The organism is Actinomadura decatromicini, from assembly GCF_008121305.1.
Taxonomy (GTDB): Bacteria; Actinomycetota; Actinomycetes; order Streptosporangiales; family Streptosporangiaceae; genus Spirillospora; species Spirillospora syzygii.
Genome location: NZ_VSRQ01000010.1, coordinates 227,758 through 282,516 on the forward strand (window position 1 = coordinate 227,758; position 54,759 = coordinate 282,516).

A 54,759-nucleotide genomic window follows, 5' to 3' on the forward strand; every position below is an offset into this window, starting at 1 on the left:
CAGGTCGTGGACGGGCTCGCCCGGCACGTTCCGGTGGATCAGCGTCTTCGGCAGCCGCTCCGCCAGCGCCGACGGACGCTCCAGCGTGGGCAGATGCGCGGCGAAGGTGATCGTCCGCGGGCCGTCCGGGGTGAGCGTCGCCCAGACCGCGCGGCGGCCGATCTCGTCGCACGTCCCCTCGACGAGGACGCCGGACGGGTCGAGCCGCGCGACCAGGTCGTCCCAGGCCCGCCAGGCGGCGTCCTCACCGTACTGGCGCAGCACGTTGAACGCCCTGACCAGCACGGGCGGGCGCGGGACGGGCAGTTCGAACCCGCCGCGCCGGAACGACAGGCCGTCCAGGCGGCGGGCGGCGAGCACGGCGGCCCCGGCCGCCACGCGCTCCGCGTCGATCTCGACGCCGACGACCTCCAGCCGCGGCGACACGGCGCGCAGCCGGGTGAACAGCTCGACGGTCGTGACCGGGGACGCCCCGTACCCGAGGTCGACGGCCAGCGGGCGCGCGCCCGCGCGCAGCGGCCCACTCTGGGTGGCGGCGATCCAGCGGTCCACGCGGCGCAGCCGGTTCGGGGCGGTGGTGCCGCGGGTCACCTCCCCCCGCGGCTTCGGGATGGGGGGCACCGGGTCATTGTTCCGTGTCGTCCCGAATGCTCCGTACGCCGCGATATCTGCACGCCGCGATATCGGTGGCCGGGACGGGCGGCTGTACGGCGGGGCGGCGGGCGGGCGATCATAGGCGGATGCCCGACCTGTCCCGGCTGCTCGCCGATCTGGCCGCCGAAGGCGACTCCCTCGACGCGCTGGTCGCGCCGCTGCCCGCCGCGCGCTGGGCGGACCCGACCCCCGCCGAGGGCTGGACGATCGCGCACCAGATCGCCCACCTCGCCTGGACGGACGGCCAGGCGACGGTCGCCGCCACCGACGCCCCCGGGTTCGCGAAACTCCTGGAAGCGGCCATCGCCGACCCCGGCGACTACGTCGAGGCGGGCGCGCGGGAGGGCGCCGCGGACGACCCGGCGCGGCTCCTCACCCGCTGGCGCGACGGCCGCCGCCGCGTCGTCGGCGCGCTCGCCGCCGTCCCGGCGGGGGAGCGGCTCCCGTGGTTCGGGCCGCCGATGAGCGCCGCGTCCATGGCGACCGCGCGGCTGATGGAGACGTGGGCGCACGGCGAGGACGTCGCGGGCGCGCTCGGCGTCCGCCGCGCGCCGACCGGACGGCTCCGGCACGTCGCGCACATCGGCGTCCGGACCCGCGACTTCGCGTTCCGCAACCGCGGCCTGGAACCGCCGGACGGCGAGTTCCGCGTCGTTCTCGAAGGCCCGGACGGCGACGCCTGGACGTGGGGTCCCGCCGACGCGCGCCAGTCGGTCACCGGCCCGGCGCTCGACTTCTGCCTCGCCGTCACGCAGCGCCGGAACCGCGCCGACCTGGCCCTCGTCGCCACCGGCCCGGACGCCGACCGCTGGCTGGACGTCGCCCAGGCGTTCGCCGGTCCGCCCGGCCCAGGACGTCCGCCGAGCTGAGAAGACGTTCAAGCCGCGCTCTCGTGGACATCCCTCGCCTATGACGATCCTCATCGCCTACGACGGGTCGGACGACGCGCGGGCCGCGCTCGACTTCGCGGCGCGGCGCCTCCGTCCCGAGCCCACCGTAGTGATCAGTGTGTGGGAGCCGCTGCTGCTGCAGTTCGCCTGGGCGCCGCTCGTCGCGGAGACGCCGGCCGGCCCCGATCCCGAGCCGAACGACCAGTTCGAGGAGGAGAAACAGGCGGAACACCTCGCGCGGGAGGGCGCCGACATCCTCCGGGAGGCCGGGCTCAGCGACGTGCGGACGCTCGCCGAGCGCGGCGGCGGCCCGGTCTGGAGCGCCATCGTCGACGTCGCGGACGAACTGGACGCGTCCCTCGTCGTCACCGGCTCGCGCGGCCTCGCGGGCGCCCGGTCGCTGATCCTCGGGAGCGTGTCGACGCGCGTCCTGCACCATGCGCGGCGGCCGGTGCTGGTCGTCCCGCCGAAACAGGAGAAAGAGAAAGAGGGCTGACGGTCAGGGGGCGCCGACGGCGCGCTCGAACGCCTCGTAGGCGTCCGCCGTGAACAGGACGAAACGCGCGTCACGCACCTTGGACGGCGTGGACCGGACCGTGCCGACCGCGATCCGGGCCGCGTCGTCGATCGGCCAGCCGTAGATGCCCGCCGACACGGCCGGGAACGCGATCGACTCGACGCCGAGCTCGTCCGCGACGCGCAGCGACTCCCGGTAGCAGGAGACGAGCTGGCCGGACCGGTCCTCGGACGACGAGTACACCGGCCCCACCGTGTGGATCACCCAGGTCGCGGGGAGCCGGCCCGCCGTCGTGGCGACCGCCTGGCCGGTCGGCAGGCCCCCGCCGTAGTGGGACGCGCGCAGCTTGCGGCAGTCGTCGAGGATCTCCGGGCCGCCCTTGCGGTGGATCGCCCCGTCCACGCCGCCGCCACCGAGGAGGGAGGAGTTCGCCGCGTTGACCACGGCGTCCACGTCCTGCTCCGTGATGTCGCCCCGGACCAGAGAGATCTTCACGTGCGCCCCTTCTCACGTTGCCGCGGAACCCGTCAGAAGAGAAGAATTCTCCCTCGGGCCGTCCGTGAAACGCGTTCGGCGGCTCCCGGCGGTACGCTCATGGCGGACGAGGCACCGGGGGCGGTTCGGCTCGTCCGACTTCGTCCGGCCGACGCCGTGGGGGGCTCCATGCGGAGGGCCGGACGTGAACAGTGGAACATTGACTGCCTATCCTGCCGTCGAGACGACCACAAAGGCGTGCAAGTCGTGGAGGTTACCCCCTTGAAGATTCTCCTCGCCGGAGCGACCGGAGTCGTCGGTCGCCGGCTGATCCCGCTGCTCGTCCAGGCGGGCCACGAGGTCGCAGGGACGACACGCCGGACCGAGCGCGCCGACCTGCTCCGCGGCCTCGGCGCCACGCCGGTCGTCGTGGACGTCCTCGACGCCGCCGCCGTCCGCGCGGTGATGGCGGACGTGCGCCCGGACGCAGTGATCCACCAGCTCACCGATCTCAGCGCCGAAGACTTCGACGCCAACTCCCAGCTGCGCATCGAGGGCACGCGCAACCTGGTCGACGCCGCATTGGAGGCGGGCGTCGAGACCATGATCGCGCAGAGCATCGCCTGGCTGTACGTGGGCGGCGGCGCCCCGGCCGTCGAGACCGACCCGCTGGACGCCTCGCTCCCGCCATACGCGGGCGTCGCGGCGCTGGAGGAGGCGGTCGCGGAGATGCCGCGCGGCGTCGTGCTCCGCTACGGCGCCCTCTACGGGCCCGGGACCTGGTACGCGCCGGACGGCGCGATCGCCGAGCGGGTCCGCGCGAACACCCTGCGCCTGGCCCCGTCCTGGACGTCGTTCGTGCACGCCGACGACGCGGCGTCCGCCGCGCTGGCCGCGCTCGACTGGCCGGCGGGCCCGGTCAACATCGTCGACGACGAGCCCGCCACCACGGCCGACTGGCTGCCCGTCTACAGCGCGGCGCTCGGCGCGCCGACGCCGGGCAACGCCGGGAAGCACGCCGCCACGACGGGCCGCCCGGTGTCGAACGAGAAGGCGCTCAGCCTCGGCTGGAAGCCGTCGGTCGCGTCCTGGCGCACCGGCTTCGCCCAGATGGACGGCGCCTCCGGCGCGGAGGGCGCGGCCCGCGCGGACGCCCGGGTGAACGGCCGCGCGGACGGCACCGCCCGCACCTACTGATCGAACAAAACGGATACTTCCGGCGGAACGTGACAAAACAAACTGAGTCGGGGGGCTCAGTCGAACTGGAACGAGCGCTTCGCCAGCCCGAACCAGTACCCGTCGATGACGGCCCGCCGCCGCTCCTGGTCTCCGGCGCCGGTCGCGGCGGTCGTCGCGGCTCCGAGCGCCACGAAGAGCGGCGCGAAGTGTTCCGTGCGTGGATGGGCGATCCGGGCCGCCGGAGCCTTGGCGCGGAAGTCGAGGAGGGCGTCGACGTCGCCGTTCCGCACGGCCTCGTCCGTCCAGGCGTCGAACTCTGCCGACCAGGCGGGCGGGGGCTCGTCCGCGCCGGGCGGCATCTCGCGCAGGTTGTGCGTGGTGAAACCGCTCCCGACGATGAGGATGCCCTGGTCGCGCAGTGGCGCGAGCGTGCGGCCGACGTCGTAGAGCCGCGCCGGTTCGAGTGACGGCATGGACATCTGGAGCACGGGGACGTCGGCGTCCGGATACATCTCCACGAGCGGCACGTAGGCGCCGTGGTCGAGGCCGCGCGCCTCGTCCCGGTGCACGCCGGGGATGAGTTTGCTCACGTCGTCGGCCAGCTCCGGCGCGCCGGGCGCGTCGTACCGGACGCGGTAGTAGTGCTCCGGGAACCCCCAGAAGTCGTACACGAGCGGTGTCCGGCGGGTGGCGCCGACGGTCAGCGGCGCCTCCTCCCAGTGCGCGGACACCATCAGGATCGCCTTCGGCTTCGGCAGTTCCGCCGCCCAGCGGGCCAGTTCGTCCGTCCAGACGGGGTCGTCCGCCAGGGGCGGGGCGCCGTGGCTGAGGTAGAGCACGGGCATCCGGGTCGTCATGTGGTTTCCCCCTCTTTTACTTCAGATTTCAACTATATCCTGAAGGGGTGGTTGAACGTTCAAGTCTTGAAAGTTCAAACTCTTGGGTAGAGTAAGTGGTATGACCGAAACGACGGACACGCGATGGCTCGACGCCGATGAGCAGGAGACCTGGCGCGCCTTCCTGTGGACGTCGCGCCTGCTGAACGAGGCCCTCGACCGGCAACTCCAGCGCGACTCCGGCATGCCGCACGCCTACTACATGATCCTCGCGATGCTGTCGGAATCGCCTGGTCGCGCCCGCACCATGACAGAGCTGGCGGAGATCGTGTACTCGTCGCCGAGCCGCCTGTCGCACGCCGTCAACCGGCTGGAGGAGGCGGGCTGGGTCCGGCGCACCAAGCACGGCGCCGACCGCCGCACCACGATCGCCGAACTGACGGACGCGGGGTATGCCGCTCTGGCCGAGGCCGCACCAGGACATGTCGCCGAGGTAAGGCGGCATCTGTTCGACCCGTTGACGCGCGAGCGCATGCTGGAGTTCCGCGAGACGCTGCATGCACTCCTCGCGGTCCTCGACCCGAACCGCGAGGCCCCCTGCGCCCGCGACCTCGGCTAGGACGCGTTTGGCCGGAGCCTCGGTCGGCTGCCTCGGTCGGCGCCTTGGTTGGGGCCTTGGTTGGGGCCTTGGTTGGGGCCTTGGTTGGACGCCTCGGCTAGGGGCGTCGGTTAGGCGTCCTGGCTGGGGCGTCGCCGGTCAGGCGTCCGCGAACTCGATCGCGTGGGTCTTCGCCTCGGGGTGGGCGGCGGCCAGGAGGCGCAGGCCCTCCTCCTCCAGGGCGGTCCGCGCGGGCTTTGGGACCGGGGCGAACGGGGTGATGCGCAGCACCGCCCCACCGCGCTTCTTCTCGATCTTCCACATGCCGTGGACGAACCCGTCCACCAGATACGTCGCGCGGATGATGCCGTTCACCGTGAAGATCCGGGCGCGGTGCTCCTCGGTGATGATCCGCGCCCGGTCGGCGTGGGAGAGCACCAGGTTGTCGAAGTCGGGGACGAACCTGACCGGCGCGGGCGTCTCCGGATCGGGGCGCGGCGCGTCCGGCAGGTCGTAGAGCGTGCGGCCGTTCTCGTCCCGGAAGGCCAGCAGGCGGGGCGCGAGGCGCTCGACCACCTCGCCGAGCCGCCCGAGGCCCGACCAGTGCTGGACGTCCCGGACGCTCGCCGGCCCGAACGCGGCGAGGTAGCGCAGCACCAGTTCGTCCATGGACATCTCGCGGCGCGCCGCCGGATCGTCGTCCAGCCAGGCGTCGAGCGTGGTGTGCCGGGCGACGCCCGACGCGCCCCAGACCCCGCGCGGGGGCACTTGGACGAGCGGGAGTTGCAGCCGGACGGCCCACCCGAGCAGTGCGGCGTCGTGGTCGGGGAACCGCTCGGCCAGCAGGGCGCGCAGTTCCTTGTCGGTGCGCGGGTCGTCCTCCAGGAGCTTGCGCGCCTCGGCGGTGATCGTGTCGAGGTCGACGCCGTCCAGGTCGGCCGCGCGGGACTTCAGGTGGTTGTCCAGGACGGCCTGGGTCAGCGGACGCAGGGACACCGCGTCCCGGGCGCTGACCAGGTGGAGCGTCCCGCGCATGAGCACGATCCGGAGCGCGCGGCGGCTGGTCATCAGCTCACCGACCTCGCCGAAGTCGAAGTCGTCGAGACGGCTCCACAGGCCGATGTAGGGCGGGTTCGGCGCCTGCGACTGCATGCCGACGAGGTGCTCGATCGCGTCCATCACCGGGATCGCGCGGCGTTCCAGCAGCATCTGGCGCGCCAGCAGCGCCCGGTTCAGCGCCCGCCGGTCGAGCGTCTCGGGTTCGGCGTTCACGGGGGTTGCCTTCAAGATCTCGGCTTTCGGTCGTCGGGTCTCACGCTGTCGGCCTTTGCAGGGCCAGGTCTGGCGGTGTCGGCTTTCGAGGGGCCGACTTCTGAGGGGCCGGGTCGCGCGGTGTCGGCTTTGTCGGGCTTTGTGGGGTCAGGCGTCATAGCGGTCCCTGAGTTCGGGCCAGGTGGGCGGAGGGCCCGGCAGTTCCGCTTCGCCGGTGAGGTGCAGCGCGTCCAGCATGAGGGCCAGGTAGCGGTGTTGCAGGCGGTTCATGCGGGCGTCGTCGCCGATCCGGATGCCGTGCAGGTACTCCAGGATCACAGAAATGTCGCCGACCTCGATCTCAGGACGCAGCGCGCCCGCCGCCCGGGTGCGCTCCAGCAGCCGCTTCGTCGCGAGGTGGATCTCCTGGCCCTTGCGGCTCATCTCCTCGCTGACCTCGAAGCTGCCCGCGAGCCGCATGGTGAGGGAACCGGCGCCGATGTCGAGGCAGCGGCGCATGAAACCGGCGAACGCCTGCCAGGGGTCGCCGTCGTCGTCCAGGGCGGTGCGGACCTCGGCGAGATAGCGGTCCATGCCGTCGTCGGCGAGCTTCTGGAGGAGGTCCTCCTTGCTCTTGTAGCGGCGGTACAGCGCGCTGATCCCGACCCCGGCGTGCTCGGCGACCGCCGAGATCGGCGCGCCGGGGTCGGCGGTGAACACCGCCCGCGCCGCCTCCTTGATCAGCTCGTCGTTGCGCGCCGCCTGGGCCTTGCGCCCGCTCATGGGCGCCGCTGCCGTCGTGTCCATGCGTCCATACTAAAGGGAACGAACAATTCCGTTCTACTAAGGCCGGGGGTTGACTTGGTGGAGGGCGGCGGGGCAAGGTGAACATGTGTTCATGAACGAGCGTTCATAACGACGCGAGCGGGGGTCATCGCATCATGGAGATCGTCAACACGCACCAGGCCGAGGCGTGGAACGGGTACGAGGGACGGCACTGGGCCGACCACCACGCGCGCTACGACGCCATGAACGGCGGGTTTAACGAGTTCCTGCTGGACGGCGCCGCCATCGGCCCGCGCGACCGCGTCCTCGACATCGGCTGCGGGAACGGGCAGGTCACCCGGCTCGCGGCGCGCCGGGCCGGGCTCGGCGCGGCGACGGGCGTGGACCTGTCCGGCCCGATGCTCGCCCGCGCCCGCTCGCTCGCCGCGGAGGAGGGCGTCGCGAACGTGACGTTCGAGCAGGGCGACGTCCAGGTCCATCCGTTCGACGAGGGCGCCTTCGACGTGGCGATCAGCCGGGTCGGGGTCATGTTCTTCGCCGACCCGGTGGCGGCGTTCGGGAACGTCCGGCGGGCGCTGCGCGCGGAGGGACGGCTCGCGTTCCTGTCCATGGCGCCGCTCGGCGGCACCGACCTCGGGACGGTCCTCGCCGCCCTCCCGCCGCTCCCCGAACCGCCCGCCGGTGACCAGGGACCGCTGTCGCTGTCCGATCCCGACCGCGTCCGCGAGATCCTGGAGGGCGCCGGGTTCCGCGACGTCGCCGCCCGCCGGGTGGAGGCCGACCAGATCTTCGGACGGGACGCGGACGACGCCGCCCGCTTCCTCGCCGACTGGGGCCCGATCCGCCACAACCACGGCGACGGCGACGAGGTCTTCCAGGCGCTCCGCGCCGCGACGAAGCCGTTCGAGCGTGCCGGCGCCGTCCGGCTGCGCGGCACGTCCTGGCTGGTCACGGCGCGGGCGTGAGGGCGCGCCGCCCGGCCCGGCCGGACGGCGGTCCAGGTCATTTACGATGCCGGATGATGTCACCTAGAAGAGCCGCCGGCGCGGGGGACCGGACCCTGCGCGAGCACCTCCTCGCCACCGCCGAGCGGATGATCGCCGAGCGCGGGACGGCGGGCCTCACCGTCCGGGCGATCGCGCGGGAGGCGGGCGTCGCAGACGGCGTCCTCTACAACCACTTCGCGAACAAGGAGGAACTCCTCGGCCACGCGCTGCGCGCCCGCGCGGACACGATCATGCGCGGCCTCGGCCCGCTCCCGGCCGCCGGCACGGGCACGGTCGCGGACAACCTGCGCGTCTACGTCCGGCACGGGCTGACCCTGCACAACGGGCTGCTGCCCGCGCTGGCCGGGCTGATCGCGCAGCCGGACGTCCTCGTCCGGTTCGCGGCGCTGAGCGGCGGGAGCGGCGACTGGCGGCAGCGGCTCGCCGCCTACCTGCGCGCCGAGCGCAACCTGGGCCGCCTCGCCCCGGGAGCCCGGGTCGAGGCCGCCACCTCGATGATCGTCGGGGCGTGCCACGAGCCGGTGCTGTCGGCGCTGTTCCAGGGCGGCGGCGTCGCGCAGCCGCTCCCGCCGGACGCCGTGGACGACCTGGTAACCGCCGTCCTCGACGGCCTCACCGCTCGCTAGGAGGCCGCCGCCCGCTGCGAAGCCGCCGCCCCGCTATGAAGCCGCCGCCGCACTCAGGAAGCCACCGCCTCGCGCTAGGAGGCCATCGCGGTGCGGACCTCCTTGAGCGTCCGGTCGGCGATCGTGTTGGCGCGTTCGTTGCCCTCGGCCAGGACTTCGCGCAGGTAGGCCCGGTCCGCGACGAGTTCGGCCCGGCGGGCGCGGATCGGGCGCAGGAACTCGTTCACCGAGTCGGTGACGGTCTTCTTCAGCGCGGACGCCCCGCCGTCCCCGATCTCGGCGGCGACGGCGTGCGGGTCGCGGTCCTGGCAGAGCGCGGCCAGCAGCACCAGGTTGGACACCTGCGGACGGGTCTCCGGCGCGTACGCGATCCGCCGCTCGGTGTCGGTCACGGCGCGCTTGATCAGCCGGGCGGTCACGTCCGGGTCCGCGGAGAGGGCGATGGCGTTGCCGCGGCTCTTGCTCATCTTCTGGCCGTCCGTCCCGAGCAGGCTCGGCGCGGGGGACAGCAGCGCGTCCGGGACGGGGAACACCGGCCCGTACCGCTCGTTGAAGCGGCGCGCGATCGTCCGGGTGATCTCCTGGTGCGGGAGCTGGTCCTTGCCGACGGGGACGAGGTTGGCCTTGCAGAACAGGATGTCCGCGGCCTGGTGGACGGGATAGGTGAACATCAGCCCGCTGACCGACGCCTGCCTGGACGCGGCGATCTCGTCCTTCACGGTCGGGTTGCGCCGCAGCTCCGCGACCGACACGAGGGACAGGAAGGGCAGCATGAGCTGGTTCAACGGCGGGACGGCGCTGTGCCGGAAGATCGTCGCCGTGGACGGGTCGATCCCCACCGCGAGATAGTCGGCGACCAGCCCTTCGACGTACTCGGACAGGTTGTCCGCGACGTCCCGGTCGGTCAGCACCTGGTAGTCCGCGACCAGCACGAACAGGTCGACGCCCGCCCGCTGGAGGCGGACGCGGTTGGCGAGGGTGCCGAAGTAGTGGCCGAGGTGCAGCGGCCCGGTCGGACGGTCCCCGGTCAGGATTCGGAATGCTCCGGGATCGGCGGCGATGCGGTCTTCGAGGACCGCGCTGCGCCGCGCGGCCGCCTCGATGGTTTCGGGGGTTTCGGGGCTGGTCGTGCCCATGGGTGTCTCTCCTCGATCTTCGGTGGTGTCCGATGCGAGCCGCGTCCGTCCGTCCGGCCGGACCGGCCCCGGGTCGTCGAGGAAAGGGAAAGGGCCGTCCGGTGGACGGCCCTGCGCGTGCGCGGTTTCGGCCGTCCTAGGACGGCCACCAACCAAGGCACACGGTTCGCTGCATGCCGTCCAGGATAGACCACCAGAAGCGGCTGCTCCTAGATAATCTGGAACGGAACCAAATTGGTACCCTGGGGGTATGACCTCGATGGCCCCCGCCCGCACCGAGACCGACCTGTCCTTCCTGCTCGACCACACCGGACACGTCCTGCGCAGCCGCATGACCGCCGCGCTCGCCGAGATCGGGCTCACGCCGCGGATGCACTGCGTCCTGGTGCACGCGCTGGAGGAGGAGCGCACCCAGATCCAGCTCGCCGAGATCGGCGACATGGACAAGACGACGATGGTCGTGACGGTGGACGCCCTGGAGAAGGCCGGTCTCGCGGAGCGGCGGCCTTCGTCCAGGGACCGGCGGGCCAGGATCATCGCGGTCACCGAGGAAGGCGCCCGCGTCGCCGCGCGCAGCCAGCGGATCGTGGACGGCGTCCACGAGGCGGCCCTCGGCTCTCTCCCTCCCGCCGACCGCACCGCCCTGGTCAAGGCGTTGAACGCGCTGGTCAGCGGGCATCTGGCCACGCCGTCCGAGACCGCGACCCCGGCCCGCCGGGCACGCGAGCGCGCAAAATAGGTCCGTCAAGGATCGTCTGTAACAAAACCATCTGCTACGGTCTCTCTTGTTGGCTCTGACCTCAGGAGATGACCATGTCCTCCGTGTTTCGATCCCGCTGGGCGGCGCTCGGCGTGCTGTCCGCCACGATGCTGATGACGATCCTGGACGGCAGCATCGTCACCGTCGCGACCCCCGCCATCCAGGACGACCTCGGCTTCTCGCCCGCCGGGCTGAGCTGGATCATGAACGCCTACCTGATCCCGCTCGGCGGCCTGCTCCTCCTCGCCGGACGGCTCGGCGACCTCGTCGGCCGCCGGACGCTCTTCCTCGCCGGGAACGCCGTCTTCACGGCCGCGTCCGTGCTCGCCGGTGCCGCCACGACGTCCGGCCTGCTGATCGCCGCCCGCCTGTTGCAGGGCGTCGGCAGCGCCCTCGCCTCCGCTGTGGTCCTCGGCATCCTCGTCACGCTGTTCACCGAACCGCGCGAACGGATCAAGGCGATCGGCATATTCAGCTTCACCGGGGCCACCGGCGCGTCCATCGGACAGGTGCTCGGCGGCGTCCTCACCGACGCGCTGAGCTGGCACTGGATCTTCCTGATCAACCTGCCGATCGGGATCGCCACGATCCTGCTGGCCCTGCCCGCCCTGCCGCGCGACCGCGGCATCGGCCGCAGCGGGGGCGCGGACATCGCCGGGGCGCTGCTCGTCACGTCCGGGCTGATGCTCGGCATCTACACGATCGTCAAGGTCGAACGGTACGGCTGGCTCTCCACGCACACGCTCGGCCTAGGGGCGGTGTCGGTGATTTTGCTGGCGGGGTTCGTCGTCCGCCAGGCACGCGCGGCGACCCCCCTGATGCCCTTGCGAATTCTGCGTTCCCGCAACGTGTCGGGGGCGTACGTGGTCCAACTGCTCGCGTTCTCGGCGATGTTCTCATTCCAGGTCATTGTCGCGCTCTACATGCAGAAAGTCCTCGGCTACGACGCGCTGAAGACAGGTCTCGCGATGCTCCCGGCCGCCGTCGCGATCGGCGTCGTGTCGCTGTTCGTCTCGGCGCGGCTGTCGAACCGGTTCGGCGAACGCCTCGTGCTGATGGCCGGGCTCGTCTTCCTGGCCGGCGCGATGACGTGGCTCACGACCGTCCCCGTGGACGCGGACTACGCCACCGACCTCCTTCCCGTGTTCGTCCTGATCGCCGGGGCGGGGCTGGTCCTGCCGTCGCTGACCGGACTCGGCATGTCCAGCGCCCGCCCGGACGACGCCGGACTCGCGTCCGGGCTGTTCAACACCGTCCAGCAGGTCGGGATGGCGCTAGGCGTGGCCGTCCTGACGACCCTCGCCGCGTCCCGCACCACCGACCTCCGCGCGGCTGGCCGAGACGAGCCCACCGCGCTGACCGGCGGCTACCACCTGGCGTTCGCGGTATCGGCGTCCCTACTGGCAGCAGCGCTGCTGGTGTCACTGCTCGTGCTGCGCCGCCCGACGCCCCCGTCGCCCGCCACCGCGCCGACGGAGACCGTCCCCACCAACGCTTGAAGGGAACCATGATGTCGACCGAGTACGGCCCCGGACAGGGCCCCGGCCCCAAACCGATCACCGACGACGACCTCAGCCGTCTGCTCGGCGAACAGCAGTTCGCCGTCCTGGCGCTGAACAAGCCGAACGGCCACCCGCACCTTTCGACCGTCGTCCATTCCTGGGATCCGGTCGAGCGCGTCGCACGCATCTCCACGACGGCGGGACGCGCCAAGGTGAAACACATCCGCAACGACCCGCGCGTCGCCCTTCACGCGTCCGCCCCCGACCACCTGTCCTTCGCGGTAGCCGAGGGCACGGCCGAACTGTCCCCGGTCAGCCGGACCCCGGGCGACGCGACCGGCCTCGAACTGCTCTCGCTAACGCCGGGCTTTACCTCCACAGCCGACGAAGAAGCATTCCTAGAACAAATGGTGAAAGACGAACGCCTGGTAATCCGCCTACACACAACCCGCCTCTACGGAATAGCCCTGTACACGTGACCGACCCTCAGGCAACCCTCAGCCCTCAGCAGGAGGCGCGGCTTGAGCGCGGGACGTGGCGCACGAGGCCTAAGCGTGGAGCGGGTCCAGATCAGCCCTTAGCCCTCAGCCCGAGGCGCGGCTTGAGCGCGGGACGTGGCGCACGAGGCCCAGCGTGGAGCGGGTCCAGAGCGCGGCGCGTGCGGGCGCCCGCGTTGTCGGCGACAGGGTGCGTATGGGGCCGGAGGTCCGCTGGGTAGCGCAGCGCTGACTGCGGGAGTGGTGGTGCTCCTGACCCGGGGGGCGGTCAGTGGGGGAGGACGAGGAGGATCAAGGGCATGGTGGCTATGACGGGGACGGCGACCGTGGCGGCGAGGCGGGTGGTGCGGGGGAGCGGTTCGGGCTCCAGCAGCCGGTTCACCCGGGCCATCACCGGGATGTTGCCGTGGGACGCGACGCCGAGCGTGCCGGACGGTGCGGCGGCCGGGCGGGCGGCGGCGAACCTGAGCAGCGCCGTCGCCAGCTCGCGCGCCGGACGTCCGTGCCGGGCCCGGTCGTCGGCCGCCATCTCGATCAGCAGCTCCACCGCGTCCAGGCAGCGTCCGACCAGACGGAACTGGGGGAACACCTGGCGCAGGGACGCGAACGGCAGCAGCACCAGGTCGTGCCGCTCGCGGGCGTGGGCGCGCTCGTGCGCGAGCACGGCGGCCAGCTCGCCGCGATCGAGCAGTTCCAGCGTCCCGGCGCTGACGACCACCTTGGACGAGCGGACGCCCGGCACGCAGTACGCCGCCGCGCCCGGGTGGTCGAGGACGAGCGTCCCCGGTACGGCCGAGTCGCGGCGCGACACCAGCGCGAGCAGCGCCCGGTGCCGCCGCCTCGCCCGCACGACGCGGACGACCGCGTACATCAGCATCACCAGCAGCACGGCGGTCAGGCTGATCGCGGCGAGCAGCGCGGCGACCTGCACCGCGTTGAGCCGGGCGGCCTGGTCGTCGTACAGGCCGGGCAGCCCGCCGAGGACGCCCTTCCCGTACGGGAGCAGCGCGAGGCCGAGCAGCGCGCCGATCGTGGCGACGCCCCAGCACAGCCCGAGGGCCTGCCAGAGCGCGATCCCGAGCCGCGGGGTCCGCCACGTCCACCTGGCTTGGGACAGCAGGTGCGCCCCGCCGACGGTCCCCAGGGAGATCAATGCGAGCAGGGCGGTGCCGGTCATGCCGGAGGTTCCTTACTCGTGATGCCGGCCAGTGCCTGACGGATCACGTCGATCTCGTCCTCCGAGACGGAGCGCACGAAATGGGCGAGCGCGGCGTCCCGGTCGCCGGTCTCGGCCAGAGCGCCCAGCATCAGCTCCGTGACATAGCCCTCCCGGCTCGCGACCGGACGGTAGCGCCAGGCGCGACCGTCCCGTTCACGCTCCAGGAAGCCCTTCTTGGCAAGCCTGTCCAGCACCGTCATGACAGTAGTGTGCGCCAGGTCGCGGTCGCCCGCGAGCGCACGGCTGACATCACGCGCGGTCGCCGCGGGGTGACCGGCGTCCTCCCGCGCCCAGAGGACCTCCATGACCGTGCGTTCGAGCTCTCCCAGACCTTTCACGGCACCCAGATTATCCGAGGGTCCGGACAGTGACCACGTCAGGTAGTACTACCGCCGGTAGAGGGCCCCACGAGGCCCAGCTCGTAGGCGATGATCACGAGCTGGACGCGGTCGCGTGCGTCCAGCTTGGTGAGCAACCGCGCCACATGCGCCTTAGCGGTGGCCGGACTGATGAACAGCTCCTTGGCTATCTCCTGGTTGGACCTCCCGCGCCCGACCAGGATCAACACCTCCCTCTCCCGCTCCGTGATCCCTTCGACCCGCCCCACCGAAGCCCCCGACACGGACACCCGCACGCCCCTCTGCACAGAAGGACCTCCCCGCACGACGTCACCCCCCTCACCAGACCTCTCCCCAGGGGCGGAACCCTGCGCCGACCTATCCGCAGCCACACCCTCCTGAGGAGAAGGCGACAGCTCCGCGGACGCCCGTCCACCCCCGTCCCCAGGCACCCGCCCAACCCCCGACACCAGCCCAGACGCCCGCCCAGGCGGCCCTTGCCCAGCCGCCCGCGCGGGCGCCGTCTGCCTAGATGCTTGCGCGGGTGGCGTCTGCGCGGCTGTTTGCGGGGGTGGAGCCTGCCCGGGTCCCCGTGCGGGCGGTTCTTGCCCAGACGACCGTGCGGGTGGCGTCTGCCTCGATGTCTGCTCGGATGGGGCCTGCCCAGAGGTTGGTGCGGACGGCGTCTGCCCGAACGACCCCGGGGGCGCTGTTTGCCCGGACGTCCGTGGGGGCGGCGTCGGCTCGGCTCGCCGTGCGGGCGGTGCTTGTCCGGGCGGCTGTGTGGGCGGTGTCTGCCCCGACCTTCGCGCGGATGGGGTCTGCCCAGAAGTGCGCGCGGGCGGTGCCTGGCCTGAGGGTTGCGCGGGTGTTGGTGTTGAGGGGGCCGGTTGGCGGTCGGTCGCCGGGGATTGTACGGGGTTTCTCGTTGGCGGCTCTGAATATGTAGGCGGTGGCGGAGCGGGTTGCGTAGGACGTGCGGCGAACTCTGCGATCAGCCGGCGGGTGACGCTTGGCGCGATCAAGGCGTCCCCCTTCGCGACCACGCGAATCGCGGAGAGGATCTCCTCCAGCGCCATGTCCTTGACCAGGAACCCGCTGGCCCCCGCCCGCAGCGAGCCGTACACGTACTCGTCGTCGTCGAACGTGGTCAGCATCAGGACGTGCACCTCCCTGGCCCGCGCGGTGATCTGCCGGGTGGCCTCGATGCCGTCCATGTCGGGCATGCGGATGTCCATCACGACCACGTCGGGACGGGCCTCCTCCACCAGCCGGACTGCTTCCGCACCCGTCCCCGCCTCCCCGGCGATCTCCAGGTCGGGCGTGTCCGCCACCAGCACCCGCAGCCCGGCGCGGATCAGCGGCTGGTCGTCCGCCAGCACGACCCGGATCGGGACGCCCGCCGACGGCCCCGTCGTAGGCCCCATCGACGCCGTCACTGGACCGTGGTGGGGACGGGGATGGTCGCCGCCACCCGGAAGCCGCCGCCACGACGTGGTCCGGCCGTGAACCCGCCGTGGAGCAGGCTGACGCGTTCTCGCATGCCCGCGATGCCGTAACCGGCGCCGACCACGCCGCCCCGCCCCTCGTCGTCTATCTCGATGGCCAGATCCTTGTCCCGGTAGGTGATGGTCACGCGGCACTGGTCGGTGTCCGCGTGCCGGACGACATTCGTCACCGCCTCCTGGACGATCCGGTACGCGGACAGGTCGACGTCCGGTGGCAACGGTCTTCGTTCGCCGAACCAGCGGAGTTCGACGCGTACGCCCGCGTCCCCCGTCGCGCGGACGAGGGCGTCAAGGTCGCCAAGGCCGGGTGTGGGGCCGAGCGGCGCCGCCTCGGGTGCGTCCTTGCGGAGAGCGGTGACCATGCGGCGCAGCCCGGCGAGGGTGTCGCGGCTGGTGACCTCGATGGCGTCCAGCGCGTTGCGCGCCGCCGCCGGCTGCGTGTCGATGACCCGTCCGCCGACCCCCGCCTGGATGGCGATGATGCCGATGCTGTGCGCGACCATGTCGTGCAGCTCGCGGGCGATCCGAAGCCGTTCGGCGGCGACGGCCTGCGCCAGCGCCTGCTCGCGCATCGCCACCGCGTGTGTGCGCCGGACCTGGATCGAGTTCCCCAGCAGCCAGGTCACGCTGGCCGCCAGGACCATCGTTGTGATCAAGAACTCGTTGATGTGCAGGAACGACATGACCGCCAGGAACTGGACCCCGAGCGTGACCCCGAAGACAGTGACCGAGACTCCGCGCGGGCGGGCGGCCGCGACGTAGCCGACGCCGAGATCGGTGAGCAGGATCAGCAGGGCGGCGACGGTCCCGTTATGCATCTGGAGGAGGCCCCAGGTCCAGGCGAAGAGCAGAATTCCCTGCACCTTGAGCGGGTGGCGGATCATCAGTACCGCGAGCAGGACCGTGAGCGTGGCCGCGACGACCATCTCCGGCGTGACGTAACCATTACGGCGGCTGAATAGCGCCAGGAAGACGAAGAACGGGTAGAGGACGGCCCCGGACCACGCCAGCGCCGTCCACGCGGTGTGGCGCGCTCGGGCTGTGCGGCTCAGCGGCAGGGCGGACATGCGGCCGATCGTAACCGCCGGGCCGCGGCCCGCACATTAGCCTGCGGGCTTAATCCTTGAGGCTACATCCGCCCGCCGTTCGCAGATGTAGCCCGTAGCCCAATGCGGCGGGGCATCGACCGCGGCCAGCGTTGTCCGGCATGAAGCGTTGGCTGACGTTGGTCCTGGCGATCGAGGTTTTGGGAGTCGTCGTGTTCTCCCTCGCCTACGATTCCCTGGACTTCCGCATCTATTGGCTCGGCGGGCACGTGGTAATGGACGACGCGCGCCTGTACGAGGAGCAGATCGCCGCACATTGGTACACCAACACGCCTTTCATGGCCGCGCTGTTCACGCCGATGGCCGCCATCCCGCTCACGGTCGCCAGACTGCTGTGGCAGCTCGGCTCGCTGGCGGCGTTCGTATGGGCGTGCGCGTTGACGGTGAGGCTGTCCGGCAGGAGCGCGCCCCTGAAGGCCGTCGTGGCCGCAGGCCTGCTCCTCGCGCCGGTCTGGCATTCGTTCTTCCAGGGCCAGGTCAACCTGCTCCTACTCGCGCTCGTTCTCGCCGACATGCACCGTGTAGCGCAGGGACGTTCCGCCGGAATCGGCATCGGCATCGCAACCGCGATCAAGCTGACGCCGGCCATCTTCGTCGTCCTGCTCCTGGTCACGCGACGCACCAGGGACGCGTTCACCGCCACCGGAACATTCGCCGTCTGCACCCTTCTCGCCTACGCCATAGCCCCGGATGCGTCCCGCCTCTACTGGTTGCACACCTTTTATGACACGTCCCGAGTAGGCGTCACATACATCAGTAACCAGTCGCCGAACGGAACGCTCAACCGAATTCTGCGAGGCACCGCCGAAGTAGGGGATTGGTATGCCGCGATTCCATTGACGATCGGCATTGTCGGGCTCGCGCTCGCTGTCGTCTGGGTGAAGCGAGGCGACTGGCTGACCGCCACGGCCATCACGGGTGTGACCGGCTTGCTGGTCTCCCCCATTTCCTGGGCGCATCACTGGGTGTGGATTCTCCCCGCCCTGGCGGTGCTGATCCGGAACGGCGATCGTGTCATAGCGGCGTGCGGCTACGTCCTGTTCGCGCTCGCCCCCATGTGGTGGACGCCCCACAACGGCGACCCGCGCGAGTACGGGATCAACCTGCTGACACCGGTCGCCAACTGCTACCTGATCGCCGGCCTGTTCTTCCTCTCCTACACGGCCGTCCGCCTCCACCGACCACCCCCCAACGAGCCCACCACCCACCCTCCAGCCCGCGAGCCCACCCGCGACCTCATCCCGAAGCCCGACCGCGAGTTCGACCCGCAGCCTGACCATGCACTCGCCCTAGCCCCTCGACAGGGAGTCCAGCCGCAGGCCAGCCTTGGAGCCCGGCCGTGAGTCCGCCAGCAGCCTCGCCCTCGCCCGGAGCCCGGCCGTGGGCTGGTGCCAGAGCTACGCCGCGGGCTCGCTCTGGAGGGGGCTTCCTGTGCCTGGCTCGAAGCCTGGCCTGGAGCTTGGCCCGGTGCGTGGTCGTGGGCTTGATTTGGAGGTCGGTCTGGGCGATGGGGCTCGGACGCAACGGTGGGCTAGACGACGACTGCCAGGGGTTTCTCATGAGCTTTGCGAGGGCCGTGCCCGCCTCTGATCTGGGGATCGGGCACGCGTGCCGGGCGCGGAGTCCTCCGGGCGGGAGCCGTGTCGGTGGATGACGATGGCAGGGATGGGAGCGTCCACGCGCGGATGACGAGGGTGTCCGAGACGGAGATGCGGAAGGGAAGGCTATACACACTGGGACGGCCTTCAGTGTGTATTGTGGCGCCCATGGCGAGACTCAACATCACGCTGCCGGACGAGCTTGCCGCCACGTTGCAGGGGCTCGCGGAGGACAAGAAGATCGCCTCTGTGTCCGGCTTCCTCGCGGACGGCGCACGCCTCAAGCTGGCGTACCTGCGGGACGAGTCGACGATCGACGACCTGTTCGGCCCGCCGAGTCCCGACGAGCAGGCGATGGTCGACCGGCTGGTTGAAGGCGGCACGCCGAACCGCCGGGACGTCGCGTGATCACCGGTCACGTCTTCGACGCGACCGCACTCCTCGATCTCGCCACCGGGAAGACCGTCTACGTCCGAGCCAGGCTGCGTGCCTCGATCGCGCAGCATGCCACGATCGTCATCCCCGCCACCGCACTGGCGCGTGCCTGGCAACTCGTCCCCGATCACGGGCGTGCGGTGCTGGAGCGGCTCCCCGGCATGCAGGTCGTGCACGTGGACGACCTGGACGACGTCATCGCCCAGCAAACCGGGCTCCTCGTCACCACGATCCCGAACCTCGGCATGGACGCGGCGCAGGCCGCCTGGTCCGCGCGGTGGCGGCGCTGGCCGCTGGTCACCGCGGAGCCCGGCCAGTACGCGGCCGTCCCCGGCGTCCGCGTCGAGCAAATCCCCTAACGCACCCGACAAGTCCCTAACGCACCCGAGCGAATCCCCTAACGCACTGGGCAAAGCGCCGCAGCCGCACCGGCCAGAGCCCGTGCCGTCCGGGGAGAGCCCGTAGCCGCACCGGCCAGAGCTGACAAGGCCACCAGAGCTGTCAAGGCAACCGGACAAGCCCGTGAGCTGAGAGCGCCTCGGGTCGGGGCTTGTGGGCTGCAGTGTCCGTTCTGATCGCGGTGATCGGTGCCTTGGCCTGTTTCGGCGAGGCAAGGACGTGAGGGCGTTTTGCGCGTTCACGGAGACCCCGCCGACTGGGGGTGGGTTGGAGGGTTAGGCGTCCGTGATTTCTTCGGGGCGTTGGCCGGTTACCAGGTAGACGACGTTTTCCGCCACGTGGACGGCGTGGTCGGCGAAGCGTTCGAAGTACCGGCCGGCCAGGGTGATGTCGACGGCGGGCTCGACGCCGTGCTTCCACTTGGGGGAGAGGAGGATGTCGAAGAGACGGCGGTGCAGGCGGTCCATCTGGTCGTCGTCGGCGTCGAGTTCGAGGCCCATCTCGACGTCCTGGGACGCGATCACACTGCCCGTCTTGGCGATCATGCGTTCGGCGATCTGGCCCATCTCCAGGACGGTCGCCTGCAGCTCGGGCGGCACGGCCGACTCCGGGTGCCGGCGGCGGGCGGTCTTCGCGATGTGCACGGCGAGGTCGCCCATGCGCTCCAGGTCGCCGCTCATCCGCAGCGCGGTGATCAGCGTGCGCAGGTCGCCCGCGACGGGCTGCTGGCGGGCCATGAGGTCGAAGACCGTCGCCTCGATGTCCGCGTCGATCTTGTTGACGTGCTCGTCGCCGCTGATGACCTCCTCGGACAGCCGGAGGTCGGCGTCCAGGAGGGCGGTCACGGCGCGGGACATCGCGGAGCGGACGAGCCGGGTCATCTCGACCAGGCGGTCGCTGAGGGAGTCGAGTTCCTCGTGGTAGGCGTCGCGCAAGTCAGCAGTCCTTCGGTGTGCGGCCGGGGGCCGCGGGGGCGGGCGGGGCGTAGTAAGTGGCAAATCGGGGCGAACCGGACGTGTTTCCGGTGGTCCGGGCGTACTCGCCCACGCCACAGCCTGCCGTGCCGCCGTGAACCGGACCGGATATGGAGGTGAACTTTCGGCGAACGGGATCGCTGTGACCAGGGCCTCCGGGTGGGATGGGTCCGGACGCCGCTTACGATCCGTGGTGTGGAGGTCGAGATTGTCGCAAGCCTCACCGGGCTTGCCGGGCTCGCGATCGGGCTCGCCAGCGGATTGGCGGTGAGAGTGAGCGAACGAGCCCAGCAGGCGCCGGTGCCCTCGACGCCGTCCGGCGGTCTGCCGCCGGGCGTGGCGTCCGTCCTCAGCGTGCTCCGGTCGTCGGCCGTGGTCGTGGACGGCGAGGACCGCGTGCTCCGCGCCAGCTCGGCCGCCCGCGCGTTCGGACTGGTCAGTGGCGATCGCCTGGTCGTGGACGAGGTGCTCGCGATGGCCCGGCTCGTCCGCCGGGACGGCGAGATCCGGGAGACGGAGATCCAGGTCGCGCCGAGCGGGTCGCGCAGCCGCGCGGACGGCCGCTGGTTCGCCGTCCGGGTCGCGCCGCTCGGCTCGCACGGGCTCGTCCTCGTCCTCGCCGAGGACCTGACGGACATGCACCGCACCGAGGCGATCCGCCGCGACTTCGTCGCTAACGTCAGCCACGAGCTGAAGACACCGGTCGGCGCGCTGTCGCTGCTGGCCGAGACGGTCGAGGGCGCGGCCGACGACCCCGAGGCCGTCCGCCGGTTCGCGGGACGGATGCAGTACGAGTCGGTCCGGCTGACCAACCTCGTCCAGGACCTGATGACGCTGTCGCGCGTGCAGGGCGACGAGCCCCTGCCCGCGCTGCGGCCCGTCACGCTGGACGACGTGATGGCCGAGGCGATGGAACGCTGCCAGACCAGAGCGTCCTCGAAGGACATCGAGCTCACCGTCGGCGGCGAGGACGGCCTGCGCGTCCGCGGCGACCAGGAACTGCTGGTCACCGCGCTGCGCAACCTGGTCGACAACGCCGTCGCCTACAGCCCCGAGCACACCCGCGTCGTCGTCGCGACCAAGCGGCGCGACGACGGCCACGTGGAGGTCAACGTGACCGACCAGGGGATCGGCATCCCGGACGGCGAGGTGGAGCGGATCTTCGAGCGCTTCTACCGCGTCGACCCGGCCCGCTCCCGCCAGACCGGCGGCACCGGCCTCGGCCTCGCCATAGTCAAGCACGTCACCAGCAAGCACGGCGGCGACGTGACCGTGTGGAGCAAGGAGGGGCACGGGTCGACGTTCACGATCCGGCTGCCGCTGCTCGACGCCCCGCATCGTCCCCCCGCCGGCATCACCGCGGCGAACAAGGACACGGCCAAGAACAACGCGGACGCACAAGTTGACGCGGACGCGGGTAAGAACATCGAGAACACCGCCCGGGAGGGAACACCGTGACCCGCGTGCTCGTCGTGGAAGACGAAGAGTCGTTCAGCGACGCACTTTCGTACAACCTGCGCAAAGAGGGCTTCGAGGTGGCCGTCGCGGCCACCGGTCCCGACGCGCTGGACATCTTCGAGCGCAACGGTGCCGACCTCGTGCTGCTCGATCTGATGCTCCCCGGCCTGCCGGGCACCGAGGTGTGCCGGGAGCTGCGCGCCAAGTCCAGCGTCCCCGTCATCATGCTGACCGCCAAGGACAGCGAGGTCGACAAGGTCGTCGGCCTTGAGCTCGGCGCGGACGACTACGTCACCAAGCCGTTCTCCACCCGCGAGCTGATCGCGCGGATGCGGGCCGTCCTGCGGCGCCAGGGCGAGGTCGAGGAACTGGCCCCGGCGACGCTCGAGGCTGGACCGGTCCGGATGGACGTCGAGCGGCACGTCGTCAGCGTCGGCGGCGACCCCGTCCAGCTTCCGCTCAAGGAGTTCGAGCTGCTGGAGGTGCTGCTCCGCAACGCGGGCCGCGTCCTGACCCGCATGCAGTTGATCGACCGCGTCTGGGGCGCCGACTACGTGGGCGACACGAAGACGCTGGACGTGCACATCAAGCGGCTCCGCGCCAAGATCGAGGAAGTGCCGTCGACGCCGCGGTACATCGTCACCGTCCGCGGCCTGGGTTACAAGTTCGAGCCCTGACGGATAGGCGGAACGGCCCGTCCAGCGGCTGGACGGGCCGTTCTGTCGTAGGCGCTTGAGAGCCTGGCGGGACGGGTCAGTGACCGGCGCCGGGCGACTCCGAGGCCGTCGGGGACGCGGACGTGCCCGGCTGGCCCGGCTCGGTGCTCGCGGTCGGCGACGGGCTGCCGCTTCCAGGCGTCTGCGGGGCGCCGGGCGTGGCCGATCCCGGGGCCTGGCCGGCCGGGGTGGGCAGCGGGAAGGTCGCGAAGTCGTCCTGCTGCGGGATGATCGGCACCTGGAAGTCGACGCCGCCCGCCTTCTCGAACTGCATCCGCACAAGGACGGTCGACCCGGCGAGCAGCTCCTGCCGCAGGCTCGGCAGCACCACGAGCGGCTGGTCGCCGCCGCCGGGCGCGGGCGGCACGGTCTGCTGCGGCGGGGCCGTGTTGCCCGTCGGGCTGGCCGTTGGCTCGGACGTGGAGCCGGGCCCCGTGGGCTCAGGCGTCGCGCCGGGCGTGCCGGGCGTCCCGGACGCGGTGGGCGTGCCGGTGGGCTGGCCGCTCGGCCGGCCCGTCGCGGCGCCGCCCGGCTGCCCCTTCTGCTTCTTCCGGGACGGCGGCGTCGGGCTCGGGGTCGCCGTGGGCTTGCCGAGCAGCTTGACGAGCGCGCCCGTCCCGTCCGCGGCCGCGCCCGGCAGCGCGATGCCGCCGCCGTCGATCTGCGCGGGCCCGCCGAACTGCGGGGAGCTGACCGAGACGAGGCGGTCCGGCCGGCCCTTCACCTGGTTGATCATCACGCCGTAGAGCGGCAGCGACAGGCCGGGGGCGATCGGCTGGCCGGGACGCGGGCCCAGCACGAACATGTTGCGCAGGGCGATCTGCGGCGCCGCCGGCTTGTCCAGCGGGACGGAGACGTTCACGCCGTCCGTGAGCTGCGTCGGGGACGCGGACTGGGGCTCCTCGCCGGCGCCGCAACCGGTGATCACCGGCGCGATGGCGACGGCGCCAGCGACGGCCAGCGTGACCATTCGACGGCTGTTACGGATCACGGCGTCGGTCTCCTCGCGAATGTTCTGCCAAGGCGTGGCCTCGAGAATGGCACGAAAGTTGTGAGAGCGGCGTCAGGGACGCCAGAGGAAGCGTAGCGAGGCCCGACGGGAAGCACCGCTTTGGGGTACCCGACACGCCATTTTTCCCTCCCCCGCAGCCGACCACGCGGGGGGACCCGCGCGGGGGGCGTCAGCCCGATTTCAGCGACTGGACCTTCTCGTTGAGCTCGGGGCCGGGCCGCGGGGCTTGGACGACCTCGTTGACCACTCCGTCCGGCTGGACGAAGACGGCGGTCATCCCCGTCCCGGGCAGCCCCGGCATGCCGCGCGGCGGGGCGTAGGCGCCCGCGAGCACGCCCGAGCGGTCTTCGAGGATCTGCGGCGTCCCGTTGTGGGCGGTGCCCGCGCACGCCTTCAGCTCCTTCAGCGGCGTCCCCTTCTTTTCCGCGACGGGACGCGGATCGGCGACGAGCCAGAAGTTCAGGACGCTCTCCTGCGTCCGGGCGGCGAGTTCGGCCACGACGCTCTCGCACTCGTACCCGGGCGGGACGATGCCGATCACACCGGGACGCAGGTCGCGCAGGGACATGGGGGAGTGCTCGCCGGCCACGAGGTCGACGGAGCCCGCGGGCAGCAGGCCGCCGATCCGGCCGGGGCTCGCGGACGGGCGCGGCGCGAGCTGCGCGCCGGTCGGACGGGGCGCGGGACGGGGCCCGAACGCGGTCATCAGGACGCCGCTGAGCAGCGCCACCAGCAGCGCGCCCGCGATGATCGGGACGGCGACGCCGAACCTCGTCAGCGGGCCGCCGAACCGGCGGATCCGGGCCCGGCGGCGGCGCCGGCGCTCCTCGCGATGGTAGGCGACCACGTCGCGGTCGAGCTCGCGGGCGTCATCGGGCACCACGACGTCAACGCGGGGCAGCCCGTAGTCATCGGGGTCCGGGTCGTCGCCGTCCGGCCTCACTCCGCACCTCCGTCCTGGCCACTCGTCGGCTGAGCCGTCCCATTCGGCCCCTTCCGGGCGCTTCGTACCCGCACTACCCGGCCTGTTCACCTCCAGTATGGGATGCTTCCGCATCGCCCGGTGGGGGATGCTTGTAACCAGGGCCGGTTACCGGTAATGACGATCCGGCGCGATCCACGTGGTTCTTCGGCTACCCTGAGTACGGGGAACTGGACGAGGATGCACCATTAAAGGGCTTTGTCAATACCCCAATATGCGGCTTGACCTGGGCATTTGTCTGGAAGGCCGGTTCAGCCACGCTGGTTTACGTGGTACCCTGGTTCTAGCGGAAGGGGTACTTGTCACATGACTTTCCAGGTCGGCGACACCGTCGTCTACCCCCACCATGGGGCTGCTCGGATCGAGGCCATCGAGACTCGCACCATCAAAGGTGAGGAAAAGACCTATCTGGTCTTGAAGGTCGACAAGGGCGACCTGACAGTGCAGGTCCCGGTCGAGAACGTCGAGGACGTGGGTGTCCGTGACGTCGTCGGCCAGGAGGGTCTGGAGAAGGTGTTCGAGGTGCTTCGCGCACCCTACACCGAGGAACCCACCAACTGGTCCCGCCGGTACAAGGCGAATCTGGAGAAGCTCGCCTCCGGTGATGTGAACAAGGTCGCCGAGGTCGTCCGCGACCTGTGGCGGCGAGACAAGGAACGCGGACTGTCCGCCGGCGAGAAGCGCATGCTCGCCAAGGCGCGGCAGATCCTGGTCAGCGAGCTCGCGCTCGCCGAGAAGACCAACGAGGACAAGGCAGAGGCCCTGCTCGACGAGGTCCTGGCCAGCTGAACGGCCGGATGGGTTGAGCGCACGGCTTCCACGGGTGGGCGTCGGTACCGACGTCCACCCGTTCTCGTCCGAGCCGCGTCCGCTGTGGGTGGGCGGGCTCGAATGGCCCGGTGAGGGCCACGGCCTCGCCGGGCACTCCGACGGCGACGTCGCGGCGCACGCCGCCTGCGACGCGCTGCTGTCGGCCTGCGGGCTCGGCGACCTCGGCGCCGTCTTCGGGACGACCGACCCGCGCTGGTCGGGCGCGTCCGGTGTCGCGTTGCTGCGTGAGGTGGCGCGGCTCGTCCATGAGGCCGGGTTCACCATCGGGAACGTCGCCATTCAGGTGGTGGGGAACCGTCCCAAGATCTCCAAGCGGCGCGGCGAGGCGGAGAAGACCCTCTCCGAGGCGCTGGGCGGGGCCCTGGTCACCGTCACCGCCACCACGACAGACGGCCTGGGCCTGACGGGCCGCGGCGAGGGCCTGGCCGCAATAGCCACCGCCCTCGTCCTCCCCCCACCTACCTAAGCCCACCTGCTTGCGCCTGCCTGCGCCCGCCTGCCTGGGCGCAGCGTGCCTAGGGCCTACGCGTCTGGGGCCATGTGCCTGGGGTGCATAGCGCGGCCGGTTATCCACAATCTCGCAGCTCATTGTCGTCCGGTGCCTGGGCGTTTGACGATGGTGGTAGCCGGTCCGCCCCCGGGCGGGAGGGGCATGCTTTTCCAGCGCCGGGAGGGGCATGCTTTTCCAGCGCCGGGAGGGGCATGCTTTTCCAGCGCCGGGAGGGCGTGCTCAGGGGGGCTCTGGGGGTTGCGCTGGGTAGACCGTGCCTGTCACTTCGCCCAGGGTGATTCGGGAGCCTGACGCGCCCGGGGCCTGGGCGCGGAGGGTCACCGTGTCGCCGTCCTCCAGGTACGTGCGTTTCGTGCCGTCCGGGAGTTCCAGGGGCTCGTCGCCGTTCGAGGTCAGTTCCAGCAGGCAGCCGCGCTGGTCGCGGTCCGGGCCGGAGACCGTCCCGGACGCGAACAGGTCCCCGGTGCGCAGCGGAGCGCCGTTGACCGTCGCGTGGGCCAGTTGCTGCGGCGACGTCCAGTACATGTCCGCGAACCGCGGGCGCGCCACCACCTGGCCGTTGATCAGGACCTCCAGATGCAGGTCAAGGCCCCACGGCTCGGCGCAGCGCAGATATGGCAGGGGCTCCGGGTCCTGGACGGGCGGCGTCACCCGCGCGGGCTCCAGCGCCGCGACCGGCACCACCCACGAGGAGATCGACGTCGCGAACGACTTGCCGAGGAACGGGCCCAGCGGCTGCGACTCCCACATCTGCACGTCGCGCGCGCTCCAGTCGTTCACCAGGACGAACCCGAACACATGCTCGCGGAACGCGCCGACCGGGACACCCCGCCCCGGAACGGACGGCACACCCGCCACGAACCCGACCTCCGCCTCGAAGTCGAGCCGCGTCGACGGGCCGTACGTCGGCTCCGGCTCGCCCGGCGTCCGGCGCTGCCCGGACGGCCGGATGATCGGCGTCCCGGACGGATACACGGTCCCCGCACGCCCGTGGTAGGCGACCGGCAGCCGCTTCCAGTTGGACGGCAGCGGCTCGCTCCGCGGGCGCAGGATCCGTCCCGTGTTCCTCGCGTGGTGCTCGGACGAGAAGAAGTCGACATAGTCCGCGACCTCGAAGGGCCGGAGCAGCGACACGTCCGCGACGGGAATAAGGTGCGGCTCCACCCGCTCGCGGAATCCCTCGTCGGTGAGCAGTTCGACGAGCCGCGCCCGGTTGGCCTCCCAGACGGGACGTCCCGCCACCATGAAGGCGTTCAGCGAGCCGGACGCGAAGCACCGGCGGTCGTCCACAAGCCCGGCGGCGGACAACGAGGCCAGGTCCAGGACGAACCCGCCGATGGCCACCCCCACGCGAGGCAGCTCACCCGGACGGGAGAACACCCCGTACGGCAGATTCTCGATGCCGAACCCGCCGTCCGCACTACCCGGAACCCACGAATCGGTCGTCATGCCGCTATTTCTTCCCCCACCGTTCCCCTTTCATCCGGTGATGGACATCGGGCGAAGAGCCGACAGCGCGGCCTCGATCTCGGGCGTCCCGTAGGCGGAAAGCAGACGCCGCGCCCCCTCCGCCTCGTCCTCGCCCAGCGTCAGAAGATCGGTGATCACATCTCCGGGGTCGGTGCGGGAGAGGGCGTCCCGGACATCCCCTGCTCCAACTCCCGCCACGGCGGCGGCCAGTAGGGCGTTCAAGGGGCCTGGGCCGTCCCGGCCGCCCGCCAGGACGAACGGCAGGTCGCGATCCGCGCAGGCCGAGATGAACGCGGCCAGCCCCTCCACCGCGCCGGACGTCCGGAAGGCGGCGCCCAGCGGGGCTCCCCGGTCACGGGCCGCGGCGACGCGGTCGAGCGCGTCCCGCCAGCCGGGCGACGGCCGCACCTCGATGTGCGCGGGCGCGTCGGACGGGAGCCGGGCGATCGTCACGGCGGCGGCCCGCGCCTGGTCCGCGTCGCCGGGGAGCGGGATCCGCAGCGACGAGACGCGGACGCGCGGCTCGCTCCACGCGGCGTCCAGCGTCGCGGACAGATCCTCGATCCCGCTGTCGGCGACCAGGCCGAGGTCGAGCAGGTCTTCCGGGACGAGCCGCGCCCGCAACCCGGCGAACCGCGACGCCGGGCACAGGAACCGTCCGGCCGCAGGATGCCGGGCCACGCGGCGGTAGGTCGGGAGCGCCTCGTCCAGCGGGACGCCCTCCTCCCGAACACGCCCCGGCGGGACGGGCTCCGGTGGGAAGAGCGCGGCGTCGTCGATCAGCCGAGCGAGTAGGGCGCTCATGACCCATGACTACCCGGCCGCCGGGGACCTCACCGCGCGCGGCCGGGTTCGCGCGCCTCAGCCCGCCGGCGGGACGGGGCCGCTGCGGAAGTTGCTCGACGGCGGCGGGTTCCAGTCATCGTCGGCGGGTTCCGGGGCGTCGGCGGGTTGCGGGGCGTCGGCGTCCGGGTCCTCGGCGCGGTCGGCCGGGGGATCGTCGTGCTCGTCCTCCTCGGCCGGACGCCGCCCGGGCATCGGGATGTCGGGACGCGTCGTCGCCGCGGCCGGACGCTCCTCCCGCTCGACGCGGTCTCGGCCGCGGACCAGCTCGACGTCCGTCGGCAGCAGGGCGGGCGCGGCGGGCGCCTCGGCCGCGCCGGGCGCGTCGATCGGCGACCGCGGCTCCGGCAGCGAGTCCAGCGGCGGCGGCCCCTCCTCGGACGGGACGCCCGACTCAAGCGACGGCCCGGGCTCAAGCGACGGCCCGGGCTCAAGCGAAAGACCCCGCTCGAACGGCAGCCCCCGCTCGAACGTGAGGCCAGGCTCGGACGACAAACTCTGCCCGGACGACGCCTCTCGACCGGAGGTGAAGCGCGGCTTGAAGACCGGCTCCGACCCCTCCTCCTCGGCGTCGTCCTCCACGTCCTCGAAGATCTCGCGCTCGAAGGCGTTGTCCCTCTCGGTCTCCGCCCGCGGAGCCGGTGCCTCAGGGGCGAACGGGATGAGCGAGTCGCGCTCGTCCCGGAAGAGCTCCGGCGCACGCTCCACCTGCTCCTCCCGCTCCACAGAGTCGGCAGAGCCGGTTCCGGTTCCGGCTTCCAGGGCCAGGGGCTCAGGCGAAGCCGGTTCCAGGACCTTGACGTGGCCGCGCTGCGGCTCGACCGGCGGCGTCTCGTCGGCGGCCGGACGTCCCACCCGGATCTGCTTGAACATCGTCAGCCACAGCCACACCGCGATCACCAGCATGACGTGCGGCGCGACCGCGACGCCCGCGCGGACGGGGTCGCGGGACAGGTCGTCGAGGCCGCGCAGCGAGTCCTGGACGGAGATCGCCGCGCCCCCACCCAGCAGGAGGAGAAGCAGCACCCACCGGGGCAGCCGCGTCCACCAGCGGGCGTTCCGGGTGATCACGAGGGACAGGATCGTCAGCGCGGTGAGGGTGTCCGCGATCGCCGGGTAGAGCGGCGCCCAGCGGCGGCCGACGCCGCCGAGCCGGGCGAGGTCGCGGAGCACGTCGTAGGTCAGCGCGAACGCGGCGCCCGCCAGCGCGGCGACGACCAGGCCCGCGACGGCGGTGAGCACCCGGCGCTGCGCGGGGGTGAAGGACGGCCGGGTGGGATCTGTTGGCATGTCTCTCGTTCCGGGATGGGTCGCCTGATGAGGGTCCTGAGGCGAGATTAGCCAGCCCGCACCGCGAGACCCGCCCATTCCGGACGATCACTTTGCCGTGCGCGCGATATGCACTGAGACGTAACGTATGGACGACCGCCCGTACGCACGACGGCGACCATGCGAGGAGGCAGCGATTCCGGGGGATCGGCTGGGCGAGCCGGTCCGGACGTTCGACGGCCGGGCCGCGGCGCGCCGCAGGTGGGCCTGGCTCGGGCTGCTCTGCGCGGCGTCCCTGGCGCTGGTCCCGGCAGCGATCGTCTACCTGCGCGACAGGGTGTGGTGGGTCGGCGTCCCGGCGCTGCTGCTGGCCATGGGCTACGCGGCGGCCGTCGGCTGGGTCGCGGGACGCGACCGTCCGCGCCTCGGCGGACGGGCTGTGGTCCTCCACACCGGCGGCCTCTCCGTCGTCCGCCGCCGCGACGAGGCCCGGTACACGTGGGACGAACTGGTGTCCGTCACCGTGGCCGGGGTGAAGCCCGAGCCGGGCTCACCGACCCGCTGGAGCTTCACCCTCGTCGCGGACGACGGCCGCGTCCTGCGCCTCGGCGACGACCTCCCCGAGGTGCGGACGCTCGGCGCGGCGGTCGCCGCCGAGGTGACGGCGCGGATCGTCCCGCGGCTGCTGGCGGCGGTGAAGGCGGGCGAGACCGTCCGGCTGGGCCCGTTCGACGTCGACCTGGACGGCGTCGAGAAGGAGGGCGACCGCCTCCCCTGGGACGCCGTCGACGACGTCGCCGTCGACAACGGCCTGGTCACCGTGCACGCCCGCAAGGGCCCAGACCTGATGACGATGGCCGCCCAGATGCCGGACGCGCTGGCGTTCACCGCCCTGTGTCACCAGGTCAGAGACCTCGCCAAACCTTCTTGAAGAATTTTCCGGGGGGTATGTCGAGAACCCGTCCGCGGCTCCGATCCCTTCATGACCGACGGAAACCGAACCGGTGGAAACCCGAACCGGCGGAACCGACCCGACGGAAACGAACCGGCGGGAACCTGAGAGGAAATCCAATGGAAGTGCGCACTCTTGACGTTCCGGGCGCGAGCCTGCACTACGAGGTCCGCGGGTCCGGGCCCGTCGCGCTGCTGATCTGCGGCGGGATCTACGACGCGGCGGCCTACGCCGGGCTCGCCGGGCAGCTCGCCGACCGGTACACGGTGGTGACCTACGACCGGCGCGGCAACTCGCGCAGCCCGCTCACCGGGCCGCCGGTGCCGCAGCGCATCGAGGAGCACGCGGACGACGCGTCCCGGCTCCTCGCCGAGGTCTCGCCGCACGCGCCCGCGTACGTGTTCGGCAACAGCTCCGGCGCGCAGATCGGGCTCGCGCTGGCCGAGCGGCACCCGGAGCAAGTCCGCGTGCTTGTCGCGCACGAGCCGCCGCTGCTCTCCCTGCTGCCGGACGCCGCGCACTGGGAGTCCGTCATGGCGGACGTGGAACGCGCGTACGCGGACGGCGGCGCCGGCGCCGCGATGGGCCTGTTCGGCGCGGCGATGGGCATGGGCGGCGGCGAGGACTCCGGCGACGAAGACTCCGGCGGCGAGGATTCCGGCGACCAGGATTCCGGCGGTTCCGGGGGCGGCGCCGAGCCGCCGTCGCCCGAGATGCAGGAGATGTTCGCGCGGCTGGAGAAGAACACCGACTTCTTCATCGGCTACGAGGTCCCGCCGTTCGGGCGCTGGACGCCGGACGTCGACGGGCTGCGCGGGTCGTCCGTCCCGATCGTGCTGGTCGCGGGGGAGGAGTCGGCGGGCGAGCCGCCGCACCGGTCCGCGTACGCGCTGGCCGAACGGCTCGGGACGCCGGTCGAGACCTATCCCGGCGGCCACGGCGGCTTCGGCATGTCCGCGGACGAGTTCGCCACCAGGCTGGACGCCGCGTTCTCCGGGTCCTGACACAAAGGCCCGCGCGGGAAGGGCCTCCTGACCTGGAGGGCGCGTAGAACCTTATGACCATTTGGCATATGGGATGGCACGCGATACGACGCGCGGCCGTCCGCCCATCCAATAACCTGGTTTCGTGAGTCTGCGCCTTTACGACACCGGCACCCGTAGCGTCCGCGCGTTCGAGCCCCTGGAAGAGGGCCGCGTGGGGATGTACGTGTGCGGCGCTACTCCGCAGGCGTCCCCGCACATCGGCCATCTGCGCTCCGGCGTGATCTACGACGTGCTGCTGCGCTGGCTGCGCGCGTCCGGCTACGAGGTGACGTTCGCGCGCAACGTCACCGACATCGACGACAAGATCCTCGCGGTGGCGGCGGAGCGGGGCGTGCCGTGGTTCGCGGTCGCCGAGGGCAACCAGCGGGTCTTCTCCCAGGGCTACGACCTGCTCGGCTGCCTGCCCCCGACGATCGAGCCGCGCGCCACCGGGCACGTCCCGGAGATGATCGCGCTGATCCGGCGGCTGATCGACAAGGGGCACGCCTACCCGGCGGGCGGCGACGTGTACTTCGACGTGAAGTCGTGGGCCGACCACTACGGCGAGCTGTCGAACCAGCGGCTGGAGAACATGCGGTCGACGGGCGACACCGTCAACGAGGACTGCAAGCGCGACGCCCGCGACTTCGCGCTGTGGAAGGGCGCGAAGCCCGGCGAGCCGTCCTGGGAGACGCCGTGGGGGGACGGCCGCCCCGGCTGGCACCTGGAGTGCTCGGCGATGGCGACCAAGTACCTCGGTCCCGTGTTCGACATCCACGGCGGCGGCGTCGACCTGATCTTCCCGCACCACGAGAACGAGATCGCGCAGTCCCGGGCGGCGGGCGACGGGTTCGCCCGCTACTGGCTGCACAACGGGCTCCTCACCGTCGACGGCGAGAAGATGAGCAAGTCCGTCGGCAACGTCGTGCTGCTGCCCGACCTGCTCGACAAGGCGCGTCCGGTCGAGGTCCGGTACTACCTGGTGTCGGCGCACTACCGCTCGCTGATGGACTACAGCGACTCGGCGCTCGCCGAGGCCGTCTCCGCCTACCAGCGGATCGAGGGGTTCGTCACGCGCGCGACGGAGGTCGTCGGCGCGGTCGCGCCGGCGTCGCCGGTGCCGGCCGGGTTCGCCGCCGCGCTCGACGACGACCTCGGCGTGCCGCACGCGCTGGCGGTGCTGCACGAGGCCGTCCGGGACGGGAACAGCGCCCTCGCGTCCGGCGACCGCGACGCGGTGCGGGAGCGGCTCGGCGCCGTCCGGGCGATGGCCGGCGTCCTCGGGCTCGACCCGCTGTCGCCGCAGTGGGCCCGGTCCGGCGAGGACGACCTGCGCCCCGTCGTGGACGCGCTCGTCGCCGTCGCGCTGGAGCAGCGGCAGGCGGCCCGCGCCCGGAAGGACTACGCCGCCGCCGACGCGATCCGCGACGGCCTGTCCGAGGCGGGGATCGTCGTCGAGGACACCCCGCAGGGCCCCCGCTGGGAGCTCAAGCGCGACTGACGCCCGCGCGGGCCCGGCGCGCGGGACGGCGGGGCCCGCGCGGCGGATAAAATCGGGTGTTCGCGGGGGTGCGCAGCCGTCCCGCCGAGATCCCAGCCGCCCGGGCAGCCACGTCGACGGGCGAACCACCACCGTCGCTAGGGGCGAATCGACCATGGCCAAGAACAAGGGCAAGGGACCGACTCCGAAGGCCCAGGACCGGCACTGGCACGCCAAGCGCCAGAAGGCCCGCGCCGTGAAGAGCTCCCGCCGCACCGGCACCCCGACGCTCGGCCCGGGCGGGCGCGACAAGCCCGCCGAGGCCCCCGAGCGCGCCCGCCGCCCGGCCGGGGCGCGGCGCGCGAACGGCGAGGTCCCCGAGCTGGTCACCGGGCGCAACCCGGTCGTCGAGGCGCTGCGCGCCGGGGTGCCGGGGAGCACGCTGTTCTACGCGTCGTCCAGCTCGGACGAGCGGGTCCGCGAGTCGATCCAGCTCGCCGCCGACCGGGGCGTCGCGCTGCTGGAGACCGGCAAGAACGAGCTCGACCGGATGACGGACGGCGCCGTCCACCAGGGCATCGCGCTGCAGGTCAAGCCGTACCGGTACGCGCACCCCGACGACCTGCTCACCGGGCCCGCGCCGCTGATCGTCGCCGTCGACGGGATCACCGACCCGCGCAACCTCGGCGCGATCGTCCGGTCCGCGGCCGCGTTCGGCGCGGCGGGCGTCGTCGTCCCCGAGCGGCGCGCCGCCGGGGTCACCGCCGGGACGTGGAAGTCGTCGGCGGGGACGCTCGCGACCGTGCCCGTCGCGCAGGCCACGAACCTCACGCGGCAGCTCAAGGCGTACCAGAAGGCGGGCTGCTTCGTCGCCGGGCTGGACGCGGGCGGCGGCGTCGCGGTCGCCGACCTGGAGGTCGCGTCCGGGCCGTTCGTGCTGGTCGTCGGCTCGGAGGGCAAGGGCCTCGGACGGCTCGTCGGCGAGACCTGCGACCTGCTCGTCACGATCCCGATGCCGGGCGCGGCCGAGTCGCTGAACGCGGGCGTCGCCGCCGGGATCGCGCTGTACGAGGTCAGCCGCCTGCGCTCGCGGTGAGCGCCGCGGGTGCGCGCGGTGACGTTGCTCACTACCGACAATCTTAACGTTCAGATAGTTGACGTGGGTTTACTCCTCATGTTGTTATCTCAATGTTGAGGTAATGACCTGAGGGGTGAGCCAGATGACCGCCATCGCGGCGCCGCAGGGGGTCCGCCCCCGCTACGCGGCCGACATCGCCCTGGCCGCCTTCGCGCCCGCGAGCTGGGGCACCACCTACGTCGTCACGACGACGCTGCTCCCGGACGGCCGTCCGCTGCTCGCCGCCACGCTCCGCGCGCTGCCCGCCGGGCTCGTCCTGCTCGCCGCCACCCGCCGCCTGCCGCGCGGCGACTGGTGGTGGAAGTCGGTCGTCCTCGGCATGCTGAACTTCGGGGCCTTCTTCCCGCTGATCTTCTTCGCCGCGTACCGGCTGCCCGGCGGGGTCGCCTCGACGATCGGCTCCGTCCAGCCGCTGGTCGTCGCGCTGCTGTCGATCGGCGTGCTGCGGGTGCGGCCCGCCCGCGCCGTGCTGTACTCGGCGGTCGCCGGGACCGGCGGCGTCGCCCTGCTGACGCTCAGCGCCGACGCCCGGCTCGACCCGCTCGGCATCGGCGCCATGCTCACCGCGACGTCCCTGATGGCCACCGCGATCGTGCTGGCCAAGAAGTGGGGCCGTCCCGAGTCGGCGGATGGGCGTCCCGAGTCGCCGCTCGTCATGACCGGCTGGCAGCTCACCGTCGGCGGCCTCGCCCTCGCCCCGCTGACGCTCGCCTTCGAGGGCGTGCCGTCGTCGGTGACCGGGGAGAACGTCCTCGGCTTCGGCTACCTCGGGATCGTCGGCACCGCCGTCGCGTACGCGCTGTGGTTCCGCGGGATCGACCGGCTGCCGCCCACGTCCGTCTCCCTGCTCGGCCTCACCAACCCGATGGTCGCCACCGTCGCCGGGCTCGTCGTCCTCGGGCAGACGCTCACGCCGCTCCAGATCGTCGGCTTCACCATCGCGCTCGGCGCGCTCGTCGCCGGCCAGACCCTCAACCGCCGGACGTGACGCCCCGCCGCCGCTCCCTCAGGAACGCCAGCTCGGCCTCGTTGTCCGTGCGCTCGATGGCCGCGTCGTAGGACGCGGCGGCCTCCGCGTCCCGGCCCAGCCTGCGCAGCAGATCCGCGCGGACGGCGTGGAACAGGTAGTAGGCGCCGAGGTCGAGCCCGTCCACGAGGGCGAGCGCGGGCTCGGGCCCTTCGACCTCGGCCACCGCGACGGCCCTGTTCAGCGCCGCGACCGGAGTCGGCGCGATGGCCATGAGCTGGTCATAGAGCTGGACGATCTGCTCCCACTGCGTGTCCTCCGGCCGCGCGGCGTCGCTGTGCACGGCGTTGACCGCCGCCTGGATCTGGTACGGCCCCGGCCGGTTCCGCCTCAGACACTGCCGGACAAGCGCCTGCCCCTCGCGCACCAGGTCTTCGTCCCAGAGGCGGCGGTCCTGGTCGGGGAGGAGGACGAGCCGCCCGTCCCGCATCCTCGCGGGCTTGCGCGACTCGATCAGCAGCATCAGGGCCAGCAGGCCGAGGGCCTCCGGCTCGTCCGGCATCAGCTCCACCAGGACCCGGCCGAGCCTGATCGCCTCCGCGGCGAGGTCGTCGCGCCCGCCGTATCCCTGGTTGAACACCAGGTAGATGACCGCCAGCACTCCGGACAGGCGCTCCGGCAGATCGGCATCGTCCGGCACGCGGTACGGGATGCGCGCGTCCCGGATCTTGCCCTTCGCGCGCACCAGCCGCTGCGCCATCGTCGGCTCCGGCACCAGGAACGCCCGCGCGATCTCCGCCGTCGTCAGCCCGCCGAGCAGCCGCAGCGTCAGCGCCACCCGCGCCTGGAGCGCCAGCGCCGGATGGCAGCAGGTGAAGATCAGTCGCAGCCGGTCGTCCCGCACGGCGCCCTCCTCCACCGGTTCCGCCACGCCGACCAGCGCCGCCTGGGCGTGTTTGCCGTCCCGCGCGGCCTCCCGGCGCAGCCGGTCGATCGCCTTGTTCCGCGCCGTCGTGATGATCCATCCGGCGGGCGCCGGGGGCGGGCCGTCCACCGGCCACCGCCTGACCGCCTCCGCGAAGGCGTCCTGCACCGCCTCCTCGGCCACGTCGACGTCGCCGAACACCCGGACCAGCACGGCCACCGCGCGCCCGTGCTCCTCCCGGAAGACCTGTTCGATCAGGCCTCGCCCTGGAACGGCCGCACCTCCATCGGAAGCCCCGTCTTCTCGGCGTACCTGGCCGCGACCTTCAGCGCCGCGTCGAGGTCGGCGGCCTTGATGATGATGATCCCGCCGATGTGCTCCTTGCCCTCCGTCCAGGGCCCGTCGGTCGCGACCACCTCCTCGCCCCGCAACCGCACCACCGTGCTCGCGTCGGGATCGTGCAGGCCCCGCCCGAACACCCACGCCTCCTGCGACTCCAGGTCGCGCCGGATCACCGCGAGGTCCGCCATCACCTTGTCCAGCACCTCCGGCGGCGGACGCTCGCCCACGGGCTGGATCATGTTGAGCGCGTACAGTTTCATGCTTCCTCCCTCTTCCGGTATGTCGCGATCACGACCCCCGTCGTCGTGACCACCGACCCGACGAGCCGCATGTCGACGGCGACTTCCTCGAACAGCCGCTGCCCCGTCCCGAGCACCCGCGGATGGATCATCAGCAGCCACTCGTCGACGAGCCCCCGCCGCATCAGCTCCCGCACGAGGACACCGCTCCCGATAACCGTCAGATCCTCCTCGATGCGTTCCACACCGCCGACGTCCTCGACGAGCACCGAGTTCTCCCAGGGCAGTTCCCGCATCGTCGTCGTCACCACGTACTTCCGGGCCCGGTTCAGCGCGTCCGTGTACGGGTTGTCCTTCTGGTGGGGCCAGTAGGCGTGGAGGCCCAGGTACGTCCGCCGCCCGAGCAGGATGCCCCCGTCCCGCCCCATGCCCTTCCCCATCTCCGAGCCCATGACCTCGTCGTTCCCCGGAACGGCCCACCCACCGTGCGCGAAGCCGCCCCTGACGTCCTCATCGGGCAGGGCGGGCGCCTGCATGACCCCGTCCAGCGACAGATGCTCCACCACGACGATCTTCCCCACGGCTCCTCCTCCAGACGACGGCCCTCACCCCCTATACGAACGCCGCCCACCCGGATCGACACCGCCCCGGAAAAACCGTCCCCCCGACCCCCCACCAGTTCGACTACGATGCGTGGACGACCAGGCCGGCGTAGCTCAATCGGCAGAGCATCTGTCTTGTAAACAGAAGGTTAGGGGTTCAAGTCCCCTCGCCGGCTCCCAGGTCAAAGGCCCCTTCCGCTCCCGGAAGGGGCCCTTTCGCTAACGGGTTTGCTAACAGCGGCGTCTGCGCCGCGCCGTCGATCCTGTCCACGATGATGGGCGCCGCTCCGGCGAACTGCTCGTTCTCTTCCGCCCACCGTCGCGGACCTGATCAAAGTGGCGAAGGCCGCGCGGCAGTTGACCTCTGGCTCTCCCGTTTGCCCTGCCGCGCGGTGTTCAAGGCCACGGCCACCCGTCGGGGTGCGTGATGGCCGTGGCCAGCTCTCGAACCGTGATCGCCTCTACCAGCCGCCACCCGTGGCTACCGAGCACCAACGCCCAATAGCTACCGGTGTGGAGCCCGACCCAGCACGGGACCCCGAACCGCTGGCTGACCTCCTCCACAGCGGCAGCGGCCCGGGCATCCATCGCAGGTCATTCGTCCAGTGGGACGGCCTTGCCGCCGAGCCCTGCGGCGGCCAGCAGCGCCGTGACCTGCCACACCGCCAGATCCATCCGCGAGCAGGGCGCGAGCAGCGTCCCGGTACTGAACCGGAACCACCACCCGCCGTCCCCGCCGACCACGCAGACGCTCTCACCGACAAACGGCATGTCCGGGGAGTGGACCCGCAGCAGCGGGACCGCTTCGGCATAGCGGCGTTCGGCGACCCAGCCCTGACGCCGCAGCGCCCAGCCGAGCCGGTTGAGGCGGCGGCGTGCGGTGAGGGGCCGAGGCAGCGCAGCGGGTGCAGCCGGGGGGACAAGCACCCACCACGCCGCTTCAGCCTCCCCTTGGACCGCCTCCTCCTGTGAGGCGGCCCTATGAGGTGACAGTGGGGGAGTCCACACCACCATCACCAAGCCCTCTTCTCGACCGAACGCCCCGCCGCCCGCTGCCGCTCGTGCACCAGCGCCGCCCGCAACTCCTCCGAGCCCCGGCAGATCACCGTCGCATCAACCCCGGCAGCCGGGTCATGCAGCGTCGCCACCCATTCGCCGGAGCTGCCGTCCGACCGCAGGGCCCGCCAGATCCGGTGACCGGTGAACTCCTCCCGAAGCCCACGCATTGCACGCTCCTCAGCCTGGACGCGCCTTTCCATCGCCGGAGTCTTCATTCGGACTTGCTCCTCTCAGGCCGCGTCGGCCATCACTCGCTGTCCCCCAGCACGTGCAGGCCCTGGACGTGGGTGGCGATGCGGCGCGCGGCACCAGGCATGTCGTTCACCGGGTGCTGGTGGTTGCCTCGGGCCCAGGAGAAGAACCGGCCGGTGAAGCTGACGAAGATCCAGAGGTAGACGCCGGGTGCGTCGGTGTGCACGGCGAGCCCTGCAACGTCCTCCTTCACCTCGGATTGGATCTCGTGCTCAGTGAGTGCGCCTCGCAGCTCAGAGAGCAGCTCCAGCTCTAGCGACATCGTCGTTTCCATAGGTTCGCCCTTTGGTGGGAACGGGGCCGGTGATCCGGAGCGAGGGAACTGGCCCGCCCTCGCCGTTTCGTCGGTCCCGTTGTCGATCACACCTACGACTTTCGCGGGGAGACATGTCGCGTCGCGATACCGAGCGTGACGCTTCTCGTGCGCCTTGTACTCGTCTCGTCTCGTCTGTGTCGCGTCTCGTGCTAACTTCGGCCTGTCGGAAGGGCGAAGATGACCACTTCATCAGTGCGGCTAAAGGCTCTGATCCAGGAACGTCATTGGCAGACGCACCGGACATTCGTGGCCGAATATGACGAGGCGGCCCGCAAGGTCGATCCCGTGTTGGTCGGCCAAGCCCCGAGTCGCGCCCAGCTCCACCGATGGATGTCGGGCGAGCTGAAGGGGCTTCCCTACGCCGACCATTGCCGCGTCCTGGAGAAGATGTTCCCTGGTTGGACGGCGGAGCAACTGTTCGAGCGCGTCACCGACGAGCAGCCGCCGCCCCAGGGGCCCGCGGCCATCTCCGTGGACGCTCCGGCGCAGGCCAAGGACCTTCTCACCGCCATTGATCAGAGGCTTCAGACACCGGCCGGGGAAGTGGAATGGGGGACGGCGAGGACACCGCCCGCCACGGTCGCGCCCGCGCTGGTCAACACCGTCGAGGGCGTCAGCGATGAGGCGCGGAAGCTCGGCCGACGCCTGTTGGAGCTGCAGCAGGTACTGCGCCTGGACGAGGAGGAGACGACCCAGCTGGCGGCCCTCTCCGGCAACATCGTTGAGCTGTCGATGACGGCAGACCTAGACATCGGCCAAGACGGATGGTCGCAACTGATCTACCGGCATCAGTTGCTCAACCTCAGCGACAAGCCGATGACCAGGCTTGCCCGGGAAGTCTGGTTCGAGAACACCGAGGAGCGCCTCACGATCGTCCCGAACGCCGACTCCGAACGGCGCATCATGATCCAGCGCATTCACGACACCGCGAACCTGTCGAAGTTCGCATGTCAGATCTCCCCGCCGATCCAACCCGGAGAATCGACCACGATCGCATTCACGGTCAGCGGCGGACAATTCGTCGAAGACCACTACTGGCGCCAAGCCATCCCGCGATACCTGCGCCACTACACGCTACGTGTCCGCCACCGTGGCGCCGGGCAGCTCTTGCGCTGTACCGCGTCCGAAGAGCACCCAGACGGCTCAGAGAACTCCGCCGAGGATGACCTCGTGTGGGACTACGAAGGCGACGACGTCGTGATGACATTGACCCGCAACTACCTTCGCCCGAACCAGGCCATCACTCTGCGATGGGACGTCCCACATGAGTCTGCGTGACGAGACAGAAACGGTTCTCCGAGCGTGGGACGCCCACGAGGTCAACCGCGGTGAAGCACCGATCATCGACTTCGACTGTCACCCTGGCGGCCCGGCCCCGGCGCCGGCCCCCGACCGGCTCACGGCCTACCGCAAGCTTGCCGAACTCCGGGCCGCCGCAACCGGCCCACTGGCGACCCGCCTTGACGCAGATCTGGCCTACCTCGGAGCCCTCCTCGGCGAACACCGCCCGCTCAGCGACTACGTCACCGCAACCCAGGGATGCGGCACCGCCGGATGGCCCGAGCAGTACCTAGCGAACCGCGCCGAACAGGCCCGCACCGCCCTCGCCGACCTCGGCATCACCTGGAGCGCCCACACCAACACCGACCTCCGCCAAGCCGAAGGCGTCCTAGACGTCAGCGAAGCCCCGGACGCCATCCGCCAGGCCGCCGAAGAACTAGAGCCCGCCGTCCGCGAAGCCACCGGCAGCACCGCGCCCTACACGCTGACCATCAAGACCGCCGACGTAGACGCCTACTGGGCGTACTGGCTGGACGGAGCCGGGCAAGACGTCCGCCTGCGCCTCAACCTCCCCAACGTCGAGTTCACCCAAGCGGGCGCCCGCCAATTCGCCCTACACGAGGTACTCGGCCACGGCCTCCAAAGCGCGAGCCTCACCGCGGCAGCCGCCGCCCAAGACGTTCCGTGGATACGCCTACTCAGCGTCCACGCCCCCCAGCAAGTCATGCTCGAAGGTCTCGCCCAGGCATGGCCGCTTTTCCTGCTCCCCGATGACAAGGTGCTCATCGCCCGCATCCGACTCGCCCACTACACCCAACTCGTCCTCGCCCAGGTCCACCGAGCGCTCAACGAGGGCATACCGGCCATCGACTGCGCCGACTACGTCAAAACCGCCGTGCCCTGGTGGACCGACAAGACCGTTGCCGGATACCTCGCCGACCGTGGCACCAACCCCCAACACCGCAGCTACATGTGGTCCTATCCGGCAGGGCTCGACTGGTTCGCGGCCCTCGCCGAGGCCGACGTTAAGGTGTCCCGGGAGGTTCTCCATGCCGCATACCGAGCCCCACTCACCCCAACCGAACTCGCGGCCCTCTGGCCAGCAGGACCGCCTATCGGTGGACCCGGAGGCCCTGTTCGTCTACGGAAGCCTCCAATTCCCTGAAGTCTTGTTCGCCCTCATCGACCGCGTCCCCGACCACGAACCCACCGCCGCCAAAGGCTGGCGCGTCGCCACCCTCCCCGAACGCGTCTACCCCGGCCTCGTCCCCGCAGACGACACCGCACCCGGCCACCTCCTGACCGGGTTGACCCCAGACGAATGGCGCGTCCTGGACGCCTTCGAAGACCCGGTGTACGAGCTGGTCCGCATCGACCTGCTTGACGGCCGCCACGGCTGGACATACGCATGCGCCACCGCCAGCGACGTCGGCCCCGACGACTGGTCAGCCGAAGCCTTCGAGGCAGAGCACCTTCCCGCCTACGTAGAACGCTGCGCAACCTGGCGCCGCCGCCACGAAGCCAACCAACAAGCCAGCTAAACCCAGCTCATCGCCTCAGCCCCCCGCCGGATGAGAACTTTCCTTACGTCTTCAAGGGCGCCCGCTACGCGGCCGCCGCCGGTCGGTCCGGGCCGGGCATGCGGCCTCTCCGGGCCGACCCGCCCCGGCCGCCCGGCGCTTAGCACATAGCAAGTTGCCAGGATTGCTGCATAACCGCTGGCGTGTTAGGGCTCGTCCGGCCATCATAGAGGGCACATCCGTACATCCTTGGCAAGCTCCCCTTAAGGGCGTTCAAGCGCCTTTACGGGCCAAGGCATCCCGAGCATATCCATTCGAGGAGATCAGATGAGCACCGAATTTCCAATGGAGGAAGGAGAGCCCATAGGCGGGGAAAATGAGGAGCTCTTCGAGAAGCTCCGAGAGCTCGGCTTTATGGTCGCCCCTCAAGGGGAGGCCGTCATTTTCTCGCGAGAGGGCGAACAGGCGCGCGTTGGACCGCGAACCGATTACGTTCTCCCTCTCTCGGAAATGGAACACCTTAAGGAACAATTGACGGGTCCAGTGAAGCCACTCCAGGACTATTTCGGCTTCATGTCTCCTTCAAACGGATGGTTCGAAGTCACAGTAACCTCTCAAAGACGCGCAGGACGTTCACGCTTGTTTGATCCCATACTGGGTAGAGTTGGATCAGATGGTGTCGAGTGTCGGCACCGTAATGGAACTCCGATGCTGTCAGTTGAGCCACCTGGGCGGTACCAGGGGCAGCCGGCGGTCAACGCTATTCATGTTTCAGACGTCGGAACCAACGTATGTATAGAACTTTCGTGGGCTTCACCTTGCGGTATCCTATTCGGATATCCGAACGGTCGACTAAGCAACAGTGCTCCTCCTAGGTTCATTTCGAGTCTTTCGCTAAAGGTTGACTTCGGATCCACGCAGGCAGAGGCCGCGCTTCTCTCGCAGGGAATGCAACTGGTCGACTCCATAATATTCGAATTGAACGTCCGGAATCGACTGGCTATCGAGCCCCTTCGGCGAGCCGAAGAAGAACGCGAATTCCGTCGCAGGCGGTATGAGCATACCGATTCCGCAAGATTTCCCCAGATATCTCTGCAGCGCGAGGTTTCGGAGCTCTTCTCTTTTGCAGAGAGTGCCAGAGATAATCCACCGCTTGCTTTCCTATCATTCTATCAAGTGCTCGAATACTTCTTTCCATACGCCGTCCGCAGGAACGCCATGCGGAAGATGCGCAAAGAGATTGCCGACCCCTTCTTTTCTGGCAGCTCCGATCAGGCGATACTCCGCCTCTTGGCAGTAGCAGAGTCGGCCACCAATGCCTCCGAGGTTACGCAGATAAGTACTCTGATCTCGGATTCGGTTCGCTCTGACCGAATACTCGACTTCCTTGATGACGATGAGCGGCGCTCCCACTTTGGCAAGAACGGACCAATCTCTGGAGTCGAGGCAATCAACGCCAAAAACCCTCACAAGACGATAGCTGCGCAAGTTAGCGACCGCATTTATCGAATCCGTAACAGAATCGTTCATGCAAAAGATGATCCAAAGTATGCAGATGTTCGCGTGTTGCTGCCCAAGAGCAGGGAAGCGTTTGCCCTTGGTCCAGACATTGAGCTCATACGTCTACTTGCTATCGAAGTCATAATTGACTCTCAGGTAGGGTGATCCGTAGATGAACCTGCGATGACCGACTTGGGCATTGGAGCAAGCGCCAGGACCGTCATGGGGACGGGAAGAAGCGATCGGCGGTGTGTGGGCCCTGGATGAGTGCGAATGCACGGCAGTCACGGCACCGGCCTAACGACACGCCACCTTCCGGATCACGCCACCGCAATTCCACCGTCCAGGTCGAGTCACCAGTTGAACCCGTTCTGAAGAAGTCTTTGGGCTGAACGTGCCCGAAGCGGGGGCTTCGCAGCCCCCAGCCCCCCGCGGGCCGGAGGGCACGCCCGCGCGAAGCTGTCTGTCACACCGTCTCGCCGTTCGCGCGGGCGCACCCTCCGGGACGGTGCACCTGCTAACGCGGATGCTACGAATCGACCGGGAACCCCAACTCTCTGAGATAGGTGATCCGCGCCCTTATAGCGGCGGAAAAGTGTTTCCAATCAAGGCTTTCGACCAGTTCGATGGGTTGCGGATGCTTCTCCGAGGAAGTGACAAAGCAGACCGCGTCGTACAACCCTTCTGCCATGAGGCGTTCGCAGAAGAGTGAAAATCTTGTCTGATAGGACCGACCGCGCCAGATCTCCTCGACGGGCGAAGCCCCTTCCATGAGGCGCACCGGAGTGCGTGAACCGGGAGCATCTTCCATGATGAAGAAATAGCCGAGCCACGGCTTCTCGCCCGGATAAAGGTCAGCCAGTACCGCACGCCTGAGGTCGACAGCGCTGCCTAGAGCCTCTTCTACTCGGTTATTGTAGTTGTTGCCGAACGAGGGCCCACCGAGCGCCTTAAGTTCGAAGGCCGCAACGAGCGTGTCTCGGTGGGACACCACAAGGTCCCACTGTTTCTGTGGACGGTAGTAGCCGGGAAGTTCAAGGCGATGCTTCTTGGTGACGCGGATGTCTTCGGCTGGGTAGCCAGCTTCGAGGAAGAACTTGGCCAAGAGGGCGGCGATGTCGTCGAAGTGCTTGCCGCCACGTACGGAGCCCGCAGTTCCCGCACCGACAGCATCCTTAATTCTGGATAGCTCTCGCTGTGACTGCTTGGCGCCCCAGTAAGCGGCAACCGCGTTCTCGAAGTCGTGTCGCGTGACTGCCAATGTGTTCCTCTAATCGGGGAGTTCTTCGAGCCCGTAGGCGCGCAGGGCGGCTTGTGTCGCGGCCCGAACGTCACGGCGTTCGAACGCGGCCGTCAATGCTGTGCTCGTCTCTTCATCGATCTCCGCAGGATCCGGTACACGGATCTTACGCAGATACTGGGCTTGGAACCGCAGAGTCCCGCCCCGCATCTTAACCGCGTACGCCGCCACGAACGCCTCAGCGACATTGGACAGCAGCAAGCCTCCAAGTACCCGCAAGTCCCAGGTGTCGGAAACGATGAAGTACAGGTTGTGGTGAGGGTACAGCCCGCCCTCATCCAGCACCGGGTGTATGACCTGTTTCATGTCCGGGAGCAAGAGTTTGGGGCGAGCGTTCAGACGAGGGTCGACCTTATCGATCGTCTTGTACCAGCGTTCCGGCTGTTTCACGGCAACGTGACGCTTCCGCAGCGCGGCCCCGTGCTGGACGAAGTAGGCGCGCAGTCGAGGGTAGGCCGCCAAGTCGACGAGCCCGCCCGTCGCATTCCACGGATTGACCAGGTACATGCCGCCCCAGTCCAGACGCCCAGTCGTCGTATCGCGGACCATGGCGAGCGGAAGCATGCGGTCTTGCTCAACAAGGTCGGGTCGATCAGTGATGAAAACCTTGTCCGCCCCCGTCGCGACGCCGATGCCGATGCGTGTGCCCGTGGTCTCGTCCTCCAGGAGCCGGAACCTGTCGCTCAGCTCTTCTAGAACGGCCAACCGCGCGGGGGACGCCGAGGGCCAAGAGTCCTCACCAGGGAACCAATGCGGTAGGCGCGACGCTTTGAATGCGGTAGCAGTGACAGCCTTCTGCGCCGGGTCAGCCGTCCATCTAAGAAGGTCCCGAGCCTCGGACTGTCCGAACTCCCGAGTGGTATCCGCAGCGATCGCGGGACCCTGTACGCCGTTGCGAATGATCGTGATAGCCGGGTAAGCGGCTACCTGGTCGTGGAACGCATCCACGTCATGCATCACAATGACCAGGTCCATGCTGTAGCGCTGTGTCACCCTCTGCCGGAGGCGCCGACCATACTGATTACGCATCCAGCGATCAGCGCAGATGAATCCGAGCTTGCCGCCAGGCTTCAAGCTACGAAGACCGACCTCATAGAACCCTACGTACACATCGGCCCGGCCGCCCATCGTCGGGCAGGCGGACCGGTAGGCCATCATGCGCTCGTCCGGTACATCCTCCAGCCGGATATAGGGCGGATTCCCAACGACGAAGTCAGCGTCACCCGCACTGTGAGCGGCAAGAAGATAGTCGCCTTGGCGCACCCAGCCCCGCACGACGGCGTCAACCTCGCGGTGCTCCCAGCCGTCCGCCGTGAGCCGGTCGCGGACAAGCGTGCGCGACCGCTTCACGTTCTCGTCCAGCAGATCCAGCGCCCGCATCGACCCGACCGCTTCCGACAGTGAGCGCCCATGAGCCCGGCACGACTTGCTCAACCGCTCAACGATTGGGCCCAGGAACGCGCCCTCCCCACATGCCGGCTCGACCAGGCGCAGGACAGCAAGATCACGATCAGCCGTGTAGCCCACAAGGTCGAGAATCAGCTCGACTATCCAGCGACGAGTGAAGACCTCACCGTGCCGCACAGCCTCCTGCAACGCCTCCGGCAGCGGAGGCTCATCAACGTCGAACAGCGCTTGAGTGACCACCGGCCAGACGATACCGCCAGGCAAGAGATACCCATGGCGACAACGTCAGCTTGTGGATATCCCTTGACGTTGGCCGCCCACGCGCCCCGAGGACGCACCCGCCCGGAGCGGTGTGGATGCTAACGCCGTTGCTAACAACGGGGTTGGATGATCTTGGACGAGTGTGGACGGGCTGGAGGTTGCCGCGCTGGTCAGGAGACACCTGGGGACATGCCTGGACGGTCCTGATCTTGCTTGTAAACAGAAGGTTAGGGGTTCAAGTCCCCTCGCCGGCTCCCAGGTCAAAGGCCCCTTCCGCTCCCGGAAGGGGCCCTTTCGCGAACGGCCTTGCCAACCCCGGCACCCATCCCGCGCCCGTCAATCCCCACCGCATCCCCTGCGGATGGGAGTGCTCGTGTGGGGCTCCGGAACCGTTGGTCGGCATTGATCGTCTCAGCGGCATGAGCGTGTCCACGACGGTTTTGCCGCTGGCAGGGGTGGTTCTGGGGTCCGCCGGGACCCTGATCGGTCAGTACCTGTCGACGCGGGTGGAGGCACGACGGGCGCGCTTCGAGCAGGCCAGCGCGGAACGGTCAGAGCGCAAAGCAGCCCTGATCGAGTTCCTGTCCGCCGCCCAACAGGTGGAACTGTGCTTGGACCGGCTCTCGATGGGAGAGCGACTGGACGACTCCGAGATGTGGCAACATCTGCACGCGCTCTGGCTTGCGAAGAAGGTCCCCGAACTCGTGTGTTCCCCTCCTGTCGCGCAGGCGGCCCACGACTACACTTCGGCGCTCCATGCGCTGCTTCGAGGACATACCCCAGCAGAGGGCACACCGCCCAAGCGTGACCTCCGCTTCGCGTTCCTCGAGGCCGCCCGCCGCGAACTCGGAACAGCGAATGAGCCGTTGAGGAGAGATCCCCTAGCGCGAGAACTTGGCGAGTAACCACACGGCTGGGTTCTCTCGTACTGCCCGCACGGCTGACACGTCGGGTTTCCGCGCACAACCTGAGGTTGGCTGCAATCGCACTCCGCGTGCGGCGGTTCTCGTCGGCCCTGCGGGGAGTGTGCGGGAGAGGTGTCGGGTTCGGTCTCGATCAACTTGTTGTCAAGGGGGGTGGTCATTGGTGTAATGATCGGGTGAAAAGTCTTCGGGAATCGGGAATCGGGTTACTGGCGGGGCTTTCCTCAGCGGCGTTAGTGCTGGTGGGGGTGCCAGCGAGTGCGGGTGCGGCCAGCTTGTCTGGGTGGGGGATCGTCAGCCTCGGGGTGTTGCCAGGGGGATCGACCAGTCGGGCTACCGCTGTGAACGATCACGGTGTCGTTGTTGGTTACGGTGACGTGGCCACTGGGCAGTTCCATGCCATCCGGTGGGACCGGGGTGGGCGCGTCGTTGACCTCGGTACGCTTCCGGGCGGTACTTACAGTTACGCCAACGGAATCAACGACCGTGGTGACGTCGTCGGCTACGCGAACACTGCCGGTGGTGACGACCGTGCCGTGCGTTGGGCGGCGGATGGGAGCATCACCGATCTCGGTAGCCTCCCGGGCCACGCCAGTAGCTACGCTTACGGAATCAACGACAAGAGGGACGTGGTCGGCAACGTCCCGATCCGGTCCAAGATTTACCATGCGGTGAAATGGCAGGCGGACGGCACCGCTTCCGATATCGGGACAGATTCCCCGCTGCCGGCGACCACCGCGGTCGCGATCAACAATCACGGTGTGGTTGCTGGTCATACCTACGAGGTGTCGCCAGGACATTACGTGGAGGCCGTTACCTGGGCTGCGGCAGGAACCACGGCGGTTGTGCTTCAGGCGCTGGGCGGTGCCAATCTGCGCAGTAGTGCCAACGGCATCAATGACCGGGGTGCGATCGTCGGCTATTCGCAGTCTGGGTCCGGCGCTCCCACCAACTATCCCTTCCACGCGACTCTGTGGGCCCCCGGCACCTTGGCGCCCACCGACCTCGGGACGCTGCCCGGCGGCGACTACAGCAAAGCGAACGGGGTCAACGCTGCGGGGATTGCCGTCGGTACTTCGGCGACCGGCACTTCCGGCGAGCAGGACGCGGTTCTGTGGCGGCGGGGCAAGAACGGGTGGCGTATCGTGCCGCTGCCGCAGTTGGGCGGTGGCAACTCCAGTGAGGCGACGGCGGTCGACGATGACGGCGATGTGGTCGGTGAAGCGTCCACCGCGGCCGGTCAGAGCGTCGCGGTTCGCTGGAAGAAATGATTCGGCGGCCTGAGCCGAGGCGCTAGGTCAGTACGGTGGGCGTGTGCGGATTGTCGCGGTCGCTGATACTCACACCTACCATCGCGAGCTCGTCGTCCCGGAAGGGGACGTCTTCGTGCACGCGGGTGATCTGTGTCGGCGTGGCAAAGAGCTGAGGGAGCTTGAGGACGCCGCTGACTGGATTCACGGACTTCCGCATCCGACGAAGGTGGTCGTGGCTGGTAACCATGACTGGCTGTTCCTGGACGAGCCCGTGCGCGCGCGGGCCGTTCTGGCTGACCGTGGCATCCGCTACCTGGAGGACAGCGGGACGGAGATCGACGGTCTCTCGTTCTGGGGGAGTCCGTGGCAGCCGGAGTTCAACGGATGGGCGTTCAACCTTCCGCGAGGGCGCGCTCTCGCGGAGAAATGGGCGCTGATTCCGGAGCATGTTGACGTCCTGATCACGCACGGGCCTCCGCTTGGCATCGGTGACGCGAACGCCTATCCCGGACGGCACGGTTGTGCGGACCTGCTGGCGCGAGTGCGGCAGGTCCGCCCGAGGCTGCACCTGTTCGGTCACATTCACCAGGACGGCGGGCTCTGGCGCCACGGGCAGACGACGTTCGCCAATGTCACCACGTGGGAATGCGAACGCGGCCCGACCGTCGTCCGGCTGGACGCCTCGGGCGCCGTAGGCGAGATCGTCCCGCCCGCGCGCGGCGGTTCCGGGGCCCAGTAGCGTGCGGGCCGTGAGCCCCGGAGGCGGATGCTCACCGCTCTGAAAGAGCATTCATGGCCGGTGGGATTAAGGGGCGCGGTCTATTAGGAGGTCGGTTTGCCAGCGGGAATTGTTCGGGAGTTGGGCTGTCAGGGTTACTGAGGAGAAGTCGGTCACCGGGGACGTGGTGCCCTGGAGGGAGACCGAGGACTGACCCGCTGGGATTGTCACGTGGGTGGGGAGGCGGGCGACGCTCGGGTCGCTGCTTTCGAGCTGGATCGTCATCGGGCTGCTCGTGGCCGCGCCGAGTTGGATGGTGGCGTCGAAGGGCTGGCCGCCGGTGATCAGCCAGGGCTCGATCTCGAATCCGGTCAGGCCGGGGTGGGCGATCACGGTGTGGCTGCGGGTCCCGACGCCCTCTATGTTCGCCGTGAGGGTCAGGGGGCCGTCGATGTCGGGCGGTAGCGCCACCTCGACTTGATACGTTCCGCTGGTTCCTTCGAGGAACTCCATTGGCCCGGGCGGGTGCTGGAGTTTCGGGTTGTCGGAGCTGAAGGTGACCTTGATGCCGCCGTGCGGGACGGGGTTCGGCAGGTTCAGCGCCATGTTGAAGTAGAAGCCGCCGTAGGCCTCGGCCGGTCCGGTGAAGGTCCAGTCGCCGGGGTCGTAGTTCCAGGCCAGGAGCTTGAGGACGTTGCCGATGCGCTGTCCTGGGAGCTTGGCCGTAATGGTGGCGTTCGCGTCCACGGGAATGCGCGTGCTCTTCAGGAGCGGCGGCGGGACGCTCATTCCCAGGGCGCCGCGCGGAATGGTCACGGTCGGCGGGACCTTCACGGCCGGGTTGTCGCTCTCCAGCGCGATGGTCGTCCCGCCTTCGGGAGCGGGTCCGTTCAGGCCGACGGTGATCGACGGGCGGTCGCCGCTGACGATCGTCGAATGGCCGCCGAAGTCGACGAAGCGCAGTCCGGGGCGGAGCGCCAGCCGTTGGGTCAGAGTCCGGCCGCGCAGGCGCGCCGTGAGCGGGACGCCGAAGTCGCCGTAGACGTAGTCCGGCTGGAACGTGCGGATGGGAAAGGTCGCCTCCGTCGCTCCGGAAGGAACCACCACCTTTGCCGGAACGCTCACCCAACTCGAATCCGCCGACGTCAGCGCGATGGTGAGCTCGACCGACGATTTGCAGTTGACCTTCACTAAGCCTTGCGCCCTGCCGCCCGAGGGGACCTTTTCGGTAGGCAGGACGAGGGCGTCGAGCCGCGAGCCGCAGGTCGCCGGGGACGTTTCGGCGGCGGCCGGAGCGGTGAGACCGGAGGCCAGGAGGACGGCCCCGGCGAGGACACCCAGGGTCGTCTTCCCACTGGCTGAGCTGATCATGGCCCACGCCTTTCCGAACAGCGAACAGACGGCTGCTCGGCAGGATCGTAGCCGGGTGGACCGGTGTCCATGTCACATCTTGATCAAGATCCAGGGCAGCGGTGACAACGACTCCCGTTGGGCCTGTCCGAACGGCGGCGGGCGTGCTGAGAATGTGCGGCGAAGATCTTGTGAAGGGACGTGCGCTGATGAGTCTGCGGGACGAGGTCGAGGCCGTTATCCGGGCCTGGGACGCCTACGAGGTCGAACACGGCGGGGCGCCGGTCATCGATTTCGACTGCGATCCGGGCGGGACCGCCGCGCCCGCCGATCGGCTGACCGTTCTTCGGCGCCTTGCCGAGCTTCGTCCCAAGGCGAGTGGCGTGCTCGCGGCGCGTATCGACGCCGACCTCGCCTATCTCGGGGCGCTGCTCGGGGAACGGCGTCAACTGGACGAGTACATTCGCGAAACCCAAGGGTGCGGCGCCGGTGGCTGGCCTGAGGAGTATGTGGCTGAGCGGGCCGAACAGATGCGTGGTGCGCTGGGCGAACTCGGTATCCGGTGGGGTGCGGCCGCCAATGCGGAACTGCGTGAAGCGGAAGGACTACTCGACGTCAGCGAGGCCCCCGATGCGATTCGGGAGGCAGTCAGCGAATTGGAGCCCGTCGTCCGGGAGGCGACCGGCAGTAGCGCGCCGTACCGGTTGACGATCGAAACCGCGGAAGTAGACGCCTATTGGGCGTTCTGGCTCGACGGCGCCGGGCAGGACGTGCGGCTCCAGCTCAACCTCCGCAATGTCGAGTTCACGCAGGCGGGCGCGCGGCAGTTCGCCCTCCATGAGGTGCTCGGGCACGGTCTGCAATGCGCCGGATACACGGCCGTGGCCGCCGCCGAGGACGTTCCGTGGGTGCGGCTGCTCAGCATTCACGCGCCGCACCAGGTCATGCAGGAAGGGCTCGCGCAAGCGTGGCCGCTGTTCCTGCTCCCCGAGGACAAGGTGCTCATCGCGCGCCTCCGGGTCGCCCATTACTGCCAGCTCGTCCTCGCGCAGGTGCATGTGTCGATCAACCACGGCGCGTCCGCGGTGGAATGCGCCGACTATCTGAAGGCCGCCGTCCCGTGGTGGACCGAGGAGACCATCGCCCGCTACCTCGCCGACCGGGGCCTCGACCAGCAGCACCGCACTTACATGTGGGCCTATCCGGCGGGCTTCGACTGGTTCATGGCCCTCGCCGAAGCCGGCGACGCCGAGCTTTCCCGGAAGGTGCTCCGCGCGACCTATCAGGCTCCGCTCACGCCGTCCGACCTCGCGGAACTCTGGCCGGCGGGTCCGCCGGTCGGTGGTCCGGGCGGGCCCGTCCGGCTTCCGAAAGCACCCGTCTTTTAGCCGTTCTCAGACGACGGCCAGGTCCATCGCGGGACCTCGCGGAGCGGGTGCAGTTCGTCGTCGGTTTCGGCGAGGGAGTTCTGCTTGGCGACCTCGGTGCCGAACTCGACGTGCTCGCGGAGCGCCTGGCGGAAAGGAGCGTCGTCGGGGAGCCCGGCGGTGTCGGCGGCGGCCAGGTAGAGCTCGACGAAACGGAGCCGCTGCGCCTCGGTGATCTTGAGATGGCGGTGGACGTCGATGAGGTGGGAGAAGCCGCCCATCTCGCGGGAGAAGGTGTCGGGGCCGCCGAACGTCTCGGCGGTGAAGGCCGTGAGGTGATCGACGTGAGTGGGGCTGCCCTCGCCGAACAACGGCTGCAGCAACGGGTCGGCGAGCATGCTCGAATAGAAGACGTCGATGAACCGGTGGAGCCCCTCGTGACCGCCGGCGTGCTCGAACAGCGATTCCATGATTACATCATTACCTTCTTGTAGACGCCTGGCTCAGTTATCGCAGTCGAGGCCCCGCTTGTCGAGGGTTTCGCCCAACCCGGTCGGCCCCGGCCGGAATGGTCGCCGGGCGCGGGCGTCGCGCGTCCAATGGGTGGCCGGGGTTACCGTTGACGGATGTTCGAACACGGTGCCGCGGGCCCGCGCCCCGGACTGGAAGCCGCACGCTGGTGGGCGCGGATGGCGCGCGATCCGATGCGCACCTACGGGGAACTCGCCCGGCACTACGGCGACGCGGTGAGGGTGCCGTTCGGCGTCCGGCGGTCGTTCTTCCTGCTGTCCCGGCCCGAGCACGCCGAACGGATCCTGGTGGCCAACCAGGACAATTACGTGAAGGCGTTCACCTACCGTCCGCTACGGGCCGTGCTCGGCGACGGGCTTCTGACCAGCGAAGGCGAGACATGGCGGCGGCATCGGCGCCAGGTGCAGCCGGTATTCGCGCACCGGCACGTCGCCGGATTCGCGCCCCGAATGGTGGAGTCGGCGGCGGACGCGGTCCGGCGATGGCCGGACGGAGCCAAACTCGACGCGGCCGACGAACTGCGCAGGCTCACCCTCGACATCGTCGGACGCGCCTTTTTCGGCAGCGAACTCGCCAAGGAGTCCGGCCGGACAGGACGTTCCCTCGCCGTCCTGCAAAGGGGCGCGGTCATCGGAACGTTCCTGCCGGGGGCCACAGCGCGACGCGACGTTTACCGGAGGGTGCCGAGGCTCGGCGGCGCGCTCGCCCAGCTTGAGAGTCTGGTGCAGCGCGTCGTCGAAGAGCCGTCCGGCGGCGGGGAACTGCTGAACCTGATCAGGGAGAGCGGCGAGTTCGACGAGGCGGAATTGCGCGACGAGGTGCTCACCCTGTTGCTCGCCGGGCACGAGACCACCGCCGCCTCCCTGGCCTGGACGTTCGTTCTGCTCTCCAGATACCCGGCGGCCCGCGAACGGCTGGAGGCGGAGGTCGACGAGGTCCTCGGCGGCCGTGAGCCGAAGGCCGAGGACGTCGACGCGCTGCCGTGGACGAAGGCCGTCCTGTCCGAGGCGATGCGCCTTCATCCGCCGGCCTGGACGATCGAGCGCGATTCCCTCGACGACGACGTGGTCGCGGGCGTGGAGATCCCGGCGCGCTCGACGGTCGCCGTCCCGCCCTATCTGCTGCACCGGAACCCGGACGTCTGGCCGAACCCCGAGGGCTTTCAACCGGAGCGTTTCCTCGGCGAGCGGAACCGGCACCGCTACGCCTATCTGCCGTTCGGCGGCGGGCGGCGGATCTGCGTCGGCGCCGGATTCGCGATGCTGGAGGCGACGCTCGTCCTCGCGACCATCAGCCGCACGCACCGCCTCGACCTGGTGCCGGGCGCGGCGGTGCCCGGACGGGCGGAGATCACGTTCCGTCCGGCCGGGCCCGTGCCGATGAAGGTCATCCGGCGGTAGGCCGCCGGGGGAGCAGCAGCGCGGGGACGATCGCCACGGCGCCGATGACCAGCGCGATCCAGAAGGCGTGGCCGAACGCCTGCGCGAGCAGCGGCGCGACCGCGACGCGCGCCGGGTCGGGCAGCGGGGCGAGCGCCGACCCGGCGAGGCCGGGCGACCGCGCGGTGATCTCGTGCTGGAGGATCACCGCGAGCGCCGTGGTGCCGACCGACGCGCCCATCCGCTGGAGCGTGTTCAGCGCGCTGGTCGCGCGCGGGATCAGCGCGGGCGGCAGCGCCTGGTAGGCCGCCGCCATCGACGGCATGATCGTCGCGCCGAGCCCGAGGCCGATCACGAACAGCGCGGCGGCCAGCAGCATCGGCGACGTGTCCGCGTGGATCCGGGTGTAGGCGGCGGTGCCGAGGAGCCCGAGCACGATCCCGGCCGGGACGACGAGGCCCGCGCCGACCCGGTCGGTGACGCGCCCGGCCAGCGGCATCGCGACGGCCGCGCCGAGCGCCTGCGGGACGAGCAGCAGCCCCGTCGCGAGCGGCCCGTGACCCCGCACGACCTGCCAGTACAGCGGCAGCAGCACCAGCACCCCGAACAGCGCGACCGCGACGACCAGGTTGGTGACGGCGGCGGCCGCGAACCCGCGGTGCCGGAACAGCGACACGTCGATCAGCGCGTCCCGGCCCCGGGCGTGCAGCACGTAGAGGCCGATGAGCAGGGCGGACACGGCGAGGATCGTCCAGGTGCGGGCCGAGTCGAGCGCGCCGGGACGTCCCGCCTCGCTGGTGCCGTAGACGAACGCGACCACTCCGGCGCACAGCAGGACCAGCCCGCGGACGTCCAGCCGCGCCGGGCGCGGGGCGGAGCGCGGCAGCAGCCGGACGGCGGCGACCACGGCGGCGATCCCGAGCGGCAGGTTCGCGAAGAAGATCCAGCGCCACCCGGCGGTGGTGATGATCAGTCCGCCGACGACGGGCCCGACGACGGAGCCGAGCAGCATCGGCATGCCGATGAAGCCCATCACGCGCCCCATCCGCGCTGGCCCGGCGGCCTGCGCGAGGATCGTCTGCGCCACCGGAATGATCATCCCGCCGCCGAGGCCCTGCACGACGCGGAACGCGATCAGGCTGGGCATCGACCAGGCGGCGCTCGCGAGCGCGGAGCCCGCCAGGAACAGCACGAGCGCGCTGATCCACACGCGCCGGGCGCCGAACCGCTCGGTGGCCCAGCCGGTGACCGGGATGACGCCCGCGAGCCCCAGCATGTACCCGGTCAGGA

General features: G+C 70.0%; 56 protein-coding genes, 1 tRNA gene and 2 pseudogenes (2 of these 59 cut by a window edge). 31 read left to right on the forward strand and 28 right to left on the reverse strand.

Annotation, left to right across the window (positions count from 1 at the left end):
* Positions 1–621 carry the 5' portion of a class I SAM-dependent methyltransferase gene (locus FXF68_RS37205; RefSeq protein WP_246179147.1) on the reverse strand. The gene continues 201 nt to the left of window position 1, outside the view, so the window shows 621 of its 822 coding nt (coding positions 1–621); its start codon is at positions 619–621; the stop codon falls past the left edge of the window.
* 119 nt (positions 622–740) lie between these two features.
* Between FXF68_RS37205 and FXF68_RS37210 the strand changes: the two genes are divergently transcribed.
* Positions 741–1,523 (forward strand): TIGR03084 family metal-binding protein, encoded by a 783-nt coding sequence (locus FXF68_RS37210; protein WP_148767517.1) that lies wholly within the window; start codon positions 741–743, stop codon positions 1,521–1,523.
* Between the two features lie 40 nt (positions 1,524–1,563).
* Positions 1,564–2,040 carry a universal stress protein gene (locus tag FXF68_RS37215; RefSeq protein ID WP_148767518.1) on the forward strand — a complete coding sequence of 159 codons (477 nt, stop codon included), beginning with the start codon at positions 1,564–1,566 and terminating at the stop codon, positions 2,038–2,040.
* Between the two features lie 3 nt (positions 2,041–2,043).
* Here the strand turns inward: FXF68_RS37215 and FXF68_RS37220 are convergent, their stop codons facing one another.
* Positions 2,044–2,556: an O-acetyl-ADP-ribose deacetylase gene (locus FXF68_RS37220; protein ID WP_148767519.1), complete on the reverse strand. Its 513-nt coding sequence runs from the start codon at positions 2,554–2,556 to the stop codon at positions 2,044–2,046.
* A 261-nt stretch (positions 2,557–2,817) separates the two neighbouring features.
* On the opposite strand from FXF68_RS37220, the gene FXF68_RS37225 reads away from it, so the two are divergent.
* A complete protein-coding gene (locus FXF68_RS37225) occupies positions 2,818–3,732 on the forward strand; it encodes an NAD-dependent epimerase/dehydratase family protein (RefSeq protein ID WP_148767520.1) in 915 nt (304 codons plus the stop codon).
* Positions 3,733–3,788: 56 nt separating this feature from the next.
* On the opposite strand, the gene FXF68_RS37230 is transcribed toward FXF68_RS37225, so the two are convergent.
* Positions 3,789–4,571, reverse strand: coding sequence for a dioxygenase family protein (locus FXF68_RS37230; RefSeq protein ID WP_148767521.1), 783 nt, complete (start codon positions 4,569–4,571; stop codon positions 3,789–3,791).
* A 100-nt stretch (positions 4,572–4,671) separates the two neighbouring features.
* On the opposite strand from FXF68_RS37230, the gene FXF68_RS37235 reads away from it, so the two are divergent.
* Positions 4,672–5,169 carry a MarR family winged helix-turn-helix transcriptional regulator gene (locus tag FXF68_RS37235; RefSeq protein WP_148767522.1) on the forward strand — a complete coding sequence of 166 codons (498 nt, stop codon included), beginning with the start codon at positions 4,672–4,674 and terminating at the stop codon, positions 5,167–5,169.
* Between the two features lie 138 nt (positions 5,170–5,307).
* Here the strand turns inward: FXF68_RS37235 and FXF68_RS37240 are convergent, their stop codons facing one another.
* Positions 5,308–6,420 carry a winged helix DNA-binding domain-containing protein gene (locus tag FXF68_RS37240; protein ID WP_246179148.1) on the reverse strand — a complete coding sequence of 371 codons (1,113 nt, stop codon included), beginning with the start codon at positions 6,418–6,420 and terminating at the stop codon, positions 5,308–5,310.
* A 147-nt stretch (positions 6,421–6,567) separates the two neighbouring features.
* A complete protein-coding gene (locus FXF68_RS37245; RefSeq protein ID WP_246179149.1) occupies positions 6,568–7,206 on the reverse strand; it encodes a TetR/AcrR family transcriptional regulator in 639 nt (212 codons plus the stop codon).
* Positions 7,207–7,340: 134 nt separating this feature from the next.
* On the opposite strand from FXF68_RS37245, the gene FXF68_RS37250 reads away from it, so the two are divergent.
* Both FXF68_RS37250 and FXF68_RS37255 read left to right on the forward strand, forming a co-directional pair.
* On the forward strand, positions 7,341–8,150 hold the full coding sequence (locus FXF68_RS37250) for a class I SAM-dependent methyltransferase (RefSeq protein ID WP_222870273.1): 810 nt from the start codon (positions 7,341–7,343) through the stop codon (positions 8,148–8,150).
* A gap of 56 nt (positions 8,151–8,206) precedes the next feature.
* Entirely contained in the window at positions 8,207–8,818 is a 612-nt protein-coding gene (locus FXF68_RS37255) for a TetR/AcrR family transcriptional regulator (protein ID WP_148767524.1), read from the forward strand.
* A gap of 74 nt (positions 8,819–8,892) precedes the next feature.
* Here FXF68_RS37255 and trpS read toward each other — a convergent pair whose 3' ends face one another.
* Complete coding sequence (gene trpS / locus FXF68_RS37260) at positions 8,893–9,954, reverse strand: tryptophan--tRNA ligase (RefSeq protein WP_148767525.1); 1,062 nt, start codon at positions 9,952–9,954, stop codon at positions 8,893–8,895.
* A 250-nt stretch (positions 9,955–10,204) separates the two neighbouring features.
* On the opposite strand from trpS, the gene FXF68_RS37265 reads away from it, so the two are divergent.
* The 3 genes from FXF68_RS37265 to FXF68_RS37275 all read left to right on the forward strand — a co-directional run bounded on the left by FXF68_RS37265 (position 10,205) and on the right by FXF68_RS37275 (position 12,695).
* Positions 10,205–10,693 (forward strand): MarR family winged helix-turn-helix transcriptional regulator, encoded by a 489-nt coding sequence (locus FXF68_RS37265; RefSeq protein ID WP_148767526.1) that lies wholly within the window; start codon positions 10,205–10,207, stop codon positions 10,691–10,693.
* Positions 10,694–10,767: 74 nt separating this feature from the next.
* A complete protein-coding gene (locus FXF68_RS37270; protein WP_148767527.1) occupies positions 10,768–12,213 on the forward strand; it encodes a DHA2 family efflux MFS transporter permease subunit in 1,446 nt (481 codons plus the stop codon).
* A gap of 8 nt (positions 12,214–12,221) precedes the next feature.
* On the forward strand, positions 12,222–12,695 hold the full coding sequence (locus FXF68_RS37275) for a TIGR03618 family F420-dependent PPOX class oxidoreductase (RefSeq protein ID WP_246179150.1): 474 nt from the start codon (positions 12,222–12,224) through the stop codon (positions 12,693–12,695).
* A 286-nt stretch (positions 12,696–12,981) separates the two neighbouring features.
* Here FXF68_RS37275 and FXF68_RS37280 read toward each other — a convergent pair whose 3' ends face one another.
* From FXF68_RS37280 to FXF68_RS37300, 5 genes and pseudogenes are all read right to left on the reverse strand, one after another.
* Positions 12,982–13,890, reverse strand: coding sequence for a M56 family metallopeptidase (locus tag FXF68_RS37280; protein WP_148767528.1), 909 nt, complete (start codon positions 13,888–13,890; stop codon positions 12,982–12,984).
* On the reverse strand, positions 13,887–14,270 hold the full coding sequence (locus tag FXF68_RS37285; RefSeq protein WP_148767529.1) for a BlaI/MecI/CopY family transcriptional regulator: 384 nt from the start codon (positions 14,268–14,270) through the stop codon (positions 13,887–13,889). The genes FXF68_RS37280 and FXF68_RS37285 overlap by 4 nt, the downstream gene beginning before the upstream one ends.
* Before the next feature lie 38 nt (positions 14,271–14,308).
* Positions 14,309–14,530: pseudogene (locus FXF68_RS44285) on the reverse strand (response regulator transcription factor); the annotation flags it as partial.
* An 846-nt stretch (positions 14,531–15,376) separates the two neighbouring features.
* Positions 15,377–15,697 (reverse strand): annotated as a pseudogene (locus FXF68_RS37295) (response regulator); the annotation flags it as partial.
* Positions 15,698–15,705: 8 nt separating this feature from the next.
* Positions 15,706–16,845: a sensor histidine kinase gene (locus FXF68_RS37300; protein ID WP_148767530.1), complete on the reverse strand. Its 1,140-nt coding sequence runs from the start codon at positions 16,843–16,845 to the stop codon at positions 15,706–15,708.
* Between the two features lie 140 nt (positions 16,846–16,985).
* On the opposite strand from FXF68_RS37300, the gene FXF68_RS37305 reads away from it, so the two are divergent.
* From FXF68_RS37305 to FXF68_RS37315, 3 genes are all read left to right on the forward strand, one after another.
* Entirely contained in the window at positions 16,986–18,227 is a 1,242-nt protein-coding gene (locus tag FXF68_RS37305; protein WP_148767531.1) for a glycosyltransferase 87 family protein, read from the forward strand.
* A 423-nt stretch (positions 18,228–18,650) separates the two neighbouring features.
* Positions 18,651–18,890, forward strand: a complete 240-nt coding sequence (locus FXF68_RS37310; protein WP_067898808.1) for a ribbon-helix-helix domain-containing protein — start codon at positions 18,651–18,653, stop codon at positions 18,888–18,890.
* Positions 18,887–19,276: a hypothetical protein gene (locus tag FXF68_RS37315; RefSeq protein ID WP_067898811.1), complete on the forward strand. Its 390-nt coding sequence runs from the start codon at positions 18,887–18,889 to the stop codon at positions 19,274–19,276. Before FXF68_RS37310 ends, FXF68_RS37315 begins: the two co-directional genes overlap by 4 nt.
* Positions 19,277–19,591: 315 nt before the next feature.
* Here FXF68_RS37315 and phoU read toward each other — a convergent pair whose 3' ends face one another.
* On the reverse strand, positions 19,592–20,251 hold the full coding sequence (phoU, locus tag FXF68_RS37320) for a phosphate signaling complex protein PhoU (protein WP_148355857.1): 660 nt from the start codon (positions 20,249–20,251) through the stop codon (positions 19,592–19,594).
* 234 nt (positions 20,252–20,485) lie between these two features.
* Between phoU and FXF68_RS37325 the strand changes: the two genes are divergently transcribed.
* Both FXF68_RS37325 and FXF68_RS37330 read left to right on the forward strand, forming a co-directional pair.
* Complete coding sequence (locus tag FXF68_RS37325; protein ID WP_148767532.1) at positions 20,486–21,748, forward strand: sensor histidine kinase; 1,263 nt, start codon at positions 20,486–20,488, stop codon at positions 21,746–21,748.
* A 5-nt stretch (positions 21,749–21,753) separates the two neighbouring features.
* Positions 21,754–22,425, forward strand: a complete 672-nt coding sequence (locus FXF68_RS37330) for a winged helix-turn-helix domain-containing protein (RefSeq protein ID WP_483902920.1) — start codon at positions 21,754–21,756, stop codon at positions 22,423–22,425.
* 76 nt (positions 22,426–22,501) lie between these two features.
* On the opposite strand, the gene FXF68_RS37335 is transcribed toward FXF68_RS37330, so the two are convergent.
* Positions 22,502–23,455 carry a hypothetical protein gene (locus tag FXF68_RS37335; protein ID WP_148767533.1) on the reverse strand — a complete coding sequence of 318 codons (954 nt, stop codon included), beginning with the start codon at positions 23,453–23,455 and terminating at the stop codon, positions 22,502–22,504.
* A gap of 190 nt (positions 23,456–23,645) precedes the next feature.
* A complete protein-coding gene (locus FXF68_RS37340) occupies positions 23,646–24,419 on the reverse strand; it encodes a hypothetical protein (RefSeq protein WP_148767534.1) in 774 nt (257 codons plus the stop codon).
* A 345-nt stretch (positions 24,420–24,764) separates the two neighbouring features.
* Between FXF68_RS37340 and FXF68_RS37345 the strand changes: the two genes are divergently transcribed.
* Complete coding sequence (locus FXF68_RS37345; RefSeq protein WP_067459337.1) at positions 24,765–25,247, forward strand: CarD family transcriptional regulator; 483 nt, start codon at positions 24,765–24,767, stop codon at positions 25,245–25,247.
* Between the two features lie 34 nt (positions 25,248–25,281).
* On the forward strand, positions 25,282–25,755 hold the full coding sequence (ispF, locus tag FXF68_RS37350; RefSeq protein WP_187438310.1) for a 2-C-methyl-D-erythritol 2,4-cyclodiphosphate synthase: 474 nt from the start codon (positions 25,282–25,284) through the stop codon (positions 25,753–25,755).
* Between the two features lie 264 nt (positions 25,756–26,019).
* Here ispF and fahA read toward each other — a convergent pair whose 3' ends face one another.
* Genes fahA through FXF68_RS37365 form a run of 3 tightly spaced genes read right to left on the reverse strand, consistent with a single transcriptional unit; the run spans position 26,020 to position 29,403 of the window.
* Positions 26,020–27,249, reverse strand: a complete 1,230-nt coding sequence (gene fahA / locus FXF68_RS37355) for a fumarylacetoacetase (protein WP_148767536.1) — start codon at positions 27,247–27,249, stop codon at positions 26,020–26,022.
* 30 nt (positions 27,250–27,279) lie between these two features.
* A complete protein-coding gene (locus tag FXF68_RS37360) occupies positions 27,280–28,074 on the reverse strand; it encodes a hypothetical protein (RefSeq protein WP_148767537.1) in 795 nt (264 codons plus the stop codon).
* A gap of 57 nt (positions 28,075–28,131) precedes the next feature.
* Positions 28,132–29,403: a DUF2637 domain-containing protein gene (locus FXF68_RS37365; protein WP_187438311.1), complete on the reverse strand. Its 1,272-nt coding sequence runs from the start codon at positions 29,401–29,403 to the stop codon at positions 28,132–28,134.
* A gap of 127 nt (positions 29,404–29,530) precedes the next feature.
* Here FXF68_RS37365 and FXF68_RS37370 point away from each other — a divergent pair, with 127 nt between their 5' ends.
* The 5 genes from FXF68_RS37370 (at position 29,531) to FXF68_RS37390 (ending at position 34,965) form a co-directional block, all read left to right on the forward strand.
* Positions 29,531–30,313, forward strand: coding sequence for a DUF6585 family protein (locus tag FXF68_RS37370; RefSeq protein ID WP_148767539.1), 783 nt, complete (start codon positions 29,531–29,533; stop codon positions 30,311–30,313).
* Between the two features lie 140 nt (positions 30,314–30,453).
* Entirely contained in the window at positions 30,454–31,338 is an 885-nt protein-coding gene (locus FXF68_RS37375) for an alpha/beta fold hydrolase (RefSeq protein WP_148767540.1), read from the forward strand.
* Between the two features lie 124 nt (positions 31,339–31,462).
* Complete coding sequence (gene cysS / locus FXF68_RS37380; RefSeq protein WP_148767541.1) at positions 31,463–32,860, forward strand: cysteine--tRNA ligase; 1,398 nt, start codon at positions 31,463–31,465, stop codon at positions 32,858–32,860.
* A 154-nt stretch (positions 32,861–33,014) separates the two neighbouring features.
* Complete coding sequence (gene rlmB, locus FXF68_RS37385; RefSeq protein WP_148767542.1) at positions 33,015–33,935, forward strand: 23S rRNA (guanosine(2251)-2'-O)-methyltransferase RlmB; 921 nt, start codon at positions 33,015–33,017, stop codon at positions 33,933–33,935.
* 124 nt (positions 33,936–34,059) lie between these two features.
* Positions 34,060–34,965: an EamA family transporter gene (locus FXF68_RS37390; protein WP_148767543.1), complete on the forward strand. Its 906-nt coding sequence runs from the start codon at positions 34,060–34,062 to the stop codon at positions 34,963–34,965.
* On the opposite strand, the gene FXF68_RS37395 is transcribed toward FXF68_RS37390, so the two are convergent.
* The 3 genes from FXF68_RS37395 to FXF68_RS37405 are packed head-to-tail and all read right to left on the reverse strand — an operon-like array spanning position 34,949 to position 37,031.
* Positions 34,949–36,127, reverse strand: coding sequence for an RNA polymerase sigma factor (locus tag FXF68_RS37395; RefSeq protein WP_148767604.1), 1,179 nt, complete (start codon positions 36,125–36,127; stop codon positions 34,949–34,951). The genes FXF68_RS37390 and FXF68_RS37395 overlap by 17 nt on opposite strands.
* A complete protein-coding gene (locus tag FXF68_RS37400) occupies positions 36,124–36,471 on the reverse strand; it encodes a YciI family protein (protein WP_148767544.1) in 348 nt (115 codons plus the stop codon). The genes FXF68_RS37395 and FXF68_RS37400 overlap by 4 nt, the downstream gene beginning before the upstream one ends.
* Positions 36,468–37,031: a dihydrofolate reductase family protein gene (locus FXF68_RS37405; RefSeq protein WP_148767545.1), complete on the reverse strand. Its 564-nt coding sequence runs from the start codon at positions 37,029–37,031 to the stop codon at positions 36,468–36,470. The genes FXF68_RS37400 and FXF68_RS37405 overlap by 4 nt, the downstream gene beginning before the upstream one ends.
* Positions 37,032–37,155: 124 nt before the next feature.
* Here FXF68_RS37405 and FXF68_RS37410 point away from each other — a divergent pair.
* Positions 37,156–37,228: transfer RNA gene (locus FXF68_RS37410), tRNA-Thr, on the forward strand.
* Positions 37,229–37,646: 418 nt separating this feature from the next.
* Here the strand turns inward: FXF68_RS37410 and FXF68_RS37415 are convergent.
* From FXF68_RS37415 to FXF68_RS37425, 3 genes are all read right to left on the reverse strand, one after another.
* Positions 37,647–37,979: a hypothetical protein gene (locus FXF68_RS37415; protein WP_148767546.1), complete on the reverse strand. Its 333-nt coding sequence runs from the start codon at positions 37,977–37,979 to the stop codon at positions 37,647–37,649.
* Positions 37,980–38,065: 86 nt separating this feature from the next.
* Positions 38,066–38,278, reverse strand: a complete 213-nt coding sequence (locus tag FXF68_RS37420; RefSeq protein ID WP_148767547.1) for a hypothetical protein — start codon at positions 38,276–38,278, stop codon at positions 38,066–38,068.
* Positions 38,279–38,358: 80 nt separating this feature from the next.
* Entirely contained in the window at positions 38,359–38,625 is a 267-nt protein-coding gene (locus FXF68_RS37425; RefSeq protein ID WP_148767548.1) for a hypothetical protein, read from the reverse strand.
* 231 nt (positions 38,626–38,856) lie between these two features.
* On the opposite strand from FXF68_RS37425, the gene FXF68_RS37430 reads away from it, so the two are divergent.
* From FXF68_RS37430 to FXF68_RS37445, 4 genes are all read left to right on the forward strand, one after another.
* A complete protein-coding gene (locus tag FXF68_RS37430; protein WP_148767549.1) occupies positions 38,857–39,957 on the forward strand; it encodes a hypothetical protein in 1,101 nt (366 codons plus the stop codon).
* On the forward strand, positions 39,944–41,125 hold the full coding sequence (locus FXF68_RS37435) for a hypothetical protein (RefSeq protein WP_148767550.1): 1,182 nt from the start codon (positions 39,944–39,946) through the stop codon (positions 41,123–41,125). Before FXF68_RS37430 ends, FXF68_RS37435 begins: the two co-directional genes overlap by 14 nt.
* Positions 41,126–41,129: 4 nt before the next feature.
* Complete coding sequence (locus FXF68_RS37440; RefSeq protein WP_246179152.1) at positions 41,130–41,501, forward strand: gamma-glutamylcyclotransferase family protein; 372 nt, start codon at positions 41,130–41,132, stop codon at positions 41,499–41,501.
* 306 nt (positions 41,502–41,807) lie between these two features.
* Complete coding sequence (locus FXF68_RS37445) at positions 41,808–43,145, forward strand: hypothetical protein (RefSeq protein WP_148767552.1); 1,338 nt, start codon at positions 41,808–41,810, stop codon at positions 43,143–43,145.
* Between the two features lie 364 nt (positions 43,146–43,509).
* On the opposite strand, the gene FXF68_RS37450 is transcribed toward FXF68_RS37445, so the two are convergent.
* Positions 43,510–44,241 (reverse strand): PaeR7I family type II restriction endonuclease, encoded by a 732-nt coding sequence (locus FXF68_RS37450; protein WP_148767553.1) that lies wholly within the window; start codon positions 44,239–44,241, stop codon positions 43,510–43,512.
* A gap of 9 nt (positions 44,242–44,250) precedes the next feature.
* The gene (locus tag FXF68_RS37455) at positions 44,251–45,927 is read right to left on the reverse strand and encodes an Eco57I restriction-modification methylase domain-containing protein (RefSeq protein WP_148767554.1); all 1,677 of its coding nucleotides are present in this window, start codon (positions 45,925–45,927) and stop codon (positions 44,251–44,253) included.
* 440 nt (positions 45,928–46,367) lie between these two features.
* Here FXF68_RS37455 and FXF68_RS37460 point away from each other — a divergent pair, with 440 nt between their 5' ends.
* From FXF68_RS37460 to FXF68_RS37470, 3 genes are all read left to right on the forward strand, one after another.
* Positions 46,368–46,853: a hypothetical protein gene (locus tag FXF68_RS37460; RefSeq protein ID WP_148767555.1), complete on the forward strand. Its 486-nt coding sequence runs from the start codon at positions 46,368–46,370 to the stop codon at positions 46,851–46,853.
* A gap of 359 nt (positions 46,854–47,212) precedes the next feature.
* Complete coding sequence (locus FXF68_RS37465; protein ID WP_148767556.1) at positions 47,213–48,142, forward strand: hypothetical protein; 930 nt, start codon at positions 47,213–47,215, stop codon at positions 48,140–48,142.
* A 43-nt stretch (positions 48,143–48,185) separates the two neighbouring features.
* Complete coding sequence (locus tag FXF68_RS37470) at positions 48,186–48,863, forward strand: metallophosphatase domain-containing protein (RefSeq protein WP_148767557.1); 678 nt, start codon at positions 48,186–48,188, stop codon at positions 48,861–48,863.
* A 66-nt stretch (positions 48,864–48,929) separates the two neighbouring features.
* Here FXF68_RS37470 and FXF68_RS37475 read toward each other — a convergent pair whose 3' ends face one another.
* Positions 48,930–50,213, reverse strand: a complete 1,284-nt coding sequence (locus FXF68_RS37475) for a hypothetical protein (protein WP_148767558.1) — start codon at positions 50,211–50,213, stop codon at positions 48,930–48,932.
* A gap of 188 nt (positions 50,214–50,401) precedes the next feature.
* On the opposite strand from FXF68_RS37475, the gene FXF68_RS37480 reads away from it, so the two are divergent.
* The gene (locus FXF68_RS37480; RefSeq protein WP_148767559.1) at positions 50,402–51,580 is read left to right on the forward strand and encodes a hypothetical protein; all 1,179 of its coding nucleotides are present in this window, start codon (positions 50,402–50,404) and stop codon (positions 51,578–51,580) included.
* On the opposite strand, the gene FXF68_RS37485 is transcribed toward FXF68_RS37480, so the two are convergent.
* Positions 51,577–52,029 carry a group II truncated hemoglobin gene (locus tag FXF68_RS37485; RefSeq protein WP_148767560.1) on the reverse strand — a complete coding sequence of 151 codons (453 nt, stop codon included), beginning with the start codon at positions 52,027–52,029 and terminating at the stop codon, positions 51,577–51,579. The two genes, FXF68_RS37480 and FXF68_RS37485, sit on opposite strands and share 4 nt — an antisense overlap.
* A 156-nt stretch (positions 52,030–52,185) precedes the next feature.
* On the opposite strand from FXF68_RS37485, the gene FXF68_RS37490 reads away from it, so the two are divergent.
* Complete coding sequence (locus FXF68_RS37490) at positions 52,186–53,490, forward strand: cytochrome P450 (protein WP_148767561.1); 1,305 nt, start codon at positions 52,186–52,188, stop codon at positions 53,488–53,490.
* On the opposite strand, the gene FXF68_RS37495 is transcribed toward FXF68_RS37490, so the two are convergent.
* On the reverse strand, positions 53,477–54,759 hold the 3' portion of the coding sequence (locus tag FXF68_RS37495; RefSeq protein ID WP_148767562.1) for a DHA2 family efflux MFS transporter permease subunit. 178 nt of this gene lie beyond the right edge of the window; 1,283 of the gene's 1,461 nt are visible here — the last part of the coding sequence; the start codon falls outside the window, past its right edge; its stop codon occupies positions 53,477–53,479. The genes FXF68_RS37490 and FXF68_RS37495 overlap by 14 nt on opposite strands.

What these genes read in the sequence shown, in the direction of transcription:
- FXF68_RS37430 (WP_148767549.1), top strand. Translation starts at nt 38,857, where the DNA reads ATGACCACTTCATCAGTGCGGCTAAAGGCTCTGATCCAGGAACGTCAT.
- FXF68_RS37310 (WP_067898808.1), top strand. Translation starts at nt 18,651, where the DNA reads ATGGCGAGACTCAACATCACGCTGCCGGACGAGCTTGCCGCCACGTTG.
- FXF68_RS37480 (WP_148767559.1), top strand. Translation starts at nt 50,402, where the DNA reads ATGAGTCTGCGGGACGAGGTCGAGGCCGTTATCCGGGCCTGGGACGCC.
- FXF68_RS37475 (WP_148767558.1), bottom strand. Translation starts at nt 50,213, where the DNA reads ATGATCAGCTCAGCCAGTGGGAAGACGACCCTGGGTGTCCTCGCCGGG.
- FXF68_RS37250 (WP_222870273.1), top strand. Translation starts at nt 7,341, where the DNA reads ATGGAGATCGTCAACACGCACCAGGCCGAGGCGTGGAACGGGTACGAG.
- FXF68_RS37270 (WP_148767527.1), top strand. Translation starts at nt 10,768, where the DNA reads ATGTCCTCCGTGTTTCGATCCCGCTGGGCGGCGCTCGGCGTGCTGTCC.
- FXF68_RS37300 (WP_148767530.1), bottom strand. Translation starts at nt 16,845, where the DNA reads ATGTCCGCCCTGCCGCTGAGCCGCACAGCCCGAGCGCGCCACACCGCG.
- FXF68_RS37210 (WP_148767517.1), top strand. Translation starts at nt 741, where the DNA reads ATGCCCGACCTGTCCCGGCTGCTCGCCGATCTGGCCGCCGAAGGCGAC.
- FXF68_RS37370 (WP_148767539.1), top strand. Translation starts at nt 29,531, where the DNA reads ATGGACGACCGCCCGTACGCACGACGGCGACCATGCGAGGAGGCAGCG.
- FXF68_RS37265 (WP_148767526.1), top strand. Translation starts at nt 10,205, where the DNA reads ATGACCTCGATGGCCCCCGCCCGCACCGAGACCGACCTGTCCTTCCTG.
- FXF68_RS37235 (WP_148767522.1), top strand. Translation starts at nt 4,672, where the DNA reads ATGACCGAAACGACGGACACGCGATGGCTCGACGCCGATGAGCAGGAG.
- FXF68_RS37255 (WP_148767524.1), top strand. Translation starts at nt 8,207, where the DNA reads ATGTCACCTAGAAGAGCCGCCGGCGCGGGGGACCGGACCCTGCGCGAG.
- fahA (WP_148767536.1), bottom strand. Translation starts at nt 27,249, where the DNA reads ATGACGACCGATTCGTGGGTTCCGGGTAGTGCGGACGGCGGGTTCGGC.
- FXF68_RS37345 (WP_067459337.1), top strand. Translation starts at nt 24,765, where the DNA reads ATGACTTTCCAGGTCGGCGACACCGTCGTCTACCCCCACCATGGGGCT.
- rlmB (WP_148767542.1), top strand. Translation starts at nt 33,015, where the DNA reads ATGGCCAAGAACAAGGGCAAGGGACCGACTCCGAAGGCCCAGGACCGG.
- FXF68_RS37360 (WP_148767537.1), bottom strand. Translation starts at nt 28,074, where the DNA reads ATGAGCGCCCTACTCGCTCGGCTGATCGACGACGCCGCGCTCTTCCCA.
- trpS (WP_148767525.1), bottom strand. Translation starts at nt 9,954, where the DNA reads ATGGGCACGACCAGCCCCGAAACCCCCGAAACCATCGAGGCGGCCGCG.
- FXF68_RS37305 (WP_148767531.1), top strand. Translation starts at nt 16,986, where the DNA reads ATGAAGCGTTGGCTGACGTTGGTCCTGGCGATCGAGGTTTTGGGAGTC.
- FXF68_RS37490 (WP_148767561.1), top strand. Translation starts at nt 52,186, where the DNA reads ATGTTCGAACACGGTGCCGCGGGCCCGCGCCCCGGACTGGAAGCCGCA.
- FXF68_RS37365 (WP_187438311.1), bottom strand. Translation starts at nt 29,403, where the DNA reads ATGCCAACAGATCCCACCCGGCCGTCCTTCACCCCCGCGCAGCGCCGG.
- FXF68_RS37425 (WP_148767548.1), bottom strand. Translation starts at nt 38,625, where the DNA reads ATGTCGCTAGAGCTGGAGCTGCTCTCTGAGCTGCGAGGCGCACTCACT.
- FXF68_RS37375 (WP_148767540.1), top strand. Translation starts at nt 30,454, where the DNA reads ATGGAAGTGCGCACTCTTGACGTTCCGGGCGCGAGCCTGCACTACGAG.
- FXF68_RS37230 (WP_148767521.1), bottom strand. Translation starts at nt 4,571, where the DNA reads ATGACGACCCGGATGCCCGTGCTCTACCTCAGCCACGGCGCCCCGCCC.
- FXF68_RS37435 (WP_148767550.1), top strand. Translation starts at nt 39,944, where the DNA reads ATGAGTCTGCGTGACGAGACAGAAACGGTTCTCCGAGCGTGGGACGCC.
- FXF68_RS37400 (WP_148767544.1), bottom strand. Translation starts at nt 36,471, where the DNA reads ATGAAACTGTACGCGCTCAACATGATCCAGCCCGTGGGCGAGCGTCCG.
- FXF68_RS37215 (WP_148767518.1), top strand. Translation starts at nt 1,564, where the DNA reads ATGACGATCCTCATCGCCTACGACGGGTCGGACGACGCGCGGGCCGCG.
- FXF68_RS37420 (WP_148767547.1), bottom strand. Translation starts at nt 38,278, where the DNA reads ATGCGTGGGCTTCGGGAGGAGTTCACCGGTCACCGGATCTGGCGGGCC.
- FXF68_RS37460 (WP_148767555.1), top strand. Translation starts at nt 46,368, where the DNA reads ATGAGCGTGTCCACGACGGTTTTGCCGCTGGCAGGGGTGGTTCTGGGG.
- FXF68_RS37245 (WP_246179149.1), bottom strand. Translation starts at nt 7,206, where the DNA reads ATGGACACGACGGCAGCGGCGCCCATGAGCGGGCGCAAGGCCCAGGCG.
- FXF68_RS37275 (WP_246179150.1), top strand. Translation starts at nt 12,222, where the DNA reads ATGATGTCGACCGAGTACGGCCCCGGACAGGGCCCCGGCCCCAAACCG.
- FXF68_RS37445 (WP_148767552.1), top strand. Translation starts at nt 41,808, where the DNA reads ATGAGCACCGAATTTCCAATGGAGGAAGGAGAGCCCATAGGCGGGGAA.
- FXF68_RS37485 (WP_148767560.1), bottom strand. Translation starts at nt 52,029, where the DNA reads ATGGAATCGCTGTTCGAGCACGCCGGCGGTCACGAGGGGCTCCACCGG.
- FXF68_RS37280 (WP_148767528.1), bottom strand. Translation starts at nt 13,890, where the DNA reads ATGACCGGCACCGCCCTGCTCGCATTGATCTCCCTGGGGACCGTCGGC.
- FXF68_RS37390 (WP_148767543.1), top strand. Translation starts at nt 34,060, where the DNA reads ATGACCGCCATCGCGGCGCCGCAGGGGGTCCGCCCCCGCTACGCGGCC.